The sequence below is a fragment of the Legionella sp. PATHC039 genome, from assembly GCF_026191275.1.
Taxonomy (GTDB): domain Bacteria; phylum Pseudomonadota; class Gammaproteobacteria; order Legionellales; family Legionellaceae; genus Legionella; species Legionella pneumophila.
In genome coordinates, this window is record NZ_JAPHOP010000001.1 from 57,672 (window position 1) to 114,039 (window position 56,368).

Genomic DNA, 56,368 nt, shown 5'->3' on the forward strand with positions numbered 1-56,368 from the left:
TTTTTAATTGAAACCTAAAATCAATAAGTCCCGGTGGAGACGCTTTGTTTTGTTCATCCTGCATACTCTCAAATCTTAAATATAAAACTCCGCCTGTTCTGATTTGCCATCAAATAACGTCATCAATTCGGATAATAATAACCGAGTTTCATTAAACAAAAATTCTTTAAATTTATCTTTTTTCAACGTCCTTTCCTGAACATCTAAGGGAATGAAGCGTGATAGTTCATTATGAAAATCTTCGCTGTAGATAATCTTTTCAATGTTGGTAATCATTTGCTCGAATTTGGTTGGGTAATCACTAATTTTATAATCATTGATTTTGGATAAAATAAATTGCTTGTTAATAGAACTTCCACGCTGCTTTAACCAGCGTAAATCCCAAATATCTCTATGACGTACATATCGGGTTGTATTAACCAGGGAGATTAATTTATCGGCCATAATTTCATCAGGGCTTTCTGTCATGATCAGCACATCTCCATAACCGTCAGGCAAAAAATCATAATTAGCATTTAGAGCCTGTGGCGTTCTTGTATATGCGGGAATATTGCATACCTTGATTTTAATTTTTTGTTTTGGTAAGTCCTTTCGAGTTGGTGATGTAGTAATGGCAATTTGCCATTTATCAACTTTAATATCTTGATACTCAGGCTCAATAGACATTTCTGCCGGTTCTTTCACCGATACATCCAAACCATATCGAGAAGCGATATAGCCTTCAATACACTCTTTCATATCCAGTAGTTTTGACGTGGTAAAATCATAGCCTCCAGCAAAATCGAGATCTTCGCTAAAACGTGAAGAACCATAACATAGACGAAGTGATGTACCGCCTTGAAAGGTCAATTTATCCAATAACCCTTGTTTATCCAGAGCAAAAAGCAAATCATAGTGTAATAATTCTTTTTCAATGACAGGCCTCATATGCGAATAGCCCTCTTCCCGCATGGCAAGTTCTACTAATAAATTAAAATCTTCCCTGTTTATGGCGGTAGGTTTAATCATACTAACTCATCCAAATTAACTAAATTCATATTGCGACCAACCCGTTTTAGGTCTCTTAAAGCGGCTTGTTTAGTGGCCATTCTAAGAGGTCGTTCATTGATTTTGGTGGTGCTATTGAGAATATCTTTGACCGTTCGCTTAGTGTGCGTAAATTCAATAACCCCATAGGCAGTGTTGTAGATGCCTTTTCTGCCTGTTGTCATGATCGTTATTCTATCAATAGGAATTTGTGAGATGATGCCATATTCAGATAGCATAGATTCCAAACTGACATAATTGTACTCGCCTCGTCTAAGTGTTTTTGCAATACGTTCGATGGCATAACTGTCAAATTGTCTGGCATCTTCATTAACATATACATCTCGGCAAGCGCGCTTAAGTACTCCTGATTTTACCAGACGTTTCAGTCCTTCATTGAAGGTTTTAAAGGAGTCTTCTGGAAATAGCTTAGAGAGATCGCGATTAGTAAAGATGTATTTACCTTGTTTATCTTGTTCTCTCAGTACATTAATAGCGTGTTTTTTATTCATAATTGAATTTAAGTGGACGTTTATTCCATATAATTATAGTATAAATGCCTACTTAATGCGATTATTTATTTAAGTATGCGGTAATGCTATGTTAATATAGTATTTATGTATACTTAAATTTTTACTCATGTTAAGAAAATTCAATTCTTTTAACTTGAGAGTTTGAATAAGTTAAATTATTTGAATAGTGTTAACATGATTTAAGGCGCATATATCAATGCGCAGAATTTTATTAATCAGTGATACCCACGGTAATTTGGATATCATCAATCAAATGATAGCTCAAACTAATGCTGATATGGTGATTCATGCAGGTGACTTTGGGTTTTATGATGAACAGAGCATTTATCGACTTAGCCCAAGGGAATTACGCTTGTTAGTATCCCACTCACCAGTTTGGTGACAATATGAAGTTGATAAACAAACTAATCGAGAAAGACTAATAGAAATCGTCAAAGAAAATAGATTACTAGGAGACTTTCCTGATTTTATCTCAGGTGTAAAGAAATTTTCAGTTCCTGTTTATGCGGTCTGGGGAAATCACGAAGATGTGCAAGTTTTGAGGCAATTAAATGCCAGTCTCAATGTTGAAAATCTGCACGTGCTTGATGAACATCAATTTTATCAATTCCACACAAGTAAAAATGAACTAGAGTTTTCTCTTTACGGTTTGGGAGGTAATTTTTTGGTTAGTAAGAAGTTATTCGATAAACCAATTGCAGGTAATGGGGGCAAGGTATGGACAGCATTACATCAATTTGGTGTTTTGTATCAGCAGATTAAAAATAAAAGCAAACCTTCGATATTTGTTTCGCATGTTAGTCCTGGGAAAGAGCGACTTTTATCTCGCCTAATCATGCATTTTATGCCTAATTTTTGGATCAGTGGTCATATGGGTGCACCGTTTACCTGCACTTGGAATCAATTTACTATCCGGGAGATGAATGAATCCTTAGATTGGCTAGAAAGCGATATTGATATAATAGAAGAACAATACCAGCAAGGTCGTCTCACAGTTGAGGCAGAATTGGCTTATGAGTTAATAAAAAAGCCTATCGATAAGGATGATTCCTGGTATAAAAAATTGTGGAATATTAATCTACCTGATGTAGCTGATGGGCATGCGCTTTTAATTTTGAATGAGAACAAATTTTCATTGGAAACCTATTCAAATGGAATTAAATTCATTTAAAAAATACTTGGGACTAATGGGACTAATGGGACAAGTGGGGCATCTATGTCGTTACTGGGCTAGACACATCCCCACCTTATTTTGGAACTTTGGGACGTATGGGACACGGATAATTCCTGCACTTAAGTAATAAAACCAACAGTTATAGTAAATTCGCGATTCGCGATTCGCGAATTGCGAATTTATGCTATACTCTGTTTATAGAAGTCACATTGGAACGATAAATGTTAAAGCCACAAGACATCGTGATACTGTTAAAAATATTAGCTAGTGAGCATCCAGAGCAATTACTTCAAAAAGATTTGGCAACCTATCTTTGCATGAGCGCCTCTGAAGTTCATGAAGGGATGAAGCGATTGGAATTATCTGGATTGATTGCACCTGTATATCGTAAATCTGAAGAGTCTAATTCAAATAAAACTATTCGGATGCCCATACAAGCCGCTTGTGAGGAATGCTTGATTTACGGTGTAAAATACTTCTTTCCGGTGCAACTAGGAGTATATACACGGGGTATCCCTACAAGCTATGCAGCTCCTCTATTTAAAAAATACATTGTGTTGGGAGATGACCCCATACCAGTATGGCCTTATGCTGAGGGCGATCAGCGAGGGTTAGCTTTAGAACCATTGTATCGATCTGTGCCGGAGGCGTTAGCAAAACACCCGGATCAATCTTTTTACGAGCTACTGGTTCTCATTGACGCGATTCGTTCAGGACGAGCTAGAGAACGTAAGATAGCAATAGAGTTATTAAGGGAGTTTTATGCATCAAAGAAACGAAAGAGCGACATCAAATTTAAGAATGCTGGAGTTGGTTGCGAGGAAACTCGGGGAATTGAACGATGAAGTGGTCTATCTTGGTGGCTGCACCACGGCTTTGTTTATAAATGATCCATTATCATTAGATGTTCGCACAACATTGGATGTTGACTGCATCATCGATGTTTTGTCGTTAGGTCAGTACTATAAGTTTGAGGAAAAACTAAAAGAGAAAGGCTTTTATCGTTCGATGCAAGATGAGATCACCTGTCGTTGGCATCTTGACGACATCATATTGGATGTAATGCCTACAGATGAAAAAATTTTGGGTTGGGGAAATGAGTGGTATAAAGAAGCAATCAAACATGCTGTTGATCATCAGCTTACAGAGGACATTACCATCAAATCTGTAACAGCCCCCTATTTTTTAGCGACTAAAATAGAGGCTTTTAAATCAAGAGGGAACTATGATTTTCTTGGAAGTCATGACTTTGAAGACATGATTACGGTGATCGCAGGATGTATTGATATTGCAGAGCAAGTGCACACTTCAAGTGATGATTTAAAGAAGCACTTAAGGATAGTGTTCAATGAATTCTTAAAGAACGATGAATTCATGCAGTCAATCCCTGGCCATCTTAATGACGGGCCAGTGACAGAGCAACGAGTTCAAACTGTGATAAAACGAATAGAACAATTTGCTCAAAAAGAATAGGGTACATGCAAATGAAACTGGCTTGGTTAACGGATATCCACCTCAATTTTCTAGAGGTTGAGTCTCGCCAAAAATACTATAAGGACATTCTAGCTACTGGCTGCGATGCAACATTGATTAGTGGTGACATCGCCGAAGCTCCTTCTCTAATCAATCTTTTAAATGAAATGGTTGGGCAAATCAAAATGCCCATATATTTTATTGTCGGAAACCATGATTATTATCGTGGAATTATTTCGGATGTACGTAAGGCATTGACTGAATTAAGCGCGGCTCATGCTGACTTATTTTGGTTGCCTGCGACAGGTTTACAACACCTTCCCAATAATACAATTTTATTAGGGCAAGATGGATGGGCGGATGGTCGATTAGGTGATTATCAAAACAGTCCAGTTTCACTCAATGACAGCCGAATGATTGCGGATTTGTTTCAGGAAAAAATGCTAAGTCGACAGCATCTGCTACAAAAAATGCAAGAGTTAGCTGATCTAGATGCTAATGCATTGGAAAATGACTTATTACAAGCAGTAAGGCTTCAACCCAGAAAAATAATAGTTTTGACTCATGTTCCTCCCTTCAAGGAGGCTTGTCAGCATATGGGGCAGGTCAGTGATGAGAACTATCTACCCTATTTCAGCTCTAAAGCTATCGGTGATGTACTGATGCCTTATGTTCTTGAGAGTCCCGCAATAGACTTTTTAGTTCTTTGCGGACAGACGCATAGTGACGCGGAATATCAGCCTACAAATAACTTAATAGTAAAGGCTGGCGCAGCAGAATACTACAAACCTATGATACAAGAATTAATAACACTTTAGCATCTTGAAGGCGGTAGTTCTATTTGGCTTCGTCCAATATGGATTATAAGTTCGTCTATTATGGATTATAGAAATGAGAGGGACGAAAGGGACAAGTGAGGCATCCGCGTCATTACTGGGCTAGACACGTCCCTACCTTATTTTTCAACCATGGGACGTATGGGACACCTTCATTTTTAAAGAGATTTTCAGTATCAATCAATATCATTAGATAACACCTCTTTTAATTCGATATTTTTTGCCTTACAGAGTTTTAGCAAACCAGCAATACTCTGGTCGAGCTTGAAGTTAAAGCCAGACCTGCTAACCATTCCTAATGGGCAGGAAAGAGTCGCAAGCATCGCTCAACTGTTTAATGCAGTGTGCCGTGTTTTTTAAATAATATTAATTAAAGGATTGCGTAATCAAAAATACATTAAAAAGTCAGCTCTATGCTGAATCTATTATGAAACGGAGGTATTCATGTCTTCACCAAAAACAACTCGGTTACACCTATTAAATGAATTTGAGTTAGCCCCCCAATCAGCTCTTTTCAATCAACAAACCATTGCCGCAGTTCTTAGTTGTTCTACTCAATTACTTGAACGTAATCGTTGGGCTGGTGGCGGTGTCCCCTACATCAAAATTGGTCGTAAAGTTCTATATCGCAAAAGCGATGTTCTCGAATATATTCAACAGAAAATTTATAGCTCAACAAGTTAACAAAGCTATTCATAGCACACATCAACTTGTCTGGAATTAAATATCAGCAAAGGTTGCCTTGTGTGGTCTTTGCAAGCATGTGTTGGAGAATATTATGAGCAACAATCAAATCATCGCCTTTGATGCAAAAGTCAAACAAGCAGACCATCAATCGCAAATAACCAACTGCGGCTATGCTGGTGGCAAGTTTCATATAAACAATAAAGGCGTATTTTATTTAGGTATAGATAAAGATGGCAATGAGCTTGCACCAAGTTGGATCTGTTCGCCACTGTACGTAACTGCAAAAATGCGAGATGCGCATAATGGTGAATGGGGTCGCTTATTAGAATGGCAAGATGATGATGGTATAACACACCAATGGGCAATGCCACTGGCCTTATTACAAGGAGATGCCTCAGATGTACGGCGTGAGTTAGTTAGATTAGGTTTAACCATTTCGCCAGGTCATCATGCACGGGATTTATTAACATCTTATGTGCAAGTCTTTCCTGTAGAAGCGCAAGCACGTTGTTTAGATAAGCTAGGCTGGCATAACAATAAGGGGGACTAGGGTCAGATCTTGCTTTTTGCTTATTAAAATAAAAAAGCAAAAAGCAAGATCTGACCCTGAACGATTACGCTTAGACCACCACTGTCTCAAATAGGTGGGGCACTATAATGCTTGCTAGTTGATTCGATTGGAAGTGGTGAAATTTCTGTAAGTCCGATTGAGCCCACTTCATTACTTTTAGTCATTCTATTGCTTAGATTACGCCATAAATCATTACGTGCTTTTAGATTATTAGCTTCTGGGGCATAAATAGTGCCGGTTTTAGGATCTATGGCTAAGCTTAGTTGATCCATTTCCATTTTTGATCTTAATAATGCTGAGCTAATCGTTACCCCATTTTTTTCTAATTCATTACAAATTGCTATACCTTGTACTATAGATGAATCATTTCCTCCAACTATATGCGCTACAGCAGAATTAGGATTAATTTTTGTAAATACTTTTGTTAACATCTCTTTGAGTTGTGGCATAGAAACTAAAACATCTACATGAGCAAGCCATGCCGCGTTATTGTTGGGATCAACTATCGCTAGAATAAAACAAGTTCCTGCGCCTACAGAGCCTAAGATCCGTCGTTCTTCTGTATCAGCGTTTATAAATGCACATTCGCCCACACCAACTTGTACTGATTGTTCTCTTTCAAAATCAATTGGTTTAAAGTTTGGTGCACGTTCATTTAATTGATTAACGCGTTCACTTATATTACCAAATACAAGATTTCTGTATTCTGCCATACATTTATCAAAAGTGCTTTCCTGCTTATCATTAGGGTTGAAAAATTTCATTGTTTACCTCGTTGTAAGCTTATGACTACTTATGGTTTATATAGTTCATAAGTAAGGGGTTGTCTACTAACTCAGATAGACAAAAAACTGCCAATCAAAAGACTCCTATGTCCACTCAAGAAATGAAAATATTCAAGTTGCGTACTAAAGTGGACAATTTACCTTAAAAGAAATTGGTGATTATTTTGGTTTACATTATTCTAGTATAAGCTAGCGTAGGCTGTTTGCTTGCCAACAGGCTTGTGTCCATCAGGGCTGTAATCCCGTTTGCGAGCAAATGTAGGGGACTAGGGTCAGATCTTGCCTTTTGCTTCTTAAAATAAAAAAGCAAAAAGCAAAAAGCAAAAAGCAAGATCTGACACTGAACGTGTAAACCATTCCATAAAAAAAAGAGGAATGGTAAGTATTTTAGCCATACTTATGTATCGACTGCGGCACATAATAAGACAATTTTTTGGAAATTAAGTAAAGAATTTTTAGCTACTAATTTAAAAGCTCTTATTTTGAGGTTACTACAAATATAGCATATCGCTGTTAACAGACATGGAAATCCTAACCATCTGAATTTTCTTGAAATGCAATAAGACAATTCAAAACCTCAGCCTGCGTAACCTGGGAGAAGGTCCCAAGGGCCGAATCCCAGGGTTTCATTTATATCCACTTTAATCCTGTTAAACATGGATATGCAAACTCAGCTAAAGAATGGTCATATTCCAGTTTCCATTGTTATGTTCAGAAAGGGGTATTGCCAGAAAATTGGGGATATCATGGTGTTGAAGAAGAGTTTGGTGAGTGAATGGATGTGGAATGTAAACCTGGGATACGGCCCTTTGGGCCTACTCCCAGGCTACGTTGCTTTTAGTTATAATTAATATATTTCCATCTTATCCTTTCTGTCTCGATGGACAAGATTCCCCCGTGTCAGGCTAGTAACTACTTTTGATTAATTTCAATTAAAGGCTTTACCCCATGATTTAGGGATATTCGTATCCTAATATCCTTGCTTATGGCTATGCTTGCATCTGGGCCACGTTAATGTATATGTTCCAGGGGGGATGAAAGATAATTATTTTGCATATTTTATTGCGCTATTAATAAATTTAGCTTTTTTCTTCAGTGCGGGCTTGGTTTTGGGTAGATCCAAGAATGCAAGAACATCGTCAAAATCCTTAAATAGCTTTCTATTTCTAAGTTGAAAAAAGATCATATCTTTAAATGCTTTTTGTAACTCAAAGCAATAATGTTTAGCATTGGTGTCCTCATCATTGTTATGTACAAATCTATTTCTAAAATCTCTTATATACATTAGAATCTGTAATCGATATTGTTCATTAACATATAAAAGTGAAAATCGTTTGATCACTTTATCAAATGAGTCTTCTTGCTTTGATGTGAGTACTTCAATAGCATTCCAGATACGCATTAATCCTACATTATGATCTTTGCTGTCCAATGGGGTAACATAACAATTTAATGCTTCTGTTAATTTATTTTTGTAAGAAGATTTTTGGGTCAACTTAAATCCATTTAGAATAGCATTTAATTCCTTTGTTTCACCTACTATTATTTCTTTAAGTTGAAAGTCGGGTTCTTTATTAAATATAGGATACGCATCACCATTTCAGCCCGATTTTCCTACAACTACACGTAACTACTTGATTTTATTGGTGGGCCCACTAGGACTTGAACCTAGGACCAACGGATTATGAGTCATGCTTAACAATTTTAACCACTTGATTTTATTATAAATTTTGCCGCGGGTTTTTCCTACAAATGGCGTACTGTGTCGTACAATGTCGTACTCAAATACGACGATCTCCCGAAGCTTAATATATGATAATAAATTACGCACATAAAAGATATCATGATTTATATTGGCTATACTGATCGATAATTAGACTAAGGATAAATCATCAGGAGAGATCTATTTATGAGACATATGTATGATTTAAGTGTAATTGAGAAAGCAATTCAATTAAAAAATAATTCTCAAGATCCTAATGTTACTTCATATCTCGAATTTGGATTTATTTTAAGAGCGTTTCAAATACGAGAGGCATATATTTTTTTGAATGGTTTATCGCAGGATGACACAATAGTAGGACCATTACCTAATAATGATTTTGCTTACGCAAATTTGTGTTTAAACTCCTTTTATTACAATATGTTTGGGGCTTTGGATAATCTGACATGGATAATTAAATACAGATACAATATATTTCCAGATATTAATGAGTCTCATCGAAAAAAAATAACAATTTCACTACTAAACAAAGAGTTTGCTAACGAACTGAAACAAAAATCGAATTATTTATATAACAAATTATGTGATTTTAAAGACATATATAACGAAATAAAAAAAATGAGAGATTTAACGGCTCACAGATTACCTCTTCATATTCCAGCTGGATATATTTCAACTGATGATAGAGATAAATATAATGATGAAGTGAAAAAATATAATGAAATGGTGAATGTAAATACAGATGGATTAAGTATGGAGGCAGTTGATAAGAAAATAGAAGAATCTACGATCCAGCTTAGAAAAATTCATCAATTTAAGCAGTTTCACCCTGTACTGATACAGATTGACCCTGTTAATAAGACAGAAGAGCCAACAAATTTTTTTAAACTGAAAGAAAAAATAGACACCGTTTATCTGACATTTTTTTCATTTTCCGAAGAAGTGATTATAACGATTTAGCTAATTATCTTAGTAGACGTTTGAGAGTGCTCCTTTAAAGAAGGAGATTTAATAAAAAAACAATACAGCTACTCTTGGCTGTCAGTCAAATCCATAATATTTATTAAGTGCTGATGTTAAAATACTGCAGGCAACATCCATGCTGACCTTCCAAGTACCTTGGGCTGCTTTGGAAATCATATTACCCAGCCAAGCGCTTATCTTGTTACCATAAGTGTTTGCTTGTGTAGGGATGGGATCGTCTTGTAGACAAGACTCTAGTGAAACTAAGTCTGTTTGATCTATTCCGTGGCCGGAAAGCAAGGACTTTAGGCTATTTAAATCATTTTTTGTAACACCTATTGTCTGATTCACCTGACTATTAGTAATGTTCCCAATAAAACCTGTAAAATTATTTATATGAATATGATGGCTTTGCTCTGCAATTTGCTTTTCTTCAGTAGAAAAGTCAATATCATCTCCCAAAATACCTTCCTCTTCTAATTTCATTGACCACTCCAATATGATATTTCTAACGGCATTTATAATTTTATCTAGGCTGGTTTGAGGCACGAGTAGGCGAATTTGCGCCGGATAATCAATCATCTTTTGAATTATTTGCTCTTGCGAACCAGTCAATACTTGCTGTAGGAGCCCTTCGTTTGCTGAATCTCTATGAGATTTTAGTTGCTCGATTTCAGCTATGGATTGGGTTATTTGAACCGTAAGAATTGTATCTTCTACTTTGGGCTCTGGTAAAATAATTGGGATCCAGCCTCGGTAAGGATTGAGGCCTTGTAATATTCCTCTCGACGTTCTGTATATAGGCAAATCTATGCAATTATTGTAGCCATTTAATTCATTTTCTACCCACTTAATAAAATCAGGAATGTTTAGTTTTCTTGCAATTAGCAAAGAATATCTTAACAGCGATGACAATTGAGTGGCATCAGTTAAGGATTTTTTCTGCAAGGATTTTATTAAATTACCCATTTCACACTACTTTAATACATCGGTCCTACGAGTAGGATGTGTAGATGATTATAAGAATGGTTGGTTATATCAAATTGTTATAAAGATTGAAAGCCCCTTTGAGGGCTTAATAATTTGAAAAAACATGAGCTTGTCCATCACACTCAACCGAACAGTAATCATTGATAAAAAGATCCCGAGCAAAAGCCTCGAAATCAAAATAGCAGATCAAACTATCCGGCATTTGATGAGCATAACAGTCATCAAATAATTGCCTGGAAAAATCAACCTCTGAATCATAACAACCTTGGTAATGATCCTCTAACATGGTTTGTGCATCATCTACTGAATAATCACAGAGAAGGACTAAGCCTAGTTCTCCGTGTTCTTGAATAAATGAGGCATACTCCACAATGTTGCTTATTCCTTCATACTCATGAATTTTGATGCTGCCGAATCCTTCATAATCGTGTATGGCGTACTCTTCAGCATTGGGTTCTGGGCTGTTATCCAGCATTTCCCAGATTTCTTTCATGATGTCATCTTCGCTTTGAGTAGCATCTATCCAGACACCATGCAGGACGGCGTTATTGTACGATGCTAAACAGGCGACGTAGATTGAAGGGGTGTCCATGGGATTATCTCCTTATGTGAATGGAGCAATCCCACACGGGAGCTTGCTCCCGTGATTGGGTTTGATTAAAACGGAATTTCTTCTGAAACCGGTTGCAACATTTCACGCATTTGAGCCATATGCTGTTCTGCGGTTTTGCTGGATTCATCTGTTGATTTTGGTGGACTGAGAAGCTGAATGTGGCTAACAACGATGCTTAAGGCTTGACGCGCTTTGCCTTCATTGTCAGTCCATTGATTGGAGCGCAATTTACCTTCAAGGTAGACATGCGAACCTTTCTTTAAATATTCAGCGACTTTAGTCAGCTTTCCAAAAAGCACCAACTGATGCCATTCCACTCTGGTTTGCCATTCATCATTCTGTTTGAATGACTCATTAGTAGCCAAAGTGGCGGTGACAAAAGATTGTCCGTCTTTTCCGGCGATGCTTTTAGGATCAGCACCGAGATTACCTATTAATTGAACGCGATTTAAAGATGCAGTCATTGTATTCTCCTGTTATTTTTTAATGTGAGCCGCATAACAGAAAAATATCCGCATAGGCAGGTGGTTTTCTGTTATGCGGATAAGACTTTTATTATTTCAATTAACAAGCGATTCGTTGAGTATCGAACTGTTTAACAAAGGAAATCAGGGATTCCAATTTGTGTAAACTTAACTCTGCTTGCTGTATGTCATGGGTATTGATTTGAAGTCGATGACGGCCTAAATCATTCACACAACAATTTAGTTCAAAGAGCAAATGTTCAATCTCAAGTTGTACTGGTTCCTGTTGTTGCATGGTAGCTCCTTGGGGTAGGGGAGGATTAGCCCCAAAAAGGACTGTTCATCCCAATTGGGTTATGCAAAAAAGATCACCGAAACATCGGTTGATTTACCTGGTTATTAATGATGATGTGCTTAAAGCACTCCTCGGGCGTAAAGCCGTAAAACATCTCTTGATGGGGTTTCCCTGCTAAACGCTTTGCCATGGAATTAAGGGAACAAGATGGCATATCACAAGACCTGGTGGTTTCGTCAGAATTGCACTGACTCATCAGTTGTGTTGCTTTCAGATTACCAAGCCAGTATTGGAAATCAAGATTTTTTTCTTGGTGATATTAAATGAACGCAAATGAACTTATTGTGCTCTTTTAGTGATAGGGAATCTGTTTCGATAGTTGGTGATTCATCAAGCCGGATGTTGCCTTAATTAACTCCTGCAACGATTACCAAATCGTTGCGTTAAATATGCCTGATGCTCAACATCAGTTTCGTATGTTAATGCCAGGCGTAAATACTCTAATCGCCCAACGCAAAACTGAACACGATTTAAACTTAAGACACCATCGGGGTATTGCTCGATTGCAGAAATTAATTCTTCTATATAAAAAACATTATGAGGTTTGGCACTTTTAAACACGGCTTCCCCACTAAAAACCACGATATTATGGATATACTGTGGTTCTATGAAATCAAAGGTCTTTTGAATGGCTTTAACGTGTTTATAATTCTGATGGATGGGATTTTGAAAGCTGAATTTATCGTAATAGAGCGATTGAGACCAGCTTCTTGAGTTGGCTTTAGCGAATATCCATCCCTTGTAATGCTTTGTTTCTATAACGAATATGCCTTTAGTTGTAATTAGAATATGATCGATTTGAGTTGTGGAACCATCCTCTAAACGTAAAGTAATATTGCTTAGAACATGAGCGTCTTTGTTTTGGCAATACTTTGCTAAAGCGTGCCTGACTCGAGCTTCACCGCAATTTTCAGCTGCCCGTTTACGATATCGTCCGGCAATATAACCAAATACTATACCTAGAAAAATTAATGAGACTAAACTAAAGATTTCAAGATCAACCATACATCTTACCTCCAACAAGCACATTATTTTAACAGTGCCAGTCGGTAATTTCCAATTTGGTGAAACCCAAGAGCTTGGTATGCGCATATAGCGGAATTATCATTGGTGAACAATATTGCTCTTTTGACCTGCCGATCGGCAGCTTGTTTTAGGCAAAGATACACAGCAATTCTGGCAAAACCTTTATTTCTTAATGAAGACGGGGTATAAACGGGGCCAAGTTGTACAATATCAGGTAGATTGGCATTAAATCCACAAAGGGAAACAGGAGTGTTATTTACAAATAAAACCCATCGATTTTGGCTAAGCTGCGTATCTTGAATTTCATCAATAATGGATTGTTCAAGTGTGGGATTATCAGCATCGTCCCCGAGAGCTTCAATATGATAAGCGATAAGCCATTCCTTGATGATATCCATGTCGCAATCTTGTACTGGTTTGAGTGTGCAGCTATATGAATGAATTGCTTGAGGTGAAGTCATTTTGTCGAGATTAAGTAAGAATAACTTTTCCTGATAATTAATGGCAAATAGGGACGCTTCTAGGTTTAGTTTATCAATGACGAAAGCGGCTTGGCTATCTTCGCCAAGTATCCCGGCAATTGGTCTTGTTCTTTTAAGATCAAATTCTTCTACTAACGCTGATAATGCAAAAAAATTTTCAGTTTGCATCATCACATTACCATTCCAATAATGAGCTAAAACACCATTAATTTTATTGTTTTCAAAGGAGCCGTAATATTCTCCGTGAAATGGTGCATCTTGGTAAGTAATTCCCGAGTGGTATAAATTGTTCCTAATGAACATGGTCGTTTCTTGGTAATGATTGAGATAGGATGACAATTCATCTATATGCAATCCATCCAGCTTTTTTATCACAATCATTTTTACCTCGATATGAAGAGTGCTTTTAATGCATTTTTAGATATATGTTAAGATAGCCTAATAAAAATATACTATAAAGAGACATTAATGGATCAAGTAAAAATTGACACCCACTTAGTCCAAAAGCTGATTGCTGAGCAATTTCCACAATGGCAATCACTACCGATACATCCAGTTGCTCAGAGTGGATGGGATAATCGAACATTTCACTTAGGTGAAGAAATGGTGATTCGTTTACCTAGTGATAAGGAATATGAGCCACAAATAAATAAAGAATATCAATGGTTGCCATGGCTCTCTAAACAACTCACGTTTCAAATCACGCAACCGATTGCACTTGGAAAACCATCACCAGATTATCCATGGCATTGGAGTGTCAATCGTTGGATTGAAGGGGAGATTGCTTCAAGACAGAATATCCATGATATAAAATGTTTTGCAGAAGCATTAGGTAAGTTTTTAAAAGAATTTCAATCTTTAGATGCCACGGGTGGGCCTCTGGCTGGCGCACATAATTTTCATCGAGGTGGTTCGTTAAAGGCCTATGATCATGAAGTACAACTTGCAATTCCTAAAATTAAAGATGCTCATGAGCAAAGCCTTGCCTCATCATTGTGGCAACAGGCACTCTCTTCTGAATGGCGCTTAAAACCTGTTTGGGTTCATGGGGATATAGCTATTGGCAATATTTTAGTTCGTGATGGAAGGTTGCGTGCACTAATCGATTTTGGCCAACTTGCTGTAGGTGATCCTGCATGCGATTTGGTAATAGCATGGAATTTCTTTTCTGGCGAAGAACGAACGGCATTTAAGAACGCAATTCAACTGGATAATAATACTTGGATACGAGCTTTGGGGTGGGCATTTTGGAAAACCTTATGTTGGCCAATTAAAGGTACTGATGTAAAAGGCGTTTTGCATGAAATTTATTCCGATTATGAGATGATTAAGTAACCATATCGAATGAAATTATGTGTTGAAAACTGTCAGCCCAAATAAATTTTTGTAATACTCAATCTCGAATGCCCAAGCGACTGGCTTATAATTTCTCTTGCGGTTCTGTCCCAATATTTTTCAAGAGGGTTAAGTTCTTTATATGTTCTACCACCTTGTATTGGGCATATAAGGCCTTTACCAGTTTTATCATAGGATTTTGTGATTTCATTATATCTTCGCTGAGCATAAGCATGACGAAGCCCATGGCATTTGCTTAACCCCATTTTTTCTATTACTTCGTGATAGTGTGCTAGATGATTTTTATAGGTCTTTTCTTTAGGAATGAGGGATAGCCCAGCAGGAATTTGCTTTGTAGCATTGAGTAGCCATAGTCGTTGTTGCTCATTCGTTAGTTTAATATCACGCCCTATTCCACCTTTTGTCCAGCTGGGTTTTATAACCAATTTATTTCCTTGCCAAGCATCACTGAGCACAATCTTCATTGATTCCTCACGACGGAGGCCAAAAAGGGATTGGGCTTCGAGGGATAAACGGATCATAGGGTCTGAGCATTTGGAAAAATCGACGTTGTTGATTGCTTTATTATATTGAGGGGCATAATTACGTTTATTGATTTGATAACTATCGTTACCTTGTTTAACCAGCTCCGGTTTGTTTAGCACCGAGGCCACTTTTCGCAGTTTAGCCATGTAATTTTTTATTGTTGCGGGGTTTTTATTCTGGCCTTTCCAGTGATCAACCAGGATGTGTATGTGTTTTGGTTTTAATCCTTTTACGTGTGTGACCATGTAGCCTAATGCGTGCAAGTCTTTGACGCAGCGATTCAACATGTGTTTCATATCTGCTCGGCTGGCGTGGGAGTAGTTTTGGATTTTCTTAATACATTCATTGATGGAATACTGGGCATTTTTAAGTTTGGACTTACTCATTGAGATACCTCCATAAAGAATCACGGGATTTGATGCCCATTTCACTGCGAATAACCCAATAGGCTTCATATTTTCCGAATAGGGGTAAAAGATACTGAGCTATCTGTTTTGCATAGAGATAGCGGTATGCTTTATTAATTGGTAAGGCATGTTTTTTTAAAGATTTTCGCCAGGCAACTCTGGTGTCTTCATAATCGTTAAATTCAGCAATGGATTTACCGTCAGTAAGCTTTTTGATTTCATTTAGGATAGCTTTTTGCATTTCAAATCTGATAGGAATTGTTCTATCTAAGGAATTAAACGCGATGTTTCTGGTTATCCAAATGCTGTCTGCTTGAATGTTAATTTCAGGTTTTATATAAATGGCTTCTTGAAAGGTCAGGCCAAATTCTGTTTGTAATGCCATAATGAGGCGCGGTATTGAATTGTCCCATGATTGCCATAGGTCATGCTGGATTTTGAGTTTTCTTTTACGTTTTTTGGTGGTTTTACTAAGTTGTAGAGATTGATTGTCTATATTGGGAATGAGGCAATCTATGCTGGTTAGATAATGCCTGACTATAGTCATGTGATTCATAATCGTGCCGGCACGTATTTTACTCTTTTTCCAATGAGCTACCAATTGGTGGATATGGTGTGATTGGATAGCTTTCCAGGAAGATGGCACATCACCAATGGCATAGAGATCATCAATCATTTTACGAATGACGTATGCTCGTTGTTTTTTGATTTTGTAACTGCCTTGATTGCCGAGCTTTAAATATTGATTGGCAGTTTGTCTTAAGCTGTATTTTCTCATCATCCCATCCGATAAAAATTTATTTGCCCTGTCTTTGGTTTAGTGTTGAACGAGCGGCTCACTCAAAGATGAAACCTGGCCAAAGCCATTAAGCTCGAATTAGGGGGCAAATCAATCGTTATAAGGCAAACGATTTCGCCGGTTTACAACAGTTTTTGGGTGTTTATTTCCTCCTTATTTTGATGATTAATAAAAACGACAAGACAATGGCTCTTGTCATACAAGTCCATGGTCAAATTGAAATAAATTGACTTAAACTCCCGAGGGAGTTGCCCTGTCGGATGACAGAGATTCCTAGATGGTTTTTCCTACTGAACGTCCAGCCACGGGTTAAGGAATGAAGTGGCTTAGCATAAGACGTCTGTTGACGTTTCGCCGGAATTTCACCAGCTCATCAGTCATGCTTAATTCCAAATTAGCAAAGCGGTGCTTGCTTCGCAAGGGCTTTTATGAAGAATTTTGTCCAATCCCGATTGGCGGGATCGGACAAAATGCTGAAATGTGTTGATTTTACGCGGTAAAATCAAGGTGATTTTTCTGCGTCACTGCTGGGGAATTGCAGTGACGCAGAAATCAGGCATCAACGGTATTTTTCTAATATGAAGTTACTTACATTATCGTATGAAGGCATTAAGATATGCTTATTAATGTTAAGCGAATTTAAAATACTGTGTAAGGATTCGTGTTGACTCGCATCTAGTGTAATTTTCAAAAAAACTCTATCATCAGTAAACTCAATAAAATAGTTCTTGTAATCTACCAAATCAGGCCAAAATCCATTCTTGTAATAGAATTCATTTGCGCTATTCATATTTAAGAAAAGTCCTTCCTGATAATAAAGGTTATGAAAATCTGAAAGTTTAAAATTGTCAATCAGATCGAAGTATGTAGAGTAAGAAATGAATGCGTGTGGGAACTCAAATAGGCTATCTAAATTGATTGCTATTACTGCAAGCTTATCAGACTTCAATCTTGATTTTTTTGCGTGTTGATATAGAGCAAACCATGCTGCCTTTAATGGGTTGTAAGTAAAGTCTAAAAGTCTTGTTGGTATACCATGATGTTGAGCGTAAGCTACCATTACTTTGTTGAATTCAGATGAAAAATATCCTTCCATACTGCAATAGTATTCCTGATTCTCTTCATTTTGATTTGATTGACATATTTCATCTATTTGATTTGACCATTTTTTATAGCCATATAAAATTTCCATCCAGAAATTTTGTTCTTGATTAAAGTTTAAAAAATTGGTTGATACGTCAAATGGCTGCACACACTCTACAGGTAATCTTGATTGATTTGCTAATTTAGTAAAATCCTCTATAAGTCTCATTTCTGCAAAAATCTGTTTAAAGAATTTATTGGCTTTTTTTGAATTTATTTTTTCTGAACGCATGAAGTCGTGTATATTTCCTGTCCATGGTGATGAGTAATTTTGAATACTAGTGAAGTGATTTTTGATGCAGTTATGCAACAGTTTCTTATTTCTCCACGCTGATGGGATTAGTTTGTAATTAGCATTTCCAAGCCCTCTAAATATCCATCTTTTTTCACTCATGTCTGAATAATTTGTCATCCAATGAGTCTTATACGGCATTAAATAATCGATAAATTTTTCGGCAGATTTAAAATGAACTTCTTTGTATTGTTGATTATAGGCCATGTTATATTTGCTTCATTTTTCTATAGTATAGAATAAATTTTTAATTAAATACTTTTATACTTTTCTTCAACAGTCAGAAGATAATGGCTTTGTTAGTATCCTACTAAGGTCATTCTGGTCGGTAGTAGTAAGTAAAGGGAGTCGTGTTTTGTATATTTCGCCTCCGTTAACTAAAATAAAAGCCTGACCTTTGGGTAGAGAAATTATGTCATCTACATTAATCATTGGAACAGAGGATGTTTGAACACGGTCTTCATTAGTAGTAGTAAAATAAACACCCTCATCTCCATGTGGTGTATCATTAACCATAGAAACTTGCGCCTGGCAAACAACATCAACTTGAGGCAGTACTTTAACTAGCAAATTCGCTGTTTCTTCATTTTTAACGCGCAGCATAATCAGTGTATTAAAATTTCCCTCTGAAACTTCCGCTTTAGCCCTGGAACCAAGAGCAACTTCCATATCCTGTATAGTTTGAGCATAAGCAGTTACCTGAAAGCCGGCACCACCAGCTTTATTTAGAATCTTCACAAAAGAGTCCTGGATAATCTCTGACAACTCATCGCAGTGCAGATTTAAAGTGTATCGTGCATTGGGTTCTTTATAGATTTTACCAGCAGTAGATACCAAATCAGATAAGAAGGCTTTACCTACAGCTTGGGCAATATTGGGGTTAGTTAGGCTATCTAAGCCAATATAAAGCACTTTCTTATTTTTAATTACGTCCATCAGCTCAATATCGCCTGGTTGATCTTTTGACGATAGGATTTTTGAGGCATTACTTTTATTGATTTCAGACAGTACGGGTCCGACACTGGCTGTGATTTTGTCGTAATAATGTTTATCCATAATGGCTGCGTCGTAGAGGTCTATTAAGATTTGGTCGTGCAGGGCTTCAGCATTGTTGCTTTTGATGGTTTTGTTGATGTGGTCTTTGACATATTGCACAACTGCCTGGTGACGCTCCATTGGGGATTTAGTCTTATTATTTTTGCCTATTTTACTATCATGCTCGTCGATGATGTCATCTATCTCTTGATGATAGTTAGGGTAGTGGTTAGGAAGAATCTTATCAGCATAGGACATTAATAATTGCTCTAATCGGCTGATGTAGAAGGCTATTGTTTGGTAGGTAATGGGTTGATTCATTTCTTCTAAACATATAGCAACGATATTAACGTATTTCCATGCGAAGGCTGCGAATTGTTTTCCTTCTCCCTCTGCGGATATTGCATCAGTGATGCGTGTGGCAACTTCGCTGATTTGGTCGAAGTTCTTTAAAGGGTTGTATTGTGCTGATTGTTCTGGAAACCCTAAATGTACTATTTTGAAATCTTCTATTCGTCCTGATGCTTTGCAGGCTGCGATCATATCTCTAACCAGATCTTGATCGCCTTTCGGGTCTACAACAATGACAGCATCACCGTTGCGGATGTCTTGGTTAATCAAAATGCTGGCTAAACGGGTTTTTCCCACTCGGGTTGTACCAACAACGAAAGTGTGGCCTACTCGTACATCTTGAGGGATGTATACAGGTTTATCTTCTTCGCCAACGCCATGCAAAAAAGGACTACCGCCAACAGGTGGATCAGGTCTAAAAGGGTTTAGTTTAGAATTTGTATTTAACCATTTGGCTAGCTTTGTATGTTCATGATTTTGGCAGAATCTTCTGGCAAGTTGGTAGCAAGAGCTTCGTTGCATGAACTTTTCATTTTTGACCTGTTTGATTTGATGCAGCTTTTGAGTGTGGCTTGGTCGCCAGCGAAAGCCTTTGCCCAAGAACAACCAGTTTTTGGATAAAGGTATTTCTGTGGTGGATAGGGCATAGGTGGGCATGGCTAATAATCTTCGGTGATACTGTTTTACTTTAATTGCTTGCCAGGCTCTATAAATTCCAGGGATTAATAATGCGAGCGCAGCATATAATCCCATAGTCTGTGTTAGTAAAAACAAATGCGGTTGGGTATATGCCAGTAAGGAGAGAGACAAACAGGTAATGGCTGACCAGGCTTCTGTTGGTTCTCTTAATAGGTTATTAATGGGGTAATTGCTCATAGTCGGCTCCCGATCATCAAGGCATCAATAAATACAAAAATAGCCAACAGATACCAACGAGCTTTTAAGGCGGTGATCAGCTGCTCTGTGGTAAGTTGGTATTGATTCTGTAGGTGCGAAATTAGCTTTGGCCATAACAGGATAAGGGCTAAATAGAGCACTCCATGCAGACCAAGAAATAATGGTTGGATGGTAGTGAAGGTGCTTTGCCAGCGAGTTAGTAGATTGCTATTAATGAACCAGGGCGCAATCGCTAATAAGGCAATGATTGGTAAAACGGTTTGAATTAATACTATAATGGATGAACGGATGTAATGTTTAATCATAGGGATAACTCCAAATGAGAAAGGTATTTCGGTTGTTGGCCGTTGTTCTTGATGCCATTGTTGGAGTGGCAGAGGATAAACCTGCCAAACGCTATATGTCTGTTTATGAGGCTCAAGATAAACTTGAGAATGGCTTGATCACTATTCGTGAATACAATGAAGCTCTTGAACGTAAGGATGTGCTTTAACATATTCATCGAATTCCTTTTGAAATAATTTTTACTCCTGTCTTGGCTACCTGCATACCGGATTGCGCCATGCTTTCACTCTGCCTATCTGAGCCATTAACCAAATCCATAAGACCAGCCCCAGCGTCACCGCCAAAATGACTTGATAATCTCAGCAATAAAACAGGCGCGACAAAGTAAAACATCACAGCCATATTCTTCATGGCAGAAATCGCATCGTTTTCACCTAATGGATCAAGTACTGAACGCTCAAGAAATCCGACTAAATGCCAGAGGTATTGAAGAAAAATAGCCATGACAAATAAGGCACACAGGCTGCCTAATGCTCTGGTGCTGTAGCAGCTCAAAGACAAAATCATTGGTGTGAGAATGATTAAAAAGAACATGAAAAACGCCTGCATTACAGGTAAGGTTTGCATGATGGCTTCTCTTTTCAATGGTGTAGATGTCCATGATTTTGTCCATTGTCCGACATTGACCAAGCTATGGGTAATGGCAGATGCGACCTTTCCATTGTTATTGTCCATGAGGTTTTGCACAGAACTGGTCTGCATGTCCCTGCTTTCTTGCAAGAGCATTTTCGCAATAAAATCTTCTGCGCTGATGTCTGCTTTCCAGGCTTTCGGGTGTTTTACTTTATATTGACGAACCCTATCCAGCATGGCGTAGTAATTTAGATGCTTGTTAAAAATACTGGCTTGATTAGAGACTTCAACCAGGTCAGTTTTGATTTTGCTCCACCATTGCTGACAGCTTGGATAGCCGTCTTCTGGCAATTGTTCTGGTGGGATATCACCGCGATTAGCCGCTTTTTCAAGATTACGATTAGGGGCTTGATGGAAAGTAAAACCAGGCACAGGTTTACGTGCATGAAGTTTGCTGTAATACATTTTTTGCAGGATTTTAGAACCCATCCAGTTTAGATCATCCTCACCGCCATAGCGTTTTAGCATAGGATCTAATTCACTGGCTTCATGCTTCTCACTGTTGAATTGCGTTCTCGCTTCGATAAAACATTGTCTATGAAAATCGAGAGCTTGTTTGCGAATATTCTGTGGCAGATAGGTTGATACCAAATCACCTTGAATGGATTGCAAACTGTCGGTACAACCCGTTACTTTCATGAGACTGTAAGTAAAGCTCGACATGAAGTTCTGAATGATGGCAAAACCTATGGGAATTTTGACCTGGTTAGTCAGCAGATCTGCAAAGGCTTCATCATAAGTTGTTCCGCTGTCGCCAATGACCGCAGTCGTTGGGTTTTTTAGGCCACACAAGGGTTTAAATTGTAGGGCTTTGGTTTCCAACGGTACACAAGGATAGACAAATAAGCTGCATGTCAGGAAAGTAACTGCCAGTTCATATAGAAAATTATTTAAAGCATGTTCAACCGCATAGAACGCACCCGCTGGATTAAGCACATTTTTAAGAAAGCGATAACCAATAGCCAAAAAGCCAAGGTACAAAAGCCCTGTTTGCCACAGGGCGTTGAATAGAACCTCATACTGTTGCCAGCCTAGATAGGTGGTGTAGAGGGATAAAGGATTAAAGACAATCATGATTAAGCTCCTTTATTTTCTTTAACGTAAATTGCGCCATTTTTAACAGCAGGCTGTTCGTGATCCTGGCCTGGGATGTTTTGGCTTTGGGCTTGATGTCTAATATCCATGATGGTTCCCAAGGTTTCGGTCATTATTTTTTTGCGGACATCGTTTTCAAAGGACAAGGAGTGAATGTCATCATCCAATTTTTTTAGGGCAAACAAGACCATATTCATAGCTGGTTTTAAATTCTGTACTTCTTGCACTTGTAACCCTGCTTGTAGGATGCGGCGCATCATCAAGGCTTTATCCAACATATTTTGAACAGCGATTTCCTCAGCCAGTTTAGAGACAGTGAGCATTTGCTCTTCGCGTGGTAGATGTTGAATGGTGGTAATGACTTCATCGGTAATCAGTAAATTGGAAGCACTGACTTTATGCAGATTTTCCTCGGTCAGTTTCCATGTACCATTGACCAAATTCCATAAGGCTTTGGCAATGTTCTGGCTACAAGTATTGGCGTTCGCACAGCTTTGCAATAAAGCTGACAAACCAATTCCTGCTTTAGCATCATGGCTTTGTTTGTTCTCACTACTACTGACCTGGATGTCGCCAAGAACCTTAACTGCCCAATTTGCTGCGTCGGTAGGTGTTGGCCAGCTTTGTACCATAGGGATTTTGGTACTTGGCTTTTCCAAAGAATCTAAGGGTTTTCTCTCTAAAAGGATGTTGTAGCCAGCAATGACCACATCATTGATGACTTTAATGGGACGTTGAAACTTACCGCCAGCATTGCCTTTATCGTGGCCTATCCAGGGCAGACCATATTCATCTCGCTTTTGAGCGATGCTTTTCGATGTCTCGGTCACATCGACGTTTTCCTTTTTAGCTCGTTTGGCAGCGTCGAGCCATCCTTGACTATCGGATACTGATAATATGCCTTCCATTGGCGATTGGTTTTGTTCCAGAGCTTGTTTGACTTCTTGGCAATCCTTAACCTTGAGAGTGAATTCATTTTGTGCGCTGGATGCGGCATTTTGTAGAACATTATATAAAGCAGGCATGGACTGCTGTAGCTTATAAAGTGGAAATCCTGCGACAGAGCCTTTGAGGTTATCAATGACACCGCCAGGGATATTTAACGCTGATTTTTTCAAGTCCTGAAAAGTATTGGTAATGGATACGACAGGATTAAAACCGCTACAAGAGAATCCCATACGGCCATCAATATCGGCACCAATAACCAGTGTTTGGTCTTTATTAACAGGTGGAATAAATAAATTGGATGTTCCTCCTAATTCATAATAGTAATCTGATTGGCTTGGCATAAAGCTGCCAGCATGAGTCAGTGTTGGAATGAGTAAAGCTAGTAATAGAGATTTCTTCATGATGATGTCCTATCGTTTTTGAGGTTGCCCAACCTTGGGGAAAGTAAGAAAGTTCACGAGTTTGCCTTTATGTTGAATACAGCCGCGGTATTTGCGCCAAAGGACAAACACGTAATTGCCGTTTCCGGCTTTTTCGTCTTCAATGCCGAAATCCTGTGCGTCGCCTGGGTGAATATTGCGATTTAAAGGATAGATTTCCTGCCAGATGACTTTCGTGTTTTGTGGGTCGTAAATGGCATTAGCCACTACACAGTTTTTACCGCAGGAATTACTGGTTGACTTGGTGACATGCAAAGGATTTTTATTAGTGACAATATCAACCGTGTGCATGGCTGCAACAACTGACGCTCTGTAGTTATAGGGTTGCGTTACGCGCATCAATCTTGGAATTTCAGAACCCCAATGTTGTGTCAATGTGCCGATTTCATGATTGATTAACAGATGAGGATGCGTTCCCATATACAGCAATTCAGCTGCTTCTGTTCTATCCATGACTGCATCAGCTTCGGCCAAATAATAAGGAACGCCAAAACCAGTTTCCGGCCTATGTGATAGATAGGGGATACGGTAAAATGCAGCAGGGCTGCCAATCACATCAACAATGCGCGTGCGTTCGTCATTGATATGAAGGTCTGTGGTTTGACCGCTGTCATTACCAAATCCCAACGCTGAACCAGTTGCAGCTTTATAGGCTTGTTGGTACATCGTTCTTGCTGCTTTATTTTCATAAAGGGTTCGTGCTTCAAGCCAGGGATTTTCTTCTGGTTTATTGCTGACAGTAATCACCAAATCTGGCAAAAACTGTTCAATCGCAGGGGTGACTTCAAGTCTTGGCGGTAAATGTCCCACCGTCCAAGTGCAAGAACCAATGACTTTGTAATGGCTGTTATGAAACAGCTTTTGCAAAACCCGTGTGGCAATTGTGAAGGTATTCACAGGATGAGGCGGGCTTGTGCTTTCTAAAGCAAAGGCAGTATTAGTCATAAAAATAAGCCCTATTATTAGTAGTTGTTTTTGGTTGTTCGAGCTTTTTAGCCATGATTTCAGCGGCGACCAGGACATCATGTTCTATCTCCAAAAGGTGGCGTTGTGCTTTTTCTGATTTTTCAGTCATTAAGAGGGCAAGCAGGTAGCGAGGTGGAATGACGCGAAATAATCCTTGGTAGCGTGACCCTAATAAAACTGCTTCTGCATACAAACCTTTTTGCGAATCAATATCTCTGATTAATGTTTCCTGCTGCGGTGTTAAGGATTTAAAGCGTTTCACATCCGTGATTTCTTTTTCATCCAATCCCAATAAAATCCAGGTTTCAATTAACGATAAAATCTTTGCAGCCTTTTCAGAATTCATGTCGGTGACGTTTTGGGTAATCGCAACCAGCCAAAGCCCGAGCTTTCTAGCTACTTTGGCAACCAGTAGACACACTGTCACCACAGAAGGGATTTGAAATTGCAGGTGGGACTCATCAATAAAAAGAAAGGTTGGCCTATTATCGTTTTGAGTGGCCTCAGCCATGGCCAGTATTCTTGGCAACAAAGACACCATGACCAAAGCCAGTTTTCCGGTGTCATCTTTAATGGCAGAAATATCAATATGAAAGATATCAAAATCACCTAAAGGCTCTGTTGGCACATTAAAGAAGCGTGATTTCGCGCTGTTAATGACATAACTGTTTAATCGGTCGTGCATATCCAGAATTCGGTCTTTCTTGCGAACCACCGTTTCTTTATCTAGCCGCCGTTGAAAGCTACTTACAATATGCTCAGTCAGCATTTGTGGTATGCCATTGTTAAATGAAGTTAGGATGGCATCAATTAATACTTCAATAAGCAGCGTTTCATCAGCCAAGGTAAATTGTTCTTCTTCCAGGGTATTGGCTTCTGTAATCATGGTACGTAAAGCCAAGGCAAGCTCTGCAAGATATGCGCGAGAACCATCACCACAAGCCAAATCTTCTGAATTTGCAGGATCTTTAAGATCCATGATTTTTTGAGCCATTAAAGCAGCTTGTTCCGCGCTTAAATTATCTGTAATTTCTGGAATGGCTTTATATGCTTCGCAAAAGGGATTTAATGGAACGGCTTCCTCTTTCTTATTGCTCAATAATAACTGCTTGGTTTTTTTGCCATGGGCTTTGGCATGAATGAGCATCCGGTCAAACGTGTTCCCCATTTCAAAAAGGACTACACGGGCGTTTTTCATGGCGAGCAGTGATTGAATCATCCAACCTGTTAAAACTGACTTACCACCACCAGAGTTGGCGAAAATCGCACAATGCGAATTTTGGCTAATAAAATCATGGTGAAGTAAGTCAAAGAAAACAGGTTCGCCTAAGCGGTTGAAAAATGGAAAGCAGGGTAAATGTCTTGCGCCTTGGTTTCGTCCATAAACAGGAAGTAAAGCCGCAAGCTCTGTGGCATACATCAGGCGGTCAAAGCATAAGTACTTACGGGCATAGTGGGGATCGAAATTAAACGGTAGGGCATTGAGCCAGGAATTCAAAGGGTGGATATCATAGCTGGAATGAATTAAGGGCATCTTTGCATCGTTGAAAATGGTATGTAGGTTTTTTTCTGTAACCTGAGCTTGTTGTTCATCTTCGGCTTGATAAAAAACGGCTTGATTAACCCAGAACAGACGATTGCCAGTACTTAATTCATTGCGGGCTGTTTTTATATCATCTCTGACCTCTTGGGGTTTTAGGCTGGTTCCCACAATTCCCTTTTCTAATCGTGTTAAATGGGAATCAAGATTTTCATCATGGCTAAAGACGACTTGAATGGTGTAGATGCTTCCTTCTGGCAAAGTATCTAAAAGCGCATATCGCTGCTTAGGATTGGCTTGTTGTCTTTCTCGGGAGACTAAACCAATAATGGGCGCTTCTTTTAAACCATCAACATACAGGATTCTTTGTTTTCGGCCTTCAAAGATAAATCCTTGCTCATCGCTCTCAGGCGGGGAAAAGAATATATTTTGTGCCAGATTAAAACCTGCGGGTATGGGATTAGGGTAGGGATATTGTTCCAAGATCTCCTCGGCTGATTTAGGATTAAACCAGCGTATCCACCATTGATAATAATCCTGGCCTGTAAGACGTTTGATTTCGAGGCCTGGCGAACGTAGCTTGGTTTCAATCTGACTGACGACTTCCTGATGTTCGAGAAGAATTTGCTCGCGGGGTAGAGTGGTTTGATGTAATTGTCTATAAAACAATACTCGGATTCTTCTCCTGCGGCCACGATAAGGCGCACCTGTTTTCGGATCGAGAAATAAACCTTCTGGCCTGGTCATTTTGTTGTAGAGATCTTGCAGGCGTTGTATGTAATCTTGCGTTAGTGGATTTTCAACGAGTTGTTGTGGGATTTTGGATTTAATATGATCGATAACGGGATCAAGGCAATATTCATCTTGAACAAACATTTGCATGACCCAAGGATCTATCGCATGAAGGGGAACTACCGTTGCAAAGGTATCGCGGATTTTATTAAAGACAGCTTGCAAGTATTCAGGCGAAGCTGCTTCGGCTTGAATATCACCTAGCTCAAACCCTGAACCTAAACTTTTTCCATCGGCAAATAAAAACACTTGTTCTTGCTCGTTGAAATCAACAATAGCCAGTCTGTCAGCAAACGAGGGCAAAGGATTGGCGTATTGCTTTTTAATAGTTTGTTCCTTTATAACCTGGGGATTCATTTCCCCAAGCAACCAGTTAGATAATCGTTTCATCATGCCTCCTTAATACAGTTCTGATGCCAGGGCATATTGATTTTGCTTGTAAAGAAAAAAGCGTGTGGTATAGGCTGGTTTGATGATTTGTTCATCGCCAAGCTGAGCCACATGAGCAAAAATATGGATAGGCACTTCGGGATTCGGCAGCTGCTTAAATTCTTCGCCTGAATCCTCAAACCGTACCTGTTGAACAACAGCCTTTTGTACAGGCTGTTGCAAGCTTTGCTGATAGAGCTGACTGACTGTTAATCCCTGCTCAGGAATGGCGCTTTGCGATATATTGGCGGTTGAACAAGCGCTCAAAGCCAGACTAGCGCAAAGCATTGTCAAAGTTCTTTTGTTGATGGTAACCATAATCTAATACCCTCCCTTGGTGTTCTTTATCAATGGCTATGGTTTGACTGAAATGAAGACTGAATTGATTTGGTATAAAGCCTGAGTGGCTGCGGATGCTGGCTGGAACAAAAACCATATCGAAGCTACCTTGTATTCTTTTCTCAAGCCAATCAGTAATTTTTTGGCTGCCCTCGTTGATGGCTCCTCCTGCTGCGAAATGGGCTAAATCACCAGTAGGCGTGGCAATAGCAGAACCGCCTTCGGCTTGATAACTCATTTGCCATTTGGATAAAGCATTGCCGGCTCCTTGAATACCGCCAGCAGCCATGAAAGCAGCTAAAACTCTGGGAGCATTAGTGATGTACTGTCCTTTAATGCAAGGATTGCCGAATTGGGTAGTCAGGTAGCCAATGCTGTCATTATTCACAAGCTCTGCGGAGCTTTTCATTTGTTCCTGACCAATACTGACGAAATGTCCGTCTTCAAAGACAAATAACGCTGAGGTGACATATGCGCGAACACAGCTGATGTTATCGAGAAAGGAGCCTACGCCAATGGAGTAACCGCTAATTTTCATACCAATAATTTCTTCCGGCAATTGCATCCTATTGGCTGTCATTAAATCGCCACGGCTGACCATTGCGGTAAAAGGAAATAAGGGCTGCATTAGTTTGCCCTCAACAGGTACTTCACCCATTAGGGCAGACAAAAGCGTAACCTTGCTAAAATCACTACCTGCCGGAATGGTATAGAAGGGTGTTTTGGTTGGCGCTTCTTCTTTGGTTGATGAGTCTTGGTCTGCAAAGATTTTGCTCTCAATAGGGGCTTTATCCAACAATCCATCCAGATCTTTGATTTGGCCAGACACAGGCGCCTGGTTGCCTTCCATGGGATAGGATTGAGTTTGATGATCGGTAAGTGCTGAGAGCTTTTCTTTCAGCGTTTGCAATTCATCTTGTAGCGTATGGCTTGCTTCTTGTATCGGTTGCTTTAATTGTTTTTGCAGCGATTTATTCTCCTTGTGCATTTGTTCCAGCTTCTTTTCTGTTTCCAGAAGTCTTGCAGACACATCACGGATGTTGTCGTTGAATTGGCTGGTAATGGCTTCATGAAAATTGTTTGGATTAGGTGTGTCATCATGGATAGGCGTACTATGACGGCTATTGATAAGAATCATGACGACTGCAAAAACCACCGATCCAGCTAAGATTTTAATGCCTTTGTTTTTGTTCATCGGCTGTACCTCGCGTGTTGAGTAAGCGCTGTGGCAAAGGGTTGGTCAGAAACCACAAAGACTGTTGTACTTTCGTGTTGATTTCGCGGAGGCAATTCACTTTTGGGATAGAAACTTGCGGTTTGCCAATGCCCCATGAGTTTTGAAAATTGCAGTTTGACAGGTTGATTTAGCAGGTTTTTTAAATCGACCGCGGTTACATAGAGGCTACCGCCACGCCATGAAGCCAGAGGGTGAGCTTCAATGCTTGCGCCATAAAATAAGGGGATAGTTTTATTGGTTTGCATGGGCGAACGATAAATGCCTTCTGGAATATCTCTGACACGCTCTGGTGAGAACAAGGCTTGAATGGCAAAACGAGTGAGTTGTATGGCATTGTATTCGTATTGGCTTGCACTTGATTGATGGGTGACTTTGGGATCATCAATGAGGATTTCAATAGGAGTGGTATTAATGGCTTTCTCATTGGCTTTAAGATTCAGTATGACCACTTCGCCTTCGGGTAGGAGTTGCACAATCAAACGTGCATCGTTGAAGGTGTCTTTAGCCTTTAAATACAGACTGCCTTTTACTTTCAGAATATCTAAGTTGGTACTGAGCTGTTGATCAATGATTTTAATGGCCTGGGGAAATTGAACGAGCCTTTCTTTATTGATAGGTAATTCAATCGTTAAAGGGACTTTTTCCCAAACCAGGTGTTCGCTTTGCAGCGCGTAGCTTACTTGCGTGAGCATAAAGCCAATTATTAATAACATGTGTTTAATGAGTTTCATGGGATTCCTCCGTGTCGACCAATAAATCTTGTACCCGTTCTTCAGGACGGGTGTAGCCATCGAGAGCAAGTTGGAAAGGGTTGTGTAAACGAGACAAATTGAGTTTGACTACACGCAGGTGATAGGCCACTACTTTGTCAGCAATCACCATGCCGCTGTTGTCTTTCAGTCTTTGAGTAATGCGCAGGATTAATTTTACCTCCCAAGTATCAGGAGCAATTTTTCTAATATCCTGGGGTTCCATGAAACGATAGAGGCTTGCTACTTGACTGCGGTCAAAAAGCTGCGCGTTTTTATATGCACCTAGCGTATCTCTAAGTAATTGTTCATGACGAGGGGTAAAATAATAATGAAAGGCTTTGATATTTTGGTTAAATTCTTCTTTGCCTTTATTAGACCAGGTGTATAGCGTTGGTATTAATGAGGACACAAATCCTTGCACATATTCATTAGGGATATCGCTTGCTTTCATTAAACCGCCATTGGCCGCCATATTAGGGCTTAGCCAAAACTCATAGCGTTTGGGCATGGTCATGAGGTTAATGATTAAGGCCAAAACGATCGCTGATAACAGACCGATAAAAGCCAGTAATAAACGGTTATGATGCTGTAGGCTGTCGATTTTTTTCCAATATTCAAACATGAGGCTCTCCAACAGATTTATTCTTTTGCCACCGTCCTTGATAATGAATCCAGGGCGAGTGTTTGAGCCTTAATCGCACCATCCCTTGAATGGTTTTCTTCATCACATAACCATAAGGTTTGCCTGCTTTGATACGGGCGACTCCTTTTGGCCATACGGTAATGGAGAGGATGAATCCAATCACAAAACCGATGCAGCCAGCGGCCAGTGGATATCCTGCCATTGTTCCTAAAAGGATAAAAAGCAGGGTGGTTACTGGTGTTGTAGTGATGACAATCCAAAACAATTCACGCAGACTTAAGCCTTTCCAGGCTGGGAAGTCATGTGATAGATGGCGCGAAGAAGGCTGACTCATAATTTCACCTCCTATATTTTGAACTTGGTAATCATGGTGTAACCCACATAACCAGAAGCGATGCTAATGGCTAAATAGGTAATCCCCATTACGGCAAAAGTACCGAAGGCCACCATGGAACCTTCGTTCTTTTTGGATTCTTCAATACCGTGTTGCACAGTGGTAATGAACTTGATAAAGGTCACGACTGCGGTGATGAACAGCAATAAGCCAAGACCCTGTTTGACGTAATTGCCTGTTACCGACATCATGCTTTTGGAACCGTCACCGATGTTGTCCGCATCAGAAATTTTAGGGAACCAGTTATCTGCCAATAACACAGGGGCGTAAAAAAGATTGACAGCTCCCAGGTAGAGCGTGCGAAGCGTTGTTTTCATGTTGTCTCCTTAACGAATAACACTAAAATGAAAATCATCAGGCCAATGACAAGCCTGACCATTCGAGAGCCGAAGTTCAGCAAGTATCCTTGTTGCTGTTTTTCCTCGGCTCCCATCATGTGGTTGACGCACCACATCACCGCTAAAATCACCAGGCTTATGGCAATAAAACGGATACTGCTGGAAAAGACTTGGGCTGAGATGTTGTTGCTGGCTTGTTTGAATGTTGAAGCAAACATTCTCGCTATTTCGTCTTTACTCATTAGGGTTTCCTCACAAAGTCCATTTCTAATGGTTTAATTTTTCGAGGGGCAATGATGGGCTGGTTGATATAGTCAATCAGGCCGTTGCGGATGTTTAGCAAGTCTTCTCTCAAGCCGGCGTGATGCTGGCCTTGGAGATCTTCAAATCCTTCTATTTGCAATTGGATGCGAGCATTTGGTGTTATCTGTGTTTGCGCTTCATCAAGTAACGGCATGATGGCGTTAATCTGATTAATAATGCGTACCAGTGTTTCATTCAAATCAGGGTTATTCGCTGAACATTGCAGGCTTATTATCATTAAGGTCAGGCATAGTATTCGTTTCATGGTTTCTCCTTATAAGTATTTCTTAAAGCGGCTGGCCGTCATGGCTACCATTAATCCCATCAATAAACTGACAGGCACAAAGACATAAGCAGGGGTGATGCTAACGGGCAGGGCAAGCCACAGCATGAGTAAAATCACCAGTCCTTTTTTCAAATAGTGATTAAGCCTGTGGAACACATAAGAGGATTCACGACCTAAACAAGCAGTGCGTATTGCTCTTTGATTTAGGCCGTCAACTAGACCTGCAATCATGGTTAAAGCAAATAAGGGCAGGGCGGCGAATAGGATAATGAGTTTGATTAAAAGGCACTGGCTGCTTAATAAAATGATCTGCAAGAATTGTTGTGATTTTTCGATTAAGTCCTTGGCAAGATCGTTGATGGCTAATTTGTTTAAGTAGGGAATGGCGAATGCCCAATCTGGTTTGGCATTGAAAGGAAGGACTGCCAGAAGAGAGCCTTGATAAACAGGAGTAATAGCCTCTCTTTGAGTGTTTACAAGGGTATTCACTTTTTCAAAAGCGAGGGAGTAGCCATGCAGCATCCATTGGCTCAATGCCCAGATAATAATTGCTAACCAACCTAAGAATAGCACTATGGTTAATTGCATGGTCAGTTGCCTTGAATATTGCTTTACTGCCATACAGCCCCCTCAGCAATGATTAAGGGGTAATGTTGTTCGTGAAGGTATGCAAGCAATGGGTCAACATTGACAGGCAGTAATGGTAGTTTGAATTTTTCTTGCAAAGCGACAATGGTTTCAAAGTCATTGACGTTGGTAATGAATCCTGTAGCTTGCATTGATTTTAATTCTTCTTGATGCTGTTCTAACCATTGAATCGACGCTTTATCTGCACCTATGACAAACAGGGGCATGTTTAATAAAGTGGTATCCAATGTTTTGCGACTGACTTTGCCTGAGGTGGCTTTGCTTTTGGCTGGTACGCCTATTGGGCTGGACAGATTTAATTTTAATGACGTATCACTTTGTGACAGGGTTAACGGAATGACATTCATGCTATGAACGTTCAACGCGACCAACAGTAAGAGCAGAATCCTAATCATTAAAATCTCCCCAAATCGACGACTTGCGAGTTTTTACCGTTGGCTATTAACAGTAATGGAGTTTGTTTCTTGGCAAGCGTTAAGCTTTCAAATTGTTGGTTGCCAGGGGTTAGGGTGATTTGCTGACTGGTTACTAATTGAATGGGGATTTGATGTCGGTTCGCCCATAACTGTATGGCGTTATTGTCCATATCCAAAAACAACAGGTTAAGTTTTGTATTGGGAATGCGGTTAATCGCGTCAACCAGTTGCAGAACAATCGTGGTAACAGCATCGTCAGGTTTTATAAATAAATAGAGTGTTTCACCTGTTTTTAGTTGAATAGGTTGATGTGCATAGGGTGAGTAAGGGGAGGGATCAAAATCACCAACCACGGGTACATCTTTAAACAGTTCGTTATAGGCTTTGTAAAAGGCGTTGTTCCAAGCGATATTTTGCGCCACTTTCTGCGCCTCCTGGCGAGCAGCCAGGCTGGCAAAATGTTCACGCTCTGCATCATTTCTGGCGTTCAGTCCAAGGATATCAATTGGTGTCATGCGCAAGTCTTTATAATATACACCACTCCTGCTCCGCATTAATTGCAGATAGCGTTTTTCTTCCTTTTCATTTAATCCCCAGACTTTCGCTTCTTGCTTTTGAGTGTCATTTAGTTGGAAATCTTTTTCTTCGATGACTTCATCATGAAACTCAGTAAGGCCTGCTTTTGCCAAGGCATTGTCGGCTTGTTGCATGGGTGAGGTGGCAATGCCAGGGATATACAAACCAGCGATGGCTTGTTGCCCAAGAACTAATCCTATGGCTAGGGTGGATAGCTTAAGCATGGCTCACCTCATGTTGATTTAAGCGAACCAGTGCATGTACTTTATCAGTATTTTCAAATTCTATGATTTGTTTGGCAAAGTCGATTTCAAAAACTGTCCAACCAGCTAACGTATCGCCTTTTTCTAATGCTTGGATTTTGTAGTGGTAAGCAATGGATGCAACGGGTATTTCTTGGATGCTGTCTATGCTTAATACCTTAAAGGGCAGTTGACTTGCAGAGAGCATTTTCACAGGTTGCTGTTTCTCATCTAAGTGGCGTAATAAATCCGTAATACCTTCGAGTTGTTTTTTAATTGCACCTTGTTCTGTAGTGAATATTTCACCTAATTGATGATCGTCTTTATTTTTCAGTTGCTGAACGAAGTTATTTAACTGGTTGAGGTTTTGGGTAATTGGCGATAAATCAGGTTGTTCTACAGGTTGTTTTAATTGTGTTTGAATAGATGTGAGTTGTTCGCCAAGGATATTTAGCTCATTATGATTTGCAGGCGATTGATTTTTTACACATACAAAAGCAATTAATAAAACATTTAAAACAAGCAGGCTAAGCCATTTAACATCCAGATACTTTTTCATCTTGCGCTCCTTGCAATCAGGCTAAAATTGATTTCCCTTAATAAATCGTCTTGTTTGAGCGTGAACAGTTGTTGCCCCACTAATACCGTCAGACCTCGTTCAATGGTTAGTGGACCAAGATTTCTACTGACTTGTGGTAATGGTTGTTGAAAAACTTGTTGCAGGCTTTCACTTTGTTTTTCCTTGGGCGCAAGGTGATAACCGGAATAACTTAACCAGTAATCCACTGCCTCCCCTATGGTTTGAATGGAGGCAGGAAAATGAATCTGTTGTACGGTTTTCATGGGGTTAATTTGAGCGGTTAGTGGTTGATTGCTAACCGTGGCATAGCGGCTTACTTGGGTGATATTAGCTGCATGAACTTGCAGACCACATAACACCAGGCTGAATAGCATAGTTTTTTTAAGCATCATCGCCTCCTGATTGATTTCTAAGTGCCTGCGCTTTTTCATGTTGTGCTACTGCTTTGCGGACAAAGACTTCTTTACGTTCAATATCAACATGCTTAGGCGCTTCTATACCTAGCCTGATTAGCCCCTGGTTTTCAGAGATCAAATGCACTTTGATTCTGCCTTTATCAATGTAAATTGCTTCGCCGATACGACGGATTAAGGTCAGCATGATGTTTTCTCCTTAGCTTCTTTGAAGAGGTAGTCTTTCATTTGGTTGATATGAATTTGGACGACTTGGGGATTGGTACGGACATACGGTTCAGTTTTTTGTTTAAGAGCTTCTTGACGGGCTTGGATGCCTTTTTGAATGTTTGTGCAGTACTCATAAAAAATCGGCAGACAAGGAGGTACAGCTAGCTTCTTTTTTATTTGTTCTAAAGCAAGTTTCAGAACTTGATTGTCAAACTCATTTAGACCCTCTGACCATTCACGCTTTGAGAGTTCGAGAAAACTAGGATTGCTATAAGTCGAGACCCACAGATAGCCATAAATTGCTGCAAGTCGCATAAACAGTGTATCCACTCGCTTATCGTACTCTGGTGTGGTCGAATGAGAGGACGTTGTTTCCTGAGTCTGATGGTTCATCAAAGTCGAAATCGAAGGTTGCATCTTTGCAGGATTCAGTAAGGATATCTGTTGCTGATTTTTTCCGAGAACGTGCTTGATTGGCTTCATTCTGCTGCTCCTCTTGGGTTTTTAAGGTAAGTAATTCATCGTTCCAACATTTGCGTGAAAGCCAGGTAGCTGGGTATTTCCAGTTCGGCAGCCATTCGCCAATAAACTCCATTTCTTCACGGTTATTAATTTGGGCTTGTAGACCTGTTAGTATTTGTTCAACCAACTGTGCATCGGGTTTTAAGCAAGCAAATTCACGCCAGGCTTTAGTTCGGTCTTGTTTTAAAGGATAAAGAGACCAAAATTTTTCAAATTGCTGCTGTAAAAAAATAAAAAGATCTTTGGAGTTATGAGGTGTGTCGGGTTTTGTGTTTTGCGCTATGCTGGGTTTTTGAGATTTTTTATCGTAACCTAATGATTTAATATTCTTTTTATCGTTCTGGTTTGTGCCGGGTTGATGTGTCGGGTTTGTGACGGGTTTGTTTTGAGCAGACAAATCCGAATTGGCTAATAAGCATTTTAAAATGAGCTGTTTACCAATAGATTTGATCTCCACTAACCCAGCGCGTTCAAGCGCATAGATGATACGGCGTAATTGCGGACGGCTAGGACTACCGGAATATTCAAAACCTTGGTGGGGTTCAACGTAAAGGGCTTCGGCAAGCTGTTGGTAGCTGATTTTACGCTTAACGCCTACCAGAAAGGTATTGCGATCCATATACGGACGAATTCCCAGCAAATAGGCTGATTGCTGAATATAAGGCAATCCCATCAGTGCAGATAATTCATCGGTATTAACAAACAAAAATCCCATTTCGCTATTTCATCCTTAATAAGCACCGCTAAAAACAGCACTTGCAATATCAAATGATTTCAACTAATATCAATCAATAACACGAATCGTGTTTTTTATAACCCATTGTAAATAGCCTCTTTTTAGAGTCAATGGGGGTTTTCTGTTTGATAGCAAATGAACCTAAATGAATATGAAAAAAATTATTGGCAGTAGGATTATGCAAGCTAGAAAGACGAATGGATTGACGATTAAGGTCTTGGCAGAAAGAACTGGATTAGGTGCTGCTCGAATAGGAAACTGGGAACAAGGAACAAGAACTCCTGGCCCAGAAGAAGCTAAAATACTTTCGAGAGAACTAAAAGTTGCAGCATCATGGATACTATGCCTGACAGATAATCCGTTAGGTGAATTTTTGGATAACTCTGATAAAGAAAAGTAATAAAAAAATAAAATTGTTCCTAGTAACTCTAACAATAACTATAATATGGAATCACTTTCTCGGGAGAATAGCATCGTGCGTAGGAAAGCATTTAAATTCATAGACTTATTTGCTGGAATTGGTGGTATTCGGATTCCCTTTGATAAATTAAATGGCGAATGTGTTTTCTCTTCCGAAATAGATCCATATTGTCAAAAGACATATGAAGCTAATTTTGGTGAGAAACCTTTTGGAGATATAACAAAGATATCGCCGCAAGATATACCTGATCACGATATTTTACTTGGTGGTTTTCCCTGCCAAGCATTTTCCATAATTGGTAGACAAAAAGGTTTTTCTGATACAAGAGGAACTCTTTTCTTTAATATTGAACAAATCTTGAAAGTAAAACGCCCTAGAGCTTTTTTGCTGGAAAATGTGAAACAACTGTCTACACATGATGGCGGTCGTACTTTTCAAATAATTATTGAGACACTTAGAAACTTGGGATATACAGTCTATAGTACCATTTTAAATTCCTTGGATTTTGGAGTTCCCCAAAAAAGAGAGCGGACATATATTGTTGGATTTATTGATAATGTTCCGTTCGAATTTCCTAAAGGCGGAGTTCCATTTAATTTGGAATCCATACTTGAAAAAGAGCAGCAAATACCGAATAAATATTATGCTTCAGATTATATTAGACAGAAAAGAATTGCGGCATTGAAAGGTGTCTCCCCTATACCAAGTATTTGGCATGAAAATAAATCGGGAAATATTTCAACACTTCCTTATTCATGTGCTTTAAGAGCGACAGCATCATATAGTTATTTGTTAGTTAATGGGGAAAGAAGATTAACTGAAAGAGAAATGCTTCGATTACAAGGATTTCCTGATACTTTTAAAATAGTTTGTAATTATACTCAAACTAGGAAGCAAGCTGGCAACGCTGTAACAGTTAATGTAATAGATGCAATTGCTAAAAAATTGATTGATTCGTTAGAAATCGCAAATGATATGAATGAAATTAATTTTCATAAAACATTTGCTACAGCTTGATTTCTATTCTCTGGGAACTATACGATAGGATTGTTCATTAAAGCCGATAGTTTCTAGGATTGACTGAGTTGAGATTGTTTTAGGAGGGACAATTTCAATATTTAAGGCATAATCAGGAACATTTTCGTGAATTGTAAATTGAGAGCCATGAGGCTGCCAAGTAAATTTAATTTCCCCATTGATGTCCATAGCAACTAAGTTATTGTTTTTATTCCAACCCCATGTGTATTCGGTAGAGTTATATCTTATTGTATTTTTTTCAAAAATAGTAATTTGATTAAGATTTGGGCCTTTCATGAGCACAACTGTTCTTAGTGTTTTATATTTTTGATAAAGGGCAGCAACGCGTTCATTCCATATTTCTATCACTAAAGTACCAAGCTCTTCGGGTGGCATCGATTTAATATCAGAAACATTATACGAGTAAGTTGGGGAGTTTCTACCCGAAATAAGTCTTATTTTTTTTGCTTTAAATGGATTGGTATTTTTTACGGTTTTTGCCCCCCATGCAGCAGATAGTTCTCTTACAAGAATATCATCCAACCCAACGACGCTCGGTTGCCATTCAGCCCCTATAGCTTTAGCGAAAATCTGTTCCCATTCTTTTCCTTCAACATCCAAGCAACCAAGGGCAATGGCTGCGCTTAATTCTCCGGCAACAATATGAGCAAAATTTTTAGGAAACTCTCCCAGGGGGTAGGGTTCTTTAACATTTCCTACAGTTCTTAGTTTTGGGGTTTGTGTCATTTCTAGGGCTTATAATATATATCAAGCATATGATTATATGATTTTTGTGGTAAAAAAACCATCAATTGATGGGAGTATACGAAAAGTGTTGATAATTCTATCACGCAAATGGAGGTTGGATTTCTTTGTAGGGTGAGTCCGAAAGAATCCAACTATGAATTTGGTTTAAAATTTGAGCAAATGATGTTTTGTTTTTTCCAACATGCGAACACCGCCAAATAATGAGAATTCTAAATCCTATTTTTTTTAGTTGCTCGATATTTCTTTTATCACGCTCTTTATTGTTCTCTAATTTATTTATCCAATAAGAAGTATTTGTCCTTGGTATTTTGGACAATACGCATCCATGATTATGCCAAAAGCACCCATTGTAAAATATCACTGCATTATATTTTTTTAAACATAGGTCGGGAGTGCCAAATATCTTTTTATCGTTAATTCTATACCTTAATCCTTTATTAAATAAAAATTTGCGAATAGCAATTTCAGGAGAGTTATTATTTGATTTAACCCTTTTCATGATTTCGGAGCGGATTTTTGTTGGAAATTTATCCATGCCATTCACAAATTTCAATTGTTTAAAATAAAGAATAACGTTCATGATTAAATTATAACCTATTCATTTGGTCATAAATGGTTCTTTGTTGCATTAATCAGATTATTTTTTGTATTTGTTTTGTTAATAAATAAAAGGAGTGGCCAGATTTAATAAAATTGCCCAAGAATGGGTAACTATCTGTTAATAGAATATCGAAAACATCTCGGTTGAATAAAGTGACTCTAGCTAAAATTTTGTGATCGTTTTGGAATACTACAACCGTATGGTGATTAAAATTTTCACTTGTCAGTGAGTTGACGTTTTCATTTATGATTTTTTTATTCATCTTAACTAATGAATGACCAGATTTTATTCCATACCGTATAAAATGCCGTATGTTATTGAAATAATCTTTTGAAAATTCAGCACCAAAAATTTTTGCAAAATAATTAAATCCAATTTTTGCAATAACACGGATTATATCTTCATCAATCTGTGAGCTGAAGAGTAATTGGCTATCGTGTTGAAGTGGTGGAAGAAACGAAATTGTCTTTTGTGCTGGGGAATTATTGAATCCAGAAGCTTTCAATTTTTGGCTAATCATATAACGTTTTAAGCCCCATTCATCTGGAGAGAATATAGGACCAACATAATTAACATTAGATGCGTGTACAGGTAAGCCAAGTGAGTCCAAAATGGCTTTATGAGGTAATTGATTAATTGGATAATGGACACTCATACCTTTGGTAGAGTTTAATAAAATAAATTGTTCGGCTAATCTTACTTCGAATAAATTCTGTTTGCTTAATTGAATATCCACTAAAGTTTGGCCATACTCAGAATGATTTATTTTAAAAGCTAATTTTTTGCGCGGATAACGGATTGACGTTTTAAATTCATTTTCTTTAAATAACCCAACGATGCTTCTGTGGAGGATGCCATATACACTGTCTCTGCCGAACAATAATTCAGTATTTGTAGAGAAGAATTTGTTGCAATTAGCGCACACTATATTTTTCAAAGTCATATTATTTTCAAACATCCCCAACATCTGAGGTATAACGTGTTCTACAGGATTACGTCCTTTTTTAGATTTAGAAGTTTGAAACTCCAATTTGCAATATATACATTGAGTGAGCAGTGGCATTTTAGTGGGAGAGCAATACATAAAAAATTCTCTTATGTTATTTGAATTGCTGGATTTCCAGGCTGTTTTTTAAGTGTTGAGTGTTTTATGGATAAAAGTAAGAAAGACAATAAAACAAAAATTAATATTAAAATTGATGGGGATGAAGCGATATGAGTTTTTCTAACTAAAATAAACGAAAGTAAGGGAGCTAAACCTGCCGACAGACTTGCAGCTGTGGAATATATTGCCGATAAAACAGTACATCGTAATTTGATTGGGAACATCTCTGACAACATCACAGGTACTGTTGCATAGTAAGCCCCAGCAGGTATTGCGATTAACGCCTGACCTAATAAAAGGTTATAAATATCATGATGAGACAGGGCATAAAAAAATGGCTGAGAAAGTACTAGGAAACCAATACTAGCAAAGATAACAATTTTTTCTCGATTAAGTTTATCTGATAATTTTCCAACTAAAGGAAATACTCCCAATAAAACAATCAGTGAGATAATATTTGACATGATAATTTCATGATCTTGAAAATGGCCGTATAAATGCGCTTGCATAGGACCATAAATATAAATCTGGAAAGTAGTTGTTACCCCTAAGCAACTTAAAACAAATACATATAGAGATTGAATTTTATTGTTTTTGATAAAGTTGATGGATTCTGAAAGCAAGCTCTTAAATTTAGGTTTTGGTCTGTCTGCATAATACATAATATATTCCATACTTTCAGGAATACATAATCGAATGTATAAGCCAATGGACGAGCCCAGTAGTGCAAGAACAAAAGGGACACGCCAGATTAGCCAATCGTGTTCAGGATAGTGATTGGTAAAGTAAGTAACCATCAATGCTACCAGTGAAGCTACCAGCATGCCTGACATCGTTCCAAAGGAAGCCCAGCTACCAGAGTAGCCTTTTTTTGATGCTTCGGCATTTTCAACCAGGTAAGCTGAAGAATTCAGATATTCTGCACCACAGGAAAAGCTTTGGATAATTCTCAGTACTAATAAAGTAATAACTGAAAAAATACCTATAGTAGTGTGAGGAGGAATAAAGCCAATAAAAGTAGTTGCTACACCCATAGATAGTATTGATCCTGCCAGGATAATTTTTCTACCATAAATATCAGATAGCAAACCCATTATCATAGCCCCTATAGGCCTGGCTAAGTATCCAGCGAAGAAAGTTAGAAATACTAAAAACAAACCCTTTGAAGCATCACCAATTAAGTATTTGGCAATGTAGACTGAGAGTAGGCCACAAATAGCCATATCAAAAGACTCTATTAAGTTCCCTAAAGTGCCTGCCACTATGATTCGGGTTTGATGCTTCATGCGATTATCCTTTACTTTGCATTGCCGATAAGGTGGTTAGTGAATCTTGATCTTCCACTCGGTCTAAAAATAAAAATCCATCCAGGTGATCAATTTCATGCTGAAGGATACGCGCCTCTAAACCAGAAGCTTTTTTTGTAATTCTATTTCCATCTACGTCAAAGCCGGAATATTCAATCTCCATGGCTCTTGGAACTTCACCCATTATTTCACCGCAATTAAGACAGCCCTCATGACCAGTTTGAATTTCCTTGGAAAGGATCTTTAAGGAAGGATTAATTAAAGCTGTATCAGGAATAGGATATTCAGGTTTTCTTCGTTTGGTATACTCAGTACCAAATACAATAACTCGTTTGCTAATTCCAATTTGGGGGGCTGCTACGCCCACAGCGCCTTTGTCAGCCATAATGTTGAACATGGTCTTAATCAACTCTTTTAACCAGCTGCTGCCAAATTCTGATTCAGTGATTGGCTCGGCGGTTTGTCTTAAAATGGGATCGTCCTTATCCAGGAGTGTGTTCATAGGTCACCTGATTGTTAATGATTAATTTCAGTTTGGGTTTGGTTGTTGCTGTCGCGTAAGACTGTTTGTCAGGAAAAGTTAAATAGTCTTGAATTTGCCATAATGCGTATTTCCCCATGGCCAGTAATTTTTCGCAATGGATTGATGTTTTATTCTGAATGTAAGGATTTATCCGTTTTAATCCAAACGAAAAAATAGCTCTATAAGAATCGTATTCAGCTGGAATAGAAATGCCGGTAAGGAGTCCTGGCTCTATTTGCTTATATTGTTTTATTACCTCTGTATATCCCGTATGAGGAAGTTCGCTCCATAGTTTAGGTTTATCCTGGCTAAAAAAGCTGGATTGATAGCAGCCGTCAAGCAGCCAAAGGTTCTTCTCAATTAAATTCTGTTCTATGGATGGTTTAGATGATAGGAAAAAGATTTGGCCTGTTTGGTTAATAAGAGCAATCGAAATGTAGTCTGTTTCTACTTGCCCTAGTACATCAGAGAACACCTTGCGCATGGGGACAAAGTGTTCAAAGAGAAATTCTTTGGCTTTGGGGTGAAGCGTTACTTCCACAGCTGTTATATCCTTATTTACAAACATCTTAAACTGCATGACTATGTTTTTTTCTCTTTTCTTCATAGGAAGAAATTGAACTTAGAGCCAAGTCAATGATTTTTAGTAAATTATTATCCGAAGTGTCAATTGCTTTGACTTCTTTGATCAATCCTAACACAAAATCGGCGTAATCGTCATTACTTCCATGAGATACGGGATATAAGTGATGACTGTGTTTCAAGATGTAATGAAGCAATTTTTCATCTACTCCATTTTCTTCTGAAACCTTCTTATCATCTTCGCCAAATAGCAGCCAGCCAGGGTTTACCTTAAGGTGCGAAGCTAATTGTTTGATTTTTTCATAGTCGGGTAAAGCATCCCCTCGGATGTAGCGGCGGCATATCTGTTCCGATGCACCAGTAAATTTAGCCAGAGTTTTAATACATATCCCGTTTGGAGAACGGGAGGCGGTATATCCTTTGTCTTTGAGAGTGCTAATCAAGCGGTTAGCAAACGACTGATACAATCCCTTACTCATAAAATTATCCTTGCAATCGAATGTCGTAAAAAAATTATCATATAAAACGATATCATTCAATATCATATCGTATCTTAATTAAAATTTCCTAAAAACACATATTGATAATAAAATTAATATCGTTTTAATATAAGTTTCGTCAATTATTCTAAATGTTAATTTGATGTGAATTGGACTTTAGTACATGTTTTACAGGAGTATGTCACATGTTTCATGATCAAAAGATCACCATCTATAAAGGGATAATTCAGTATTTACTGGATTCCACCAACTATTCTCTACAACGAATTGCCAACTTATCCAACTCATCAGTGGCTCATTTGCAATTGATTCATCTATATGGTCGGTTACCAAAAGAAAGTAAGGTTGAAATCAATTTATTGAAATTGTTTACCACTGTAATTGATATGGAACTTAAAGGTGAATGGAAGGCACGCCTGCTTCTTAAGTAACAAAAGGATTTGGAGAATCAATAATGCAACCTGTTAATGAGATATTTACGCAACAAGTTTTGTTTATCAATGATATTGAAGCCATTATTGGCAAAGATCGTCTAACCTTACGCCGTTGGTGGACAGATGGGCGTTTCCCTAAACCAGTGAAGTTACACGGTAAAACTTTGGTATGGCATAAAGATGTGATTGAGGAATGGATTAATCATAATGTCAGGCGCACGTTTTAATTCAGGATGAAATAATGAGTAGATTTAATATATTACCAAGATTGATACGTCTTAGAGATGCGCCTGCTTATGTAGGTATGGATAGACACCGTTTTAATGAGGAAGTGCGTCCAAGCTTAAGGGAAGTTCCTATTGGGGCGCAGGGGGTAGCTTTTGATCGACTTGATTTAGACGCTTGGGTAGACGATTATATACAGTGTAGTGATCGACCCGCGGCATCCAAGCGTAGGAGTTTGGAATTATGGGACGAAAACGAATACCAGGGATCTACAAAAAAGGTAGTCACTGGCAAATTGACAAAAAAATCTTTGGATACAGACTTTGCGAAAGCACTGGTACAGGCGACCTCGAAGAAGCCGAGAAATATCTAGCAAGACGAATTGATGAAATTCGCCAAGCAACGGTATATGGTGTCAGGCCAAAGCGAAGTTTTATGGAAGCCGCGACCAAATTTCTAATGGAAAATCAGCATAAACGTAGCATTGATGACGATGCTGGGCGTTTACGTGAAGTTGTAAAGTACATTGGAGATTTGTCGTTGGAATCTATCCATATAGGTTCGTTGCAACCCTTCATTGAAGGCAGAAGAAAGGATGGTGTATCAACGAGAACCATTAATCATGGTTTGAAGGTGGTACGGCGAATTCTGAATCTGGCAGCAAGCGAATGGATGGATGAGTTTGGCTTAACCTGGTTGGCTAATGCGGCTAAAATCAAGCTCTTACCGGAGCATGATTTGCGTAAGCCTTATCCACTGAATTGGGATGAGCAACATCGACTCTTTGATGAGTTACCGCCACACTTGGAAAAGATGGCTTTATTTGCCGTTAATACTGGTTGTCGGGATCAAGAGATTTGTGAGCTGCGTTGGGAATGGGAAATTAAAATTCCTGAAATGCCGCATATTATGGTGTTTATCATACCAGCTGAGTTGGTCAAAAATGGTGAAGAACGACTGGTCGTTTGTAATGATACAGCCAGATCAGCTGTGAATGAAGAGCGTGGAAAGCATCCAACGCATGTATTCAGCTTTAAAGGCAGACCATTAGCCCGGATTTTATCAACGGGTTGGCGAAATGCTAGAGTTAAAGCAGAATTACCACATGTGCGGGTGCATGATTTAAAGCATACCTTTGGCCGTCGGTTACGTGCTGCTGGGGTAAGTTTTGAAGATAGACAGGATTTGTTAGGACATCGTTCTGGACGAATCACTACGCACTATTCATCGGCTGAGTTACAAAACCTATTTGAAGCAGCCAATAGAGTTTGTGAGAAGCAAAAGAGTGGGGTGGTTTTGACTTTATTGCGGAACACAAATTTTAAAACCAGGAAGGTAGCAAATAGTGGTGTAAGTGCAATTTCGCTTTAGATTTTGCACGCAGGTCCCGAAGAAGTCCCGAAGCGGGTTTCTAGGGGTTTAAGGTATCAAGTGTAACTGATTGATTTTACTGGCTTTAATTGGTGGGCCCACTAGGACTTGAACCTAGGACCAACGGATTATGAGTCCGCTGCTCTGACCAACTGAGCTATGGGCCCGGAGAGGGGGTCATTTTAAACTTAATTTCTTTAATGTTCTACTATTTTTTATATTTTTTTAATGACTGTTTTTATAAACAGTCATTAAATTAACCTTCGTCTCCTTCAAGGAAGCTTCTTAGCTTTTCTGAACGTGAAGGGTGGCGCAATTTGCGAAGTGCTTTTGCTTCGATTTGGCGAATACGCTCTCGAGTTACGTCAAATTGTTTACCAACTTCTTCCAGGGTATGGTCTGTATTCATTTCGATACCAAAACGCATACGCAGTACCTTGGCTTCTCGTGGGGTCAGGGTTTCCAGTATTTCTAATGTGGCTTCTCTTAAACCTTCCGCTGTTGCCATATCGATTGGTGATTCAATGTTGTTGTCTTCAATAAAATCACCCAGATGAGAGTCGTCATCATCACCGACAGGGGTTTCCATGGAAATAGGTTCTTTGGCTATCTTTAGAACTTTGCGAATTTTATCTTCACTTAATTCCATTTTTTCCGCCAATTCTTCCGGCGTCGCTTCCCGGCCAGTTTCTTGCAAAATTTGCCGAGAAATACGATTGAGCTTATTGATGGTTTCAATCATATGAACCGGAATACGAATAGTCCGTGCCTGATCGGCTATGGATCGTGTAATCGCTTGTCTAATCCACCAGGTCGCATAGGTAGAAAATTTATAGCCACGGCGGTATTCGAACTTATCAACTGCTTTCATCAAGCCAATGTTGCCTTCCTGAATCAAATCAAGAAACTGCAAGCCACGGTTGGTGTATTTTTTAGCGATAGAAATCACGAGACGCAAGTTAGCCTCGACCATTTCTTTTTTAGCACGCCTTGCTTTGGCTTCGCCAATAGACATCTTGCGGTTAATGTCTTTGATTTCACTAATGGTTAAACCATATTCGATTTCAAAAGAGGCCAGCTTGGATTGTAAGCGTAGTATTTCTTCCCGATTTTCTTTTATACGCTCAAGATCAAGTTTTTTGGAATGTTTGCTGATAATGGTTTCTAACCAGCTTAGATCTGTTTCCTGACCTGGGAAGGTATCTATAAACAATTTTCTGGGGATGCGTGCTTTTTCGATGCAAAGACGCATTATGCTTCTCTCAAATTCACGGATATGATTTCGCAATTGGCGAAAATGACGAGTTAGTTTATCAACTTGTCTGGAAGTCAATTTGAGTTTCAAAAAAGATTCCGACATGGAATCGAGCAACTCAACCGTTTTTTTATTCGTACGGCCATGCTCTTTGAGGGTTTTCATTGCCTTTTCAAAGGCCTCACGCAGCTCATCAAAGTAAATTTTTGCTTGCTCAGGATTGGGTCCATCATCCACATCAGATATACCACCTTCGCCGTCTTCATCTTCCTCATCGACATCAAGAAGTATTTCTTCCTGTTGCTCTTCATCCAGCATGGAACCAATGTTAGTGGCAGGTGCTATTTCTTCATCAACATCCGCAAAACCACTAATGATTTCATTAAGGCGAATTTCTTCCGCAAGGAAACGATCATAGTCTTCAAGAACCAGTTGCACTGTTTCCGGATAATGCGCCAGGGATTTTAGAACCTGGTAAATTCCTTCTTCAATGCGTTTGGCAATGCGGATTTCACCTTCACGAGTCAGCAGTTCTACTGTGCCCATTTCGCGCATGTACATACGAACCGGGTCAGTTGTTCTGCCTGTTTCTTTATCCACAGAGGCGAGTACCATAGCTGCTTCTTCAATATCTGGGACTTCCTCAGTATTTAATAAGAGCGCAAGTTCATCTTCACTGGGTGGAAGCTCAAAAACTTTGATGTTCATGCCTTCCAGCATGCTAATGATTACATCAAAATGCTCTGTATCCACAATATTAGGTAATAAGTCATTAATTTGACTGTAAGTCAAATAACCTTGCTCTTTACCCAGGCTAATGACTTTCGTAATTTGTGAGCTTTGCTGATCTTGGTCATTCATGGTCATAGGCACTTCTGTTGGAACAATGGGAAATTACAAAAAGTTTTAAATTATAAACTGGGTGGCTGCAACATACCAGTATTTCAGTATTTTTATTTTTCAATTTCAGCTTGCCCATGTCTTTCCTTTAATAAATTTTGTAAACTGAGCCGTTCAGCTTCTGTTAAGCCAGTTTTTCTGGATTTTTCTATGTATTGTCGTATCAATATCTCACGATTTTGTTTTTGTAAAAATAATAAGACATCAATAAATTCTTTAGTCAGCTCCTGCTCAGGCACTTGATGATCCCAGGCTGCCAATTTAACTATCAATTCAAAATAACTGCTATTGCGCCAGAATTCAATGAGGTTGGCAGTATTGGCATTGGGCTTGTCTTTTAATTGCTGTAATAATTTCAATAAAATATGATGTTCCTGTTCATGGAGCAGAGCAGGATTGATTTGTTGTATTGCTGTAGAATATATTTCGGGGTTTTGCAACAGGAGTGCGATAGCAATACGCAGAGGTGAACGAGAAATAGCAGTTTGTACTTCCGGCTTGCTTTCCGATTTATCAGTAATCAAATTAGTTAACCGATGGCTTTCAATATGAGTTAAGCGTGCCAGGTCATCAATAAGCAACTGTTTGTATGAGCCCTCAACCATTTTTTGCAAATAGGGTTTCACTGCATTGATAAGCTGTGTTTTTCCTGCAGGGTTTGATAAATTAATGTCTTTACTTAAAGTATCAAAGAAAAAGCGGTGGAGTGGTGTTGCTTGTTGCAAGAGCTCAAGGAAACCGTTTTTTCCTTCATTTCTTACCAGGCTATCCGGGTCATGTTCATTCGGCAAGAAAATAAATCCGGCATCTAATCCGGCATTCAAATGCGGTAAACTGCTCTCCAATGCTCGCCAGGCTGCTTGTTTACCTGCCGCATCACCATCAAAGCAAAAAATGAGATGTTTGGTATGCTTTGCCAATAGTTGTATATGGAATGTGCTGGTGGCAGTTCCCAACGTTGCCACCACATTAAAAATGCCATGTTGTGCCAAGGCAATGACATCCATGTAACCTTCAACAACAATAATACTGTCGGGATTTTTCTGCTGAGACAGGACTTGATGTAAGCCATACAACTCACGACTTTTTTGAAAAAGTACTGTTTCAGGCGAGTTAAGGTATTTGGGTTTTTGATCTTTATCGAGTACACGTCCGCCAAAACCAATCACACGACCGTTTCTGTCATGGATGGGGAACATAATTCGATTACGATATCTGTCATAAATTTTACCCTCATCGCTTTTAATGAGCATACCGGTACTCAATAGTTCACGCTGATTGTTTGGGAAAGCTTTTTCCAGGTTGTGCCAACCTTCAGGCGCATAGCCTAAATGATATCGTTTGGCAATTTCCCCACTAAGACCTCGGTTGCGAAGGTAGTCAATTGCCACTTGTCCATTATATTTTAATTTTTTTTGGTAATATTGGCTGACTTCTGACATGAGATTATAGAGATTGAGAGATGATTTATGTTTCTCACCTGTACCATCCCTTGGGACACTTAAACCCAAGCGCGTCGCGAGGGTTTCAACAGCATCTGTAAAACCTTGATTCAGATAATTCATTACAAAACTGATGGCGTTACCTGAAGCACCACAACCAAAACAATGATAAAATTGTTTTTTTGTAACAACATTGAATGATGGTGTTTTCTCATTATGGAAAGGGCAACACGCAATATGACTGTTGCCTCTTTTTTTCAAAGGAACATAACCGTCTATTAATTCCACCAAATCAGTGCGGTTTAATAGATCATCAATGAATGGCTGTGGGATTAAGCCAGACATATTGGAACTCAGCTTAATTTCGCCTTTATCCGGGCGCTGACTTGGGCCATGTCCGCGCGTCCTTGTAATTTTGGCTTAAGGATAGCCATGACTTTACCCATATCAGACATTTTTTCAGCGCCAGTAGACTTGATCGCATCGCTGATTAACTCTTCAATTTCATTGTCAGTTAAAGGTTCAGGCAGGTATTTTGAAATGACATTCAACTCAAACTGTTCTTGGGCAACGAGATCGTCACGGCTTGCTTTTTCAAATTGAGCAATAGATTCTTTGCGTTGTTTGGACATTTTATCCAGGATGACTAACATGCGCTCATCATCCACTTCAATGCGCTCATCGACTTCAATTTGTTTTACCGCAGCACTGATTAAGCGTAAAGCATTGAGCAAGTTTTTGTCCTTTGCGCGCATAGCGTCTTTAATGTCATTGTTGATTTGTTCTTTTATAGTCATTTTAATTCCTTAAAAAACAAAAGGTCACATACAATGTGACCTTGGTGTAATATAGGACGAGCTGCGATTTACTACCGAAACTGCCACGAAGGCCAATTTCAAATAAAAACAATTAAAAATAACAGAGCTTCCAAAACAGGGCACTGTTTAAGTGCCTCACGCAAACTTGCTTTTTAGTGCAGTCAATCTTGAAAAAATCAGATCAGGTAGTGCTTTTTTTACGTCGGTGACCAACACCTCGTCTTGAACTAACATCACGAGATATTTTTTTAAGATGACGTTTTACTGCAGCAGCTTGCTTGCGCTTACGCTCTGCGGTTGGTTTTTCATAAAACTCACGGCGACGTAATTCGGTTAAAATACCGGCTTTTTCACAAGAGCGTTTGAAACGTCGTAGTGCATATTCTGGGTTTTCGCCTTCTTTTACACGAACGGTAGGCATTAACTAGTCCTCTGGTTATTTAATCTTAATAGGTGGGCAATTCTAGTGCTAGATTTTCCACACGTCAAGATTAATCTATACGTTTCTTGCTATTTTAGCAAATTATCAAGACATTGCTCTTTAATTTAATGGTATCTTTTGTCTGTGATATAATTGAAAAATGATTAAAATCTGGAAAATTGATTCCGATTATTGAGGTAGTTCATGCTTGTATTGGGTATAGAGTCTTCCTGTGATGAAACAGGTGTTGCTGTCTATGATTCAGAATCAGGATTATTGTCCCACGCCTTGCATTCACAAATTGCCACTCATCGTGTACATGGCGGTGTTGTTCCAGAACTGGCATCAAGAGATCATGTGAATTACTTGGTTCCTTTAGTCGATGAGGTATTAACTAAAGCGCAAATTCGTAAAAACCAATTGGATGGAATAGCCTACACTGCAGGACCCGGATTAATTGGCGCTTTGTTAGTTGGCTCCTGCTTTGCCAAAAGTCTCGCCTACGCCTTAAATATTCCGGCATTGGCAATTCACCATTTGGAAGCCCATCTGTTAGCCGCAAAAATGGAAACCCCATCCCTTGATTTTCCCTTTATTGCTCTTTTAGTTTCCGGTGGCCATTGTCAATTGATAGAAGTAAACAACATTGGTGAGTATCGATTATTAGGAGATACTCTCGACGATGCAGTAGGAGAAGCTTTTGACAAGACAGCCAAACTGATGGGGATTCCCTATCCTGGAGGAGCCGTGTTGGCAAATTTGGCTGATCAATGTTTATCAACTCCCTATCAATTTCCCCGTCCCATGACTGACAGGCCTGGCTTGGACTTTAGTTTTAGCGGACTAAAAACTCATGCCTTAAATACCTGGAATCAAAGTGCAAAAAAAGAAAGTGACCGCTCCGAAATTGCAAAAGCATTCCAACAAGCAGTAGTTGAAACATTAATTATAAAATGCAAAAGAGCAATTAAAGAGTCTCAATCAAAGCGCCTTGTGGTAGCCGGTGGAGTAGGGGCCAATAAAGCGTTGCGTAGCGCTTTGCAAAAATGGATTAAAGACATCAAAGGGGAAGTATACTTCCCCGCTCTGGAATATTGCACAGATAATGGTGCAATGGTCGCTTATGCAGGATGTGTGCGCATGATGCGGGGGGAGAGTGATGGGGAGTGGGGGGTTATGGTTAAACCTCGTTGGCCCCTCGCTTGAACACCCGCCTTCGGCGCATCTTGCCAGATCAGTGCTCTAAAAAATGCTCATCTACTTATCCGTACACTCCGCTTTTTTAGTCGCAACGATCTGGCAACCTGCACTCGAGTACGGGCGTTGAAGGGTAGGTTGTCTTTGGCGCATCTTTGCTTGTGCATTAATTAAGTGCTGCGCCTTATTCCTTTTCTTTGACTGTTTTCGTTTTAGGTTTGGGTGATTTCGGTTTTTTAGTTGTTTCTTCCTTGCTGGTTGTCTTTTTTGCTTTTGTTGTTGCTTTTTTGGCTTTTGGTTTTTTTACAACCTCAGCTTGTTCTGTCTTTTCTGTTTCATCAATATTCGTATCAATGACTTCTTTGCCAGGAAACTCTTGCTCTGCAGAAGTAGCTGGAGAAGCTTCCATTATTTCCTCTATCACACTGTGTTTGAACTTGATTTTAGGTTCTTTTCCATCTATCAAACGATTAAAATTATCTCTGTGTTTGTAGAGAACCAGAATGGTGATCATGAATAATGGGGGGAAAATATTAAGATTACCCACCAATATTAAGGAGTAAAAAGGAGCTAAAGAGATAGAAGCTATTGATGCTAAAGAGGAATAGCGCCAGAAATTTGCTACCAGTAACCAGGTCGCGGCAACCATAACACCAATTACAAAATGAAATGCTAACAAGGCCCCTATTGTTGTAGCAACACCTTTTCCCCCTCTGAAATGAAAGAAAACAGGGTACATATGACCAACAACTGCAGCTAAAGCAGTAAAGGCAACGGTTACAGGTTCGGCACTTAACAATTTGGCCAGGATGACAGGAAGTATACCTTTTAAAGCATCGAATACCATGACCATAATACCGTACTGCTTCCCTCCAAGACGGAGTACATTAGTGGCTCCTGGGTTTTTTGAACCCTCTTCTCTTGGGTCGGGGAGCCCAAACGTACGGCACACTATGATAGCTGAATTAATGGAGCCCATTAAATAACCAACTAGTACTAGAAATATAAAAAGCGCCACCGATTTCTCCTTACTCGGGAATAATTTTTATTATCAACCAATCTCAATTAACAGGCAATTTTAAGATAGAAAATATGCCAAGACTAGATAATAGAATTCATTTCATGTTATTTCAATTTAATTCCATGATTAGTGCTTGAATGAGTGTAGGAATTGACTTGTTTATGCAAACAGCAGGCATGGTTGGTATAATTTGATTCAAAAAGAGCGTTCATATTGCTAAAAAAGAGGATGTTCCATAGAATTTGAATTATTTGCAATAGTTTGAGACAGATACTGAATGTCGCTTTTTAGTCCTGTTCGGTCTGTCACTATCATTCTATTCCATTATTTAAGGGAATTTTACTAAAACTATGGATGCCATTCATCTCCTTTCTGCAACAGAAATCATTCGCCGCATTAAAATGAAAGAACTCTCGGCTGCAGAGGTCATGGTGGCGCACTTAAACCATATTGATAAGATTAATCCTGTAATCAATGCGCTCACCGAACGTATTCCCCCTGAGGAATGCTTAAAGCAGGCAAAGGAAATTGACAAGAGTATCGCCTCAAAAAAAAATCTGAATAAGTTAATGGGGTTGCCTGTTGCCATAAAAGACGTTTTGTATGTGAAAGGACTAATTTGTTCTTCGGCATGTTCAGGATTTTACAAGGGAGAAAAAGCAGTACGTGATGCGACCCTGGTTTCTAGACTAAAAAAGGAAGGAGCAATTATTCTTGGCTTAACCAATGTTCCTGAATTGTGTCGCGGTGGTGATTCGGATAATTTAATCTATGGACGGACCAATAATCCTTATGATCTGGCAAGAACCAGTGGAGGCAGTAGTGGTGGTTCCGCGGCTTTGATCGCTGCAGGTGGCGTTCCTTTTGCTTTGGGTTCCGATGGTGGAGGTAGTTTAATGCAGCCTGCCCATTGTTGCGGTATTGTTGCATTGAAGCCAACACATGGCCATCTTCCTCATACAGGCTCTGTAGGTGGGGATTCCTATGGTCTTATTGGCAATCTGATTTCTTTTGGACCAATGGCTCGTTCTGTCAGCGACCTTCGTTTAGGACTTTCCGTGCTTGCGGGCACTGACCAATATAATCCTTATACAAATCCGGTTCCTGTTATGCCTGCTGCACCACTAAAAAAATTACGTGTAGCCTATTTTACAGACAATGGTTTTACGCCAGTTGATGCGGAGATACAGAACGTTGTTAAATCAGCAGCCTTGGCTTTGCAGGATGATGTGGCTATAGTGAGGGAGGTACGACCTGATTGTGTCAGCAAGGCTTTTGATCTGCACTGGGAGCTTTTTCTCGGGGGTGATCGCGGAGCGGGATTTAAAACTATGTTATCGGAGTTAGGGGTTAACACTCTGTCATGGGAATTACAAGAGTTCTTGCGTCAAGCGGAACAAACTCAATTCTCGGTGACCCAATTGCATCAACGTATGCGTGAAATCGATTTGTTTCGTCTGGAATTAGCTTTATTTATGCAAGATTATGATGTATTGATTAGTCCAGTGTTTCCAACAGTAGCAAAACCGCATGGGATTGGGATTAGAGAAATCAGCGATTTTTCCTATGCGATGACACATAATTTAAGTGGATTTCCAACGATCAGCCTAAGATGCGGGACTTCAGCCGAGGGATTGCCCATTAATATATTAATAGCCGCTAATCGTTGGAAAGATACTACCTCTCTGGCTGTTGCAGAACACCTTGAGCAATTAATGGGGGGATATAAACCCCCTTCTCTAATCCACTCTCTGCAATGAAGCAAGAATCAATAATTTTTGAAACAGCGAACTAGGGCAGAAACAAGGCTTGCAAATCATTAGTATATTGTCTGCCTAATGGTGTTACTTGCCAATGAGTATCTGTTAAATTAATCAATTGTTTCTTATTAGCCAATTTTAGCAAGGGTAAAAGCTGATTAAGTTCCAATCCCGTCGCTGTCGTAAATAACTCCAAAGGTATGGATTGTTCCAGCCGGGTTGTATTCAGCATAAATTCAAACAATAATTCTTTACCTGTAATGGTTTCGCGAGCAGCCAGATAAGGTTTCTCATTATCCAGATAATCTTTGGGTTGACGGTGCTTACGGGTTCTTATTATTGCGTTTGGGGTTGTCATTTTTCCATGAGCACCAGCGCCTATACCCAAATAATCACCGAATAACCAATAATTGATGTTGTGTCTGGCTTGCTTTTCCGGTTTGGAAAAGGCAGAAATTTCATAGCGCTGATATCCGGAATTATGTAACAGGGTAAATCCTTGCTCCTCCAGCAAGTAATCTTCTTCTTCAGATGGCAGGGGAGGAGTATGCTTGTAAAATACAGTATTCGGTTCTATGGTTAATTGATACCAGGATAAATGCTCAGGTTGATAGGATAAAGCGGTCTTAAGATCCTGTAATCCCTGCGTTACACTTTGATTAGGTAAACTGTGCATGATATCAAGATTGAGATTATCAAAGCCGGCTTTACGGGCAGTATCTATAGCAGAATGGGCTTGTTTCTCGTCATGAATACGGCCAAGAATTTTTAAATGATTGGGATTAAAGCTTTGAATTCCCAAAGAAAGACGATTGATTCCTGATTGTCTATAATCAGTAAATCGATGTTGTTCTACAGTACCGGGATTGGCTTCCATTGTGATTTCAATATTTTTTGCAAAGGGGAGTATGCGCTTTAATCCATTAAATAGGTTGTTATAAGCTTCGGCTGAAAATAAACTGGGTGTGCCGCCACCAATAAAAATGGAGTGAATTTCACGGGTATTGTATGAGGAAATATCCGTTTTAAGGTCTTCAATCAAAGCCTGAATATACAGGTGTTCGGGTAAAACATCAGGGCTTTTGTGTGAGTTAAAATCACAGTATGGACATTTTCTGATGCACCAGGGAATATGAATGTACAAGGATAACGGAAGCATTACAATTTTTAAACTGGCTTGTTAGGGAATGCAATAGTATCATGGTAGCAATTTTGCTACAAAATTAAGTGATGAGCATTGATGCGAAATAAACCAAAATGTAAGCAAAGAACCGTGATAGCAAAATCCCGGTTGTTTACAGTTGAAGAAATGTATCTGGAATTTTCCAATGGGGCTCAGCGAGTCTATGAGCGGATTAAAAGTCATGGTCATGGTGCGGTGTTAATAGTTGCATTGACTCCCGGAGAATCATTATTATTAGTTCGGGAATACGCCGCAGGTACTGATTCTTATGAATTATCATTTCCCAAGGGAGTGATAGACAGAAATGAAACCCCTATAGAAGCGGCTAACAGAGAGTTACGTGAAGAGACTGGGTTTGCGGCAAGGGAACTGCATTGGATTCGTTCCATGTCATTGGCTCCTGGTTATTTTGGAGCTCGCATTGAGCTTATTGTTGCAGAGGGGCTGTACCATTCGCCGTTGCCAGGTGATGAGCCTGAGCCTCCTGAAACAGTAGAGTGGCCTTTACACGCTGCTTGTGAGTTATTGGAAAAACCGGATTTTACCGAGGCGCGCAGTATTGCTGCGCTATTTTTAGTTAAAGAGTGGTTGAATAAGAGGAAATCATATGACAAATAATCGAGTTAGAGTTGCTGTCACAGGTGCAGCAGGACAAATAGGTTATGCCCTGGTGTTTCGTATTGCTTCCGGTCAAATGTTTGGGCCAAATACTGAAGTGGAATTGAATTTGCTTGAACTTGAGCCGGCACTTCCCTCACTGGAAGGAGTCGCTATGGAGCTTGATGATTGCGCATTTCCCTTATTAAAAGGCATAGTTTGTACTGCAGATTTGAATAAGGTAATGGATGGTGTTAACTGGGCATTATTAGTCGGTTCAGTTCCGCGAAAGCAAGGCATGGAGCGTTCTGATTTATTACAAATCAATGGTGGTATATTCACCAAACAAGGTCAGGCGATTAATGATTATGCCAGCGATGATGTGCGGGTATTTGTTGTAGGAAATCCTTGTAATACCAATTGCCTAATTGCTATGAATCACGCAAAAGACGTGCCTTCTGATCGTTTTTATGCAATGACCACATTGGATGAGTTAAGAGCCCGTACTCAATTGGCTAAAAAAGCAGGCGTTGACATTACTGCAGTGACTCAAATGACGATTTGGGGTAATCATTCCGCTACCCAATATCC

General features: G+C 39.2%; 65 protein-coding genes, 1 tRNA gene and 2 pseudogenes (1 of these 68 running past the window's edge). 19 read left to right on the plus strand and 49 right to left on the minus strand.

Annotated features, from left to right (window positions below):
• Positions 1-75: 75 nt before the first annotated feature.
• Positions 76-1,008, minus strand: a complete 933-nt coding sequence (locus tag OQI99_RS00270) for a nucleotidyl transferase AbiEii/AbiGii toxin family protein (RefSeq protein WP_265731001.1) — start codon at positions 1,006-1,008, stop codon at positions 76-78.
• Positions 1,005-1,538, minus strand: a complete 534-nt coding sequence (gene abiEi, locus OQI99_RS00275; RefSeq protein ID WP_265731002.1) for a type IV toxin-antitoxin system AbiEi family antitoxin — start codon at positions 1,536-1,538, stop codon at positions 1,005-1,007. Before abiEi ends, OQI99_RS00270 begins: the two co-directional genes overlap by 4 nt.
• A 217-nt stretch (positions 1,539-1,755) precedes the next feature.
• Between abiEi and OQI99_RS00280 the strand changes: the two are divergent.
• From OQI99_RS00280 to OQI99_RS00305, 6 genes and pseudogenes are all read left to right on the plus strand, one after another.
• Positions 1,756-2,730, plus strand: a pseudogene (locus OQI99_RS00280) (metallophosphoesterase family protein).
• Positions 2,731-2,954: 224 nt separating this feature from the next.
• Positions 2,955-3,578: a hypothetical protein gene (locus OQI99_RS00285; protein ID WP_265731003.1), complete on the plus strand. Its 624-nt coding sequence runs from the start codon at positions 2,955-2,957 to the stop codon at positions 3,576-3,578.
• Positions 3,496-4,206: a hypothetical protein gene (locus tag OQI99_RS00290; protein ID WP_265731004.1), complete on the plus strand. Its 711-nt coding sequence runs from the start codon at positions 3,496-3,498 to the stop codon at positions 4,204-4,206. Before OQI99_RS00285 ends, OQI99_RS00290 begins: the two co-directional genes overlap by 83 nt.
• Before the next feature lie 11 nt (positions 4,207-4,217).
• A complete protein-coding gene (locus OQI99_RS00295) occupies positions 4,218-5,024 on the plus strand; it encodes a metallophosphoesterase family protein (RefSeq protein ID WP_265731005.1) in 807 nt (268 codons plus the stop codon).
• A 462-nt stretch (positions 5,025-5,486) separates the two neighbouring features.
• On the plus strand, positions 5,487-5,726 hold the full coding sequence (locus OQI99_RS00300) for a DNA-binding protein (protein WP_265731006.1): 240 nt from the start codon (positions 5,487-5,489) through the stop codon (positions 5,724-5,726).
• A 94-nt stretch (positions 5,727-5,820) separates the two neighbouring features.
• Positions 5,821-6,267, plus strand: a pseudogene (locus tag OQI99_RS00305) (DUF927 domain-containing protein); the annotation flags it as partial.
• A 98-nt stretch (positions 6,268-6,365) separates the two neighbouring features.
• Here the strand turns inward: OQI99_RS00305 and OQI99_RS00310 are convergent.
• Positions 6,366-7,064: a hypothetical protein gene (locus OQI99_RS00310; protein ID WP_265731007.1), complete on the minus strand. Its 699-nt coding sequence runs from the start codon at positions 7,062-7,064 to the stop codon at positions 6,366-6,368.
• A gap of 1,066 nt (positions 7,065-8,130) precedes the next feature.
• Complete coding sequence (locus OQI99_RS00315; protein ID WP_265731008.1) at positions 8,131-8,580, minus strand: hypothetical protein; 450 nt, start codon at positions 8,578-8,580, stop codon at positions 8,131-8,133.
• Positions 8,581-8,994: 414 nt separating this feature from the next.
• On the opposite strand from OQI99_RS00315, the gene OQI99_RS00320 reads away from it, so the two are divergent.
• Positions 8,995-9,768 (plus strand): hypothetical protein, encoded by a 774-nt coding sequence (locus OQI99_RS00320; RefSeq protein ID WP_265731009.1) that lies wholly within the window; start codon positions 8,995-8,997, stop codon positions 9,766-9,768.
• Between the two features lie 81 nt (positions 9,769-9,849).
• Here the strand turns inward: OQI99_RS00320 and OQI99_RS00325 are convergent, their stop codons facing one another.
• The 6 genes from OQI99_RS00325 to OQI99_RS00350 form a co-directional block, all read right to left on the minus strand.
• The gene (locus tag OQI99_RS00325; protein WP_265731010.1) at positions 9,850-10,740 is read right to left on the minus strand and encodes a hypothetical protein; all 891 of its coding nucleotides are present in this window, start codon (positions 10,738-10,740) and stop codon (positions 9,850-9,852) included.
• Positions 10,741-10,846: 106 nt separating this feature from the next.
• Complete coding sequence (locus tag OQI99_RS00330) at positions 10,847-11,353, minus strand: antirestriction protein ArdA (RefSeq protein ID WP_265731011.1); 507 nt, start codon at positions 11,351-11,353, stop codon at positions 10,847-10,849.
• Positions 11,354-11,418: 65 nt separating this feature from the next.
• Positions 11,419-11,838 carry a single-stranded DNA-binding protein gene (locus OQI99_RS00335; protein ID WP_265731012.1) on the minus strand — a complete coding sequence of 140 codons (420 nt, stop codon included), beginning with the start codon at positions 11,836-11,838 and terminating at the stop codon, positions 11,419-11,421.
• Positions 11,839-11,938: 100 nt separating this feature from the next.
• Positions 11,939-12,133 (minus strand): hypothetical protein, encoded by a 195-nt coding sequence (locus OQI99_RS00340; protein ID WP_094091845.1) that lies wholly within the window; start codon positions 12,131-12,133, stop codon positions 11,939-11,941.
• A gap of 411 nt (positions 12,134-12,544) precedes the next feature.
• The gene (locus OQI99_RS00345; RefSeq protein ID WP_265731013.1) at positions 12,545-13,198 is read right to left on the minus strand and encodes a nuclease-related domain-containing protein; all 654 of its coding nucleotides are present in this window, start codon (positions 13,196-13,198) and stop codon (positions 12,545-12,547) included.
• Between the two features lie 23 nt (positions 13,199-13,221).
• Complete coding sequence (locus OQI99_RS00350) at positions 13,222-14,082, minus strand: GNAT family N-acetyltransferase (RefSeq protein ID WP_265731014.1); 861 nt, start codon at positions 14,080-14,082, stop codon at positions 13,222-13,224.
• 87 nt (positions 14,083-14,169) lie between these two features.
• Between OQI99_RS00350 and OQI99_RS00355 the strand changes: the two genes are divergently transcribed.
• Positions 14,170-15,036: an aminoglycoside phosphotransferase family protein gene (locus OQI99_RS00355; protein WP_265731015.1), complete on the plus strand. Its 867-nt coding sequence runs from the start codon at positions 14,170-14,172 to the stop codon at positions 15,034-15,036.
• A 32-nt stretch (positions 15,037-15,068) separates the two neighbouring features.
• On the opposite strand, the gene OQI99_RS00360 is transcribed toward OQI99_RS00355, so the two are convergent.
• The 5 genes from OQI99_RS00360 to OQI99_RS00380 form a co-directional block, all read right to left on the minus strand.
• Positions 15,069-15,968 (minus strand): phage integrase N-terminal domain-containing protein, encoded by a 900-nt coding sequence (locus OQI99_RS00360; protein ID WP_265731016.1) that lies wholly within the window; start codon positions 15,966-15,968, stop codon positions 15,069-15,071.
• The gene (locus OQI99_RS00365; protein WP_265731017.1) at positions 15,961-16,767 is read right to left on the minus strand and encodes a phage integrase N-terminal domain-containing protein; all 807 of its coding nucleotides are present in this window, start codon (positions 16,765-16,767) and stop codon (positions 15,961-15,963) included. Before OQI99_RS00365 ends, OQI99_RS00360 begins: the two co-directional genes overlap by 8 nt.
• Positions 16,768-17,347: 580 nt before the next feature.
• On the minus strand, positions 17,348-18,430 hold the full coding sequence (locus OQI99_RS00370; protein WP_265731018.1) for an FRG domain-containing protein: 1,083 nt from the start codon (positions 18,428-18,430) through the stop codon (positions 17,348-17,350).
• A gap of 66 nt (positions 18,431-18,496) precedes the next feature.
• Complete coding sequence (traD, locus tag OQI99_RS00375) at positions 18,497-20,485, minus strand: type IV conjugative transfer system coupling protein TraD (protein WP_265731019.1); 1,989 nt, start codon at positions 20,483-20,485, stop codon at positions 18,497-18,499.
• Positions 20,482-20,811, minus strand: a complete 330-nt coding sequence (locus tag OQI99_RS00380; RefSeq protein WP_265731020.1) for a hypothetical protein — start codon at positions 20,809-20,811, stop codon at positions 20,482-20,484. Before OQI99_RS00380 ends, traD begins: the two co-directional genes overlap by 4 nt.
• Before the next feature lie 14 nt (positions 20,812-20,825).
• Here OQI99_RS00380 and OQI99_RS00385 point away from each other — a divergent pair, with 14 nt between their 5' ends.
• Positions 20,826-20,999: a hypothetical protein gene (locus OQI99_RS00385; protein ID WP_265731021.1), complete on the plus strand. Its 174-nt coding sequence runs from the start codon at positions 20,826-20,828 to the stop codon at positions 20,997-20,999.
• 5 nt (positions 21,000-21,004) lie between these two features.
• Here the strand turns inward: OQI99_RS00385 and OQI99_RS00390 are convergent, their stop codons facing one another.
• The 20 genes from OQI99_RS00390 to OQI99_RS00485 are packed head-to-tail and all read right to left on the minus strand — an operon-like array spanning position 21,005 to position 36,308.
• Positions 21,005-22,558, minus strand: coding sequence for a conjugal transfer protein TraG N-terminal domain-containing protein (locus tag OQI99_RS00390; protein WP_265731022.1), 1,554 nt, complete (start codon positions 22,556-22,558; stop codon positions 21,005-21,007).
• A 2-nt stretch (positions 22,559-22,560) separates the two neighbouring features.
• Positions 22,561-23,928 (minus strand): integrating conjugative element protein, encoded by a 1,368-nt coding sequence (locus OQI99_RS00395; protein ID WP_265731023.1) that lies wholly within the window; start codon positions 23,926-23,928, stop codon positions 22,561-22,563.
• 9 nt (positions 23,929-23,937) lie between these two features.
• Positions 23,938-24,912: a TIGR03756 family integrating conjugative element protein gene (locus OQI99_RS00400; protein WP_265731024.1), complete on the minus strand. Its 975-nt coding sequence runs from the start codon at positions 24,910-24,912 to the stop codon at positions 23,938-23,940.
• Positions 24,905-27,655, minus strand: coding sequence for a conjugative transfer ATPase (locus OQI99_RS00405; protein ID WP_265731025.1), 2,751 nt, complete (start codon positions 27,653-27,655; stop codon positions 24,905-24,907). The genes OQI99_RS00400 and OQI99_RS00405 overlap by 8 nt, the downstream gene beginning before the upstream one ends.
• Before the next feature lie 9 nt (positions 27,656-27,664).
• Complete coding sequence (locus OQI99_RS00410) at positions 27,665-28,012, minus strand: TIGR03751 family conjugal transfer lipoprotein (RefSeq protein ID WP_265731026.1); 348 nt, start codon at positions 28,010-28,012, stop codon at positions 27,665-27,667.
• A complete protein-coding gene (locus OQI99_RS00415; RefSeq protein ID WP_265731027.1) occupies positions 27,969-29,228 on the minus strand; it encodes a TIGR03752 family integrating conjugative element protein in 1,260 nt (419 codons plus the stop codon). The genes OQI99_RS00410 and OQI99_RS00415 overlap by 44 nt, the downstream gene beginning before the upstream one ends.
• Entirely contained in the window at positions 29,225-30,001 is a 777-nt protein-coding gene (locus OQI99_RS00420) for a TIGR03749 family integrating conjugative element protein (RefSeq protein ID WP_265731028.1), read from the minus strand. The genes OQI99_RS00415 and OQI99_RS00420 overlap by 4 nt, the downstream gene beginning before the upstream one ends.
• Positions 29,988-30,644: a TIGR03746 family integrating conjugative element protein gene (locus tag OQI99_RS00425; protein ID WP_265731029.1), complete on the minus strand. Its 657-nt coding sequence runs from the start codon at positions 30,642-30,644 to the stop codon at positions 29,988-29,990. The genes OQI99_RS00420 and OQI99_RS00425 overlap by 14 nt, the downstream gene beginning before the upstream one ends.
• Positions 30,637-30,999, minus strand: coding sequence for a TIGR03750 family conjugal transfer protein (locus tag OQI99_RS00430; protein ID WP_265731030.1), 363 nt, complete (start codon positions 30,997-30,999; stop codon positions 30,637-30,639). The genes OQI99_RS00425 and OQI99_RS00430 overlap by 8 nt, the downstream gene beginning before the upstream one ends.
• 11 nt (positions 31,000-31,010) lie before the next feature.
• Positions 31,011-31,376 carry a hypothetical protein gene (locus OQI99_RS00435; RefSeq protein WP_011213425.1) on the minus strand — a complete coding sequence of 122 codons (366 nt, stop codon included), beginning with the start codon at positions 31,374-31,376 and terminating at the stop codon, positions 31,011-31,013.
• Entirely contained in the window at positions 31,373-31,639 is a 267-nt protein-coding gene (locus OQI99_RS00440; RefSeq protein ID WP_010946731.1) for a hypothetical protein, read from the minus strand. The genes OQI99_RS00435 and OQI99_RS00440 overlap by 4 nt, the downstream gene beginning before the upstream one ends.
• Positions 31,639-31,965, minus strand: coding sequence for an RAQPRD family integrative conjugative element protein (locus tag OQI99_RS00445; RefSeq protein ID WP_028384167.1), 327 nt, complete (start codon positions 31,963-31,965; stop codon positions 31,639-31,641). The genes OQI99_RS00440 and OQI99_RS00445 overlap by 1 nt, the downstream gene beginning before the upstream one ends.
• A 9-nt stretch (positions 31,966-31,974) precedes the next feature.
• The gene (locus OQI99_RS00450) at positions 31,975-32,607 is read right to left on the minus strand and encodes a TIGR03747 family integrating conjugative element membrane protein (protein ID WP_265731031.1); all 633 of its coding nucleotides are present in this window, start codon (positions 32,605-32,607) and stop codon (positions 31,975-31,977) included.
• A complete protein-coding gene (locus OQI99_RS00455) occupies positions 32,598-33,029 on the minus strand; it encodes an integrating conjugative element protein (RefSeq protein WP_265731032.1) in 432 nt (143 codons plus the stop codon). Before OQI99_RS00455 ends, OQI99_RS00450 begins: the two co-directional genes overlap by 10 nt.
• A complete protein-coding gene (locus OQI99_RS00460; protein WP_265731033.1) occupies positions 33,029-33,850 on the minus strand; it encodes a TIGR03759 family integrating conjugative element protein in 822 nt (273 codons plus the stop codon). The genes OQI99_RS00455 and OQI99_RS00460 overlap by 1 nt, the downstream gene beginning before the upstream one ends.
• Complete coding sequence (locus OQI99_RS00465; RefSeq protein WP_265731034.1) at positions 33,843-34,427, minus strand: hypothetical protein; 585 nt, start codon at positions 34,425-34,427, stop codon at positions 33,843-33,845. Before OQI99_RS00465 ends, OQI99_RS00460 begins: the two co-directional genes overlap by 8 nt.
• Positions 34,424-34,837 carry a hypothetical protein gene (locus tag OQI99_RS00470; protein ID WP_265731035.1) on the minus strand — a complete coding sequence of 138 codons (414 nt, stop codon included), beginning with the start codon at positions 34,835-34,837 and terminating at the stop codon, positions 34,424-34,426. The genes OQI99_RS00465 and OQI99_RS00470 overlap by 4 nt, the downstream gene beginning before the upstream one ends.
• A complete protein-coding gene (locus tag OQI99_RS00475) occupies positions 34,830-35,048 on the minus strand; it encodes a carbon storage regulator (protein ID WP_265731036.1) in 219 nt (72 codons plus the stop codon). Before OQI99_RS00475 ends, OQI99_RS00470 begins: the two co-directional genes overlap by 8 nt.
• Entirely contained in the window at positions 35,042-35,386 is a 345-nt protein-coding gene (locus tag OQI99_RS00480; RefSeq protein WP_265731037.1) for a hypothetical protein, read from the minus strand. Before OQI99_RS00480 ends, OQI99_RS00475 begins: the two co-directional genes overlap by 7 nt.
• 19 nt (positions 35,387-35,405) lie before the next feature.
• Positions 35,406-36,308, minus strand: coding sequence for a hypothetical protein (locus OQI99_RS00485; protein ID WP_265731038.1), 903 nt, complete (start codon positions 36,306-36,308; stop codon positions 35,406-35,408).
• Between the two features lie 199 nt (positions 36,309-36,507).
• Between OQI99_RS00485 and OQI99_RS00490 the strand changes: the two genes are divergently transcribed.
• Complete coding sequence (locus OQI99_RS00490) at positions 36,508-36,729, plus strand: helix-turn-helix domain-containing protein (protein WP_230305830.1); 222 nt, start codon at positions 36,508-36,510, stop codon at positions 36,727-36,729.
• Positions 36,730-36,804: 75 nt separating this feature from the next.
• Positions 36,805-37,767, plus strand: coding sequence for a DNA cytosine methyltransferase (locus OQI99_RS00495; protein WP_265731039.1), 963 nt, complete (start codon positions 36,805-36,807; stop codon positions 37,765-37,767).
• Between the two features lie 3 nt (positions 37,768-37,770).
• Here the strand turns inward: OQI99_RS00495 and OQI99_RS00500 are convergent, their stop codons facing one another.
• The 7 genes from OQI99_RS00500 to OQI99_RS00530 form a co-directional block, all read right to left on the minus strand.
• On the minus strand, positions 37,771-38,514 hold the full coding sequence (locus OQI99_RS00500; protein ID WP_265731040.1) for a hypothetical protein: 744 nt from the start codon (positions 38,512-38,514) through the stop codon (positions 37,771-37,773).
• A gap of 100 nt (positions 38,515-38,614) precedes the next feature.
• Positions 38,615-39,070: a very short patch repair endonuclease gene (locus tag OQI99_RS00505; protein WP_265731041.1), complete on the minus strand. Its 456-nt coding sequence runs from the start codon at positions 39,068-39,070 to the stop codon at positions 38,615-38,617.
• Positions 39,071-39,167: 97 nt separating this feature from the next.
• Entirely contained in the window at positions 39,168-40,166 is a 999-nt protein-coding gene (locus tag OQI99_RS00510) for a hypothetical protein (protein ID WP_265731042.1), read from the minus strand.
• A 65-nt stretch (positions 40,167-40,231) separates the two neighbouring features.
• Entirely contained in the window at positions 40,232-41,527 is a 1,296-nt protein-coding gene (locus OQI99_RS00515) for an MFS transporter (protein ID WP_265731043.1), read from the minus strand.
• A 4-nt stretch (positions 41,528-41,531) separates the two neighbouring features.
• Complete coding sequence (gene def, locus OQI99_RS00520; protein ID WP_265731044.1) at positions 41,532-42,050, minus strand: peptide deformylase; 519 nt, start codon at positions 42,048-42,050, stop codon at positions 41,532-41,534.
• On the minus strand, positions 42,031-42,651 hold the full coding sequence (locus tag OQI99_RS00525) for a flagellar biosynthesis protein FlgJ (protein ID WP_265732330.1): 621 nt from the start codon (positions 42,649-42,651) through the stop codon (positions 42,031-42,033). The genes def and OQI99_RS00525 overlap by 20 nt, the downstream gene beginning before the upstream one ends.
• A complete protein-coding gene (locus tag OQI99_RS00530; RefSeq protein ID WP_265731045.1) occupies positions 42,641-43,132 on the minus strand; it encodes a helix-turn-helix domain-containing protein in 492 nt (163 codons plus the stop codon). The genes OQI99_RS00525 and OQI99_RS00530 overlap by 11 nt, the downstream gene beginning before the upstream one ends.
• A 206-nt stretch (positions 43,133-43,338) precedes the next feature.
• Between OQI99_RS00530 and OQI99_RS00535 the strand changes: the two genes are divergently transcribed.
• The 4 genes from OQI99_RS00535 (at position 43,339) to OQI99_RS00550 (ending at position 45,183) form a co-directional block, all read left to right on the plus strand.
• Positions 43,339-43,584: a hypothetical protein gene (locus OQI99_RS00535; RefSeq protein ID WP_265731046.1), complete on the plus strand. Its 246-nt coding sequence runs from the start codon at positions 43,339-43,341 to the stop codon at positions 43,582-43,584.
• Positions 43,585-43,607: 23 nt separating this feature from the next.
• Positions 43,608-43,814 carry a helix-turn-helix transcriptional regulator gene (locus tag OQI99_RS00540; RefSeq protein WP_265731047.1) on the plus strand — a complete coding sequence of 69 codons (207 nt, stop codon included), beginning with the start codon at positions 43,608-43,610 and terminating at the stop codon, positions 43,812-43,814.
• 14 nt (positions 43,815-43,828) lie between these two features.
• Positions 43,829-44,185: a hypothetical protein gene (locus tag OQI99_RS00545; protein ID WP_129820483.1), complete on the plus strand. Its 357-nt coding sequence runs from the start codon at positions 43,829-43,831 to the stop codon at positions 44,183-44,185.
• Between the two features lie 86 nt (positions 44,186-44,271).
• Positions 44,272-45,183: a tyrosine-type recombinase/integrase gene (locus OQI99_RS00550; protein ID WP_265732331.1), complete on the plus strand. Its 912-nt coding sequence runs from the start codon at positions 44,272-44,274 to the stop codon at positions 45,181-45,183.
• 90 nt (positions 45,184-45,273) lie between these two features.
• On the opposite strand, the gene OQI99_RS00555 is transcribed toward OQI99_RS00550, so the two are convergent.
• The 5 genes from OQI99_RS00555 to rpsU form a co-directional block, all read right to left on the minus strand.
• Positions 45,274-45,350: transfer RNA gene (locus OQI99_RS00555), tRNA-Ile, on the minus strand.
• Positions 45,351-45,439: 89 nt separating this feature from the next.
• Complete coding sequence (gene rpoD, locus OQI99_RS00560; protein ID WP_265731048.1) at positions 45,440-47,305, minus strand: RNA polymerase sigma factor RpoD; 1,866 nt, start codon at positions 47,303-47,305, stop codon at positions 45,440-45,442.
• Positions 47,306-47,391: 86 nt separating this feature from the next.
• Positions 47,392-49,125 (minus strand): DNA primase, encoded by a 1,734-nt coding sequence (dnaG, locus tag OQI99_RS00565; RefSeq protein ID WP_265731049.1) that lies wholly within the window; start codon positions 49,123-49,125, stop codon positions 47,392-47,394.
• A gap of 8 nt (positions 49,126-49,133) precedes the next feature.
• On the minus strand, positions 49,134-49,577 hold the full coding sequence (locus OQI99_RS00570) for a lpg2359 family Dot/Icm T4SS effector (RefSeq protein WP_014842313.1): 444 nt from the start codon (positions 49,575-49,577) through the stop codon (positions 49,134-49,136).
• Positions 49,578-49,779: 202 nt separating this feature from the next.
• A complete protein-coding gene (rpsU, locus tag OQI99_RS00575) occupies positions 49,780-50,019 on the minus strand; it encodes a 30S ribosomal protein S21 (RefSeq protein WP_010948064.1) in 240 nt (79 codons plus the stop codon).
• A gap of 204 nt (positions 50,020-50,223) precedes the next feature.
• On the opposite strand from rpsU, the gene tsaD reads away from it, so the two are divergent.
• The gene (gene tsaD / locus OQI99_RS00580; protein WP_265731050.1) at positions 50,224-51,225 is read left to right on the plus strand and encodes a tRNA (adenosine(37)-N6)-threonylcarbamoyltransferase complex transferase subunit TsaD; all 1,002 of its coding nucleotides are present in this window, start codon (positions 50,224-50,226) and stop codon (positions 51,223-51,225) included.
• Positions 51,226-51,400: 175 nt separating this feature from the next.
• On the opposite strand, the gene plsY is transcribed toward tsaD, so the two are convergent.
• On the minus strand, positions 51,401-52,234 hold the full coding sequence (plsY, locus tag OQI99_RS00585; RefSeq protein ID WP_265731051.1) for a glycerol-3-phosphate 1-O-acyltransferase PlsY: 834 nt from the start codon (positions 52,232-52,234) through the stop codon (positions 51,401-51,403).
• A 353-nt stretch (positions 52,235-52,587) separates the two neighbouring features.
• Between plsY and OQI99_RS00590 the strand changes: the two genes are divergently transcribed.
• Complete coding sequence (locus OQI99_RS00590; protein WP_265731052.1) at positions 52,588-53,997, plus strand: amidase; 1,410 nt, start codon at positions 52,588-52,590, stop codon at positions 53,995-53,997.
• Between the two features lie 31 nt (positions 53,998-54,028).
• Here OQI99_RS00590 and hemW read toward each other — a convergent pair whose 3' ends face one another.
• Positions 54,029-55,156 (minus strand): radical SAM family heme chaperone HemW, encoded by a 1,128-nt coding sequence (gene hemW / locus OQI99_RS00595; RefSeq protein ID WP_265731053.1) that lies wholly within the window; start codon positions 55,154-55,156, stop codon positions 54,029-54,031.
• A gap of 81 nt (positions 55,157-55,237) precedes the next feature.
• Here hemW and nudE point away from each other — a divergent pair, with 81 nt between their 5' ends.
• Both nudE and OQI99_RS00605 read left to right on the plus strand, forming a co-directional pair.
• The gene (gene nudE / locus OQI99_RS00600) at positions 55,238-55,798 is read left to right on the plus strand and encodes an ADP compounds hydrolase NudE (RefSeq protein WP_061513816.1); all 561 of its coding nucleotides are present in this window, start codon (positions 55,238-55,240) and stop codon (positions 55,796-55,798) included.
• Positions 55,788-56,368: the 5' portion of a malate dehydrogenase gene (locus OQI99_RS00605; protein WP_265731054.1), read on the plus strand. The gene runs 412 nt beyond the window's last position; 581 of the gene's 993 nt are visible here — the first part of the coding sequence; its start codon is at positions 55,788-55,790; the stop codon falls past the right edge of the window. The genes nudE and OQI99_RS00605 overlap by 11 nt, the downstream gene beginning before the upstream one ends.

Coding starts and splice junctions, on each gene's coding strand:
- OQI99_RS00430 (WP_265731030.1), bottom strand. CDS start 30,999: ATGAGTCAGCCTTCTTCGCGCCATCTATCACATGACTTCCCAGCCTGG.
- OQI99_RS00360 (WP_265731016.1), bottom strand. CDS start 15,968: ATGAGTAAGTCCAAACTTAAAAATGCCCAGTATTCCATCAATGAATGT.
- OQI99_RS00490 (WP_230305830.1), top strand. CDS start 36,508: ATGCAAGCTAGAAAGACGAATGGATTGACGATTAAGGTCTTGGCAGAA.
- OQI99_RS00460 (WP_265731033.1), bottom strand. CDS start 33,850: ATGCTTAAGCTATCCACCCTAGCCATAGGATTAGTTCTTGGGCAACAA.
- OQI99_RS00300 (WP_265731006.1), top strand. CDS start 5,487: ATGTCTTCACCAAAAACAACTCGGTTACACCTATTAAATGAATTTGAG.
- OQI99_RS00505 (WP_265731041.1), bottom strand. CDS start 39,070: ATGGATAAATTTCCAACAAAAATCCGCTCCGAAATCATGAAAAGGGTT.
- OQI99_RS00290 (WP_265731004.1), top strand. CDS start 3,496: ATGCATCAAAGAAACGAAAGAGCGACATCAAATTTAAGAATGCTGGAG.
- OQI99_RS00340 (WP_094091845.1), bottom strand. CDS start 12,133: ATGCAACAACAGGAACCAGTACAACTTGAGATTGAACATTTGCTCTTT.
- OQI99_RS00540 (WP_265731047.1), top strand. CDS start 43,608: ATGCAACCTGTTAATGAGATATTTACGCAACAAGTTTTGTTTATCAAT.
- OQI99_RS00590 (WP_265731052.1), top strand. CDS start 52,588: ATGGATGCCATTCATCTCCTTTCTGCAACAGAAATCATTCGCCGCATT.
- OQI99_RS00470 (WP_265731035.1), bottom strand. CDS start 34,837: ATGCTTAAAAAAACTATGCTATTCAGCCTGGTGTTATGTGGTCTGCAA.
- OQI99_RS00420 (WP_265731028.1), bottom strand. CDS start 30,001: ATGAAACTCATTAAACACATGTTATTAATAATTGGCTTTATGCTCACG.
- nudE (WP_061513816.1), top strand. CDS start 55,238: ATGCGAAATAAACCAAAATGTAAGCAAAGAACCGTGATAGCAAAATCC.
- OQI99_RS00355 (WP_265731015.1), top strand. CDS start 14,170: ATGGATCAAGTAAAAATTGACACCCACTTAGTCCAAAAGCTGATTGCT.
- OQI99_RS00440 (WP_010946731.1), bottom strand. CDS start 31,639: ATGAGTAAAGACGAAATAGCGAGAATGTTTGCTTCAACATTCAAACAA.
- OQI99_RS00270 (WP_265731001.1), bottom strand. CDS start 1,008: ATGATTAAACCTACCGCCATAAACAGGGAAGATTTTAATTTATTAGTA.
- OQI99_RS00365 (WP_265731017.1), bottom strand. CDS start 16,767: ATGAGAAAATACAGCTTAAGACAAACTGCCAATCAATATTTAAAGCTC.
- OQI99_RS00525 (WP_265732330.1), bottom strand. CDS start 42,651: ATGCAGTTTAAGATGTTTGTAAATAAGGATATAACAGCTGTGGAAGTA.
- OQI99_RS00400 (WP_265731024.1), bottom strand. CDS start 24,912: ATGACTAATACTGCCTTTGCTTTAGAAAGCACAAGCCCGCCTCATCCT.
- OQI99_RS00380 (WP_265731020.1), bottom strand. CDS start 20,811: ATGATTAAACATTACATCCGTTCATCCATTATAGTATTAATTCAAACC.
- abiEi (WP_265731002.1), bottom strand. CDS start 1,538: ATGAATAAAAAACACGCTATTAATGTACTGAGAGAACAAGATAAACAA.
- OQI99_RS00390 (WP_265731022.1), bottom strand. CDS start 22,558: ATGATTGTCTTTAATCCTTTATCCCTCTACACCACCTATCTAGGCTGG.
- OQI99_RS00410 (WP_265731026.1), bottom strand. CDS start 28,012: ATGGTTACCATCAACAAAAGAACTTTGACAATGCTTTGCGCTAGTCTG.
- OQI99_RS00415 (WP_265731027.1), bottom strand. CDS start 29,228: ATGAACAAAAACAAAGGCATTAAAATCTTAGCTGGATCGGTGGTTTTT.
- OQI99_RS00425 (WP_265731029.1), bottom strand. CDS start 30,644: ATGTTTGAATATTGGAAAAAAATCGACAGCCTACAGCATCATAACCGT.
- OQI99_RS00385 (WP_265731021.1), top strand. CDS start 20,826: ATGAGAAAGGTATTTCGGTTGTTGGCCGTTGTTCTTGATGCCATTGTT.
- traD (WP_265731019.1), bottom strand. CDS start 20,485: ATGAGCAATTACCCCATTAATAACCTATTAAGAGAACCAACAGAAGCC.
- OQI99_RS00295 (WP_265731005.1), top strand. CDS start 4,218: ATGAAACTGGCTTGGTTAACGGATATCCACCTCAATTTTCTAGAGGTT.
- OQI99_RS00445 (WP_028384167.1), bottom strand. CDS start 31,965: ATGAAACGAATACTATGCCTGACCTTAATGATAATAAGCCTGCAATGT.
- OQI99_RS00350 (WP_265731014.1), bottom strand. CDS start 14,082: ATGATTGTGATAAAAAAGCTGGATGGATTGCATATAGATGAATTGTCA.
- tsaD (WP_265731050.1), top strand. CDS start 50,224: ATGCTTGTATTGGGTATAGAGTCTTCCTGTGATGAAACAGGTGTTGCT.
- OQI99_RS00480 (WP_265731037.1), bottom strand. CDS start 35,386: ATGCGACTTGCAGCAATTTATGGCTATCTGTGGGTCTCGACTTATAGC.
- dnaG (WP_265731049.1), bottom strand. CDS start 49,125: ATGTCTGGCTTAATCCCACAGCCATTCATTGATGATCTATTAAACCGC.
- OQI99_RS00570 (WP_014842313.1), bottom strand. CDS start 49,577: ATGACTATAAAAGAACAAATCAACAATGACATTAAAGACGCTATGCGC.
- OQI99_RS00320 (WP_265731009.1), top strand. CDS start 8,995: ATGAGACATATGTATGATTTAAGTGTAATTGAGAAAGCAATTCAATTA.
- OQI99_RS00325 (WP_265731010.1), bottom strand. CDS start 10,740: ATGGGTAATTTAATAAAATCCTTGCAGAAAAAATCCTTAACTGATGCC.
- hemW (WP_265731053.1), bottom strand. CDS start 55,156: ATGCTTCCGTTATCCTTGTACATTCATATTCCCTGGTGCATCAGAAAA.
- OQI99_RS00310 (WP_265731007.1), bottom strand. CDS start 7,064: ATGAAATTTTTCAACCCTAATGATAAGCAGGAAAGCACTTTTGATAAA.
- OQI99_RS00405 (WP_265731025.1), bottom strand. CDS start 27,655: ATGAAACGATTATCTAACTGGTTGCTTGGGGAAATGAATCCCCAGGTT.
- OQI99_RS00500 (WP_265731040.1), bottom strand. CDS start 38,514: ATGACACAAACCCCAAAACTAAGAACTGTAGGAAATGTTAAAGAACCC.
- OQI99_RS00370 (WP_265731018.1), bottom strand. CDS start 18,430: ATGGCCTATAATCAACAATACAAAGAAGTTCATTTTAAATCTGCCGAA.
- OQI99_RS00485 (WP_265731038.1), bottom strand. CDS start 36,308: ATGGGATTTTTGTTTGTTAATACCGATGAATTATCTGCACTGATGGGA.
- OQI99_RS00515 (WP_265731043.1), bottom strand. CDS start 41,527: ATGAAGCATCAAACCCGAATCATAGTGGCAGGCACTTTAGGGAACTTA.
- OQI99_RS00395 (WP_265731023.1), bottom strand. CDS start 23,928: ATGAAGAAATCTCTATTACTAGCTTTACTCATTCCAACACTGACTCAT.
- OQI99_RS00545 (WP_129820483.1), top strand. CDS start 43,829: ATGAGTAGATTTAATATATTACCAAGATTGATACGTCTTAGAGATGCG.
- OQI99_RS00455 (WP_265731032.1), bottom strand. CDS start 33,029: ATGATTAGGATTCTGCTCTTACTGTTGGTCGCGTTGAACGTTCATAGC.
- OQI99_RS00450 (WP_265731031.1), bottom strand. CDS start 32,607: ATGGCAGTAAAGCAATATTCAAGGCAACTGACCATGCAATTAACCATA.
- OQI99_RS00550 (WP_265732331.1), top strand. CDS start 44,272: ATGGAAAATCAGCATAAACGTAGCATTGATGACGATGCTGGGCGTTTA.
- OQI99_RS00475 (WP_265731036.1), bottom strand. CDS start 35,048: ATGCTGACCTTAATCCGTCGTATCGGCGAAGCAATTTACATTGATAAA.
- rpoD (WP_265731048.1), bottom strand. CDS start 47,305: ATGACCATGAATGACCAAGATCAGCAAAGCTCACAAATTACGAAAGTC.
- OQI99_RS00345 (WP_265731013.1), bottom strand. CDS start 13,198: ATGGTTGATCTTGAAATCTTTAGTTTAGTCTCATTAATTTTTCTAGGT.
- OQI99_RS00535 (WP_265731046.1), top strand. CDS start 43,339: ATGTTTCATGATCAAAAGATCACCATCTATAAAGGGATAATTCAGTAT.
- OQI99_RS00335 (WP_265731012.1), bottom strand. CDS start 11,838: ATGACTGCATCTTTAAATCGCGTTCAATTAATAGGTAATCTCGGTGCT.
- def (WP_265731044.1), bottom strand. CDS start 42,050: ATGAACACACTCCTGGATAAGGACGATCCCATTTTAAGACAAACCGCC.
- OQI99_RS00330 (WP_265731011.1), bottom strand. CDS start 11,353: ATGGACACCCCTTCAATCTACGTCGCCTGTTTAGCATCGTACAATAAC.
- OQI99_RS00530 (WP_265731045.1), bottom strand. CDS start 43,132: ATGAGTAAGGGATTGTATCAGTCGTTTGCTAACCGCTTGATTAGCACT.
- OQI99_RS00465 (WP_265731034.1), bottom strand. CDS start 34,427: ATGAAAAAGTATCTGGATGTTAAATGGCTTAGCCTGCTTGTTTTAAAT.
- rpsU (WP_010948064.1), bottom strand. CDS start 50,019: ATGCCTACCGTTCGTGTAAAAGAAGGCGAAAACCCAGAATATGCACTA.
- OQI99_RS00285 (WP_265731003.1), top strand. CDS start 2,955: ATGTTAAAGCCACAAGACATCGTGATACTGTTAAAAATATTAGCTAGT.
- OQI99_RS00435 (WP_011213425.1), bottom strand. CDS start 31,376: ATGAAAACAACGCTTCGCACGCTCTACCTGGGAGCTGTCAATCTTTTT.